The organism is Cytobacillus sp. T106, assembly GCF_040492155.1.
Lineage (GTDB): Bacteria > Bacillota > Bacilli > Bacillales > Cytobacillaceae > Bacillus_AB > Bacillus_AB infantis.
In genome coordinates this window covers 403,700-459,699 of record NZ_JBEUMK010000003.1, presented here as the reverse complement: position 1 = coordinate 459,699, position 56,000 = coordinate 403,700, and the positions used below count along the sequence as shown (strand labels likewise).

The 56,000-nt window shown below is 45.0% G+C and carries 61 protein-coding genes (1 of these 61 cut by a window edge); 37 read left to right on the top strand and 24 right to left on the bottom strand.

Translation table 11 applies throughout. The features are described 5' to 3' along the window. The 4 genes from ABU165_RS09910 to ABU165_RS09895 all read right to left on the bottom strand — a co-directional run. Positions 1 to 714, bottom strand: partial view of an MFS transporter gene (locus ABU165_RS09910; protein ID WP_318060152.1) — the 5' portion only. The gene continues 561 nt to the left of window position 1, outside the view; the window shows 714 of its 1,275 coding nt (coding positions 1-714); it begins with the start codon at positions 712 to 714; its stop codon lies off the left edge, out of view. Next, positions 715 to 1,326, bottom strand: coding sequence for a PadR family transcriptional regulator (locus tag ABU165_RS09905; RefSeq protein ID WP_022543658.1), 612 nt, complete (start codon positions 1,324 to 1,326; stop codon positions 715 to 717). Positions 1,327 to 1,712: 386 nt separating this feature from the next. Beyond that, positions 1,713 to 2,225, bottom strand: coding sequence for a L,D-transpeptidase family protein (locus ABU165_RS09900; protein ID WP_180827372.1), 513 nt, complete (start codon positions 2,223 to 2,225; stop codon positions 1,713 to 1,715). Between the two features lie 66 nt (positions 2,226 to 2,291). After that, positions 2,292 to 3,158, bottom strand: coding sequence for a metallophosphoesterase (locus ABU165_RS09895; RefSeq protein ID WP_094768868.1), 867 nt, complete (start codon positions 3,156 to 3,158; stop codon positions 2,292 to 2,294). Positions 3,159 to 3,395: 237 nt separating this feature from the next. On the opposite strand from ABU165_RS09895, the gene fadH reads away from it, so the two are divergent. Next, positions 3,396 to 4,157, top strand: coding sequence for a 2,4-dienoyl-CoA reductase (fadH, locus tag ABU165_RS09890; RefSeq protein ID WP_101550728.1), 762 nt, complete (start codon positions 3,396 to 3,398; stop codon positions 4,155 to 4,157). Between the two features lie 40 nt (positions 4,158 to 4,197). On the opposite strand, the gene ABU165_RS09885 is transcribed toward fadH, so the two are convergent. Continuing rightward, entirely contained in the window at positions 4,198 to 4,956 is a 759-nt protein-coding gene (locus tag ABU165_RS09885; protein WP_318060150.1) for a C39 family peptidase, read from the bottom strand. A 193-nt stretch (positions 4,957 to 5,149) separates the two neighbouring features. On the opposite strand from ABU165_RS09885, the gene ABU165_RS09880 reads away from it, so the two are divergent. The 3 genes from ABU165_RS09880 (at position 5,150) to ABU165_RS09870 (ending at position 7,792) form a co-directional block, all read left to right on the top strand. After that, the gene (locus tag ABU165_RS09880; RefSeq protein WP_129611828.1) at positions 5,150 to 6,364 is read left to right on the top strand and encodes an EAL domain-containing protein; all 1,215 of its coding nucleotides are present in this window, start codon (positions 5,150 to 5,152) and stop codon (positions 6,362 to 6,364) included. 69 nt (positions 6,365 to 6,433) lie between these two features. Then, positions 6,434 to 6,673 (top strand): hypothetical protein, encoded by a 240-nt coding sequence (locus ABU165_RS09875; RefSeq protein ID WP_009794313.1) that lies wholly within the window; start codon positions 6,434 to 6,436, stop codon positions 6,671 to 6,673. A 462-nt stretch (positions 6,674 to 7,135) separates the two neighbouring features. Continuing rightward, positions 7,136 to 7,792 carry a DUF3993 domain-containing protein gene (locus tag ABU165_RS09870; protein WP_318060149.1) on the top strand — a complete coding sequence of 219 codons (657 nt, stop codon included), beginning with the start codon at positions 7,136 to 7,138 and terminating at the stop codon, positions 7,790 to 7,792. A 32-nt stretch (positions 7,793 to 7,824) separates the two neighbouring features. Here the strand turns inward: ABU165_RS09870 and ABU165_RS09865 are convergent, their stop codons facing one another. Beyond that, positions 7,825 to 8,061 carry a glutaredoxin family protein gene (locus ABU165_RS09865; RefSeq protein WP_009794315.1) on the bottom strand — a complete coding sequence of 79 codons (237 nt, stop codon included), beginning with the start codon at positions 8,059 to 8,061 and terminating at the stop codon, positions 7,825 to 7,827. A 69-nt stretch (positions 8,062 to 8,130) separates the two neighbouring features. Further along, positions 8,131 to 9,099: an MBL fold metallo-hydrolase gene (locus ABU165_RS09860; protein ID WP_035402799.1), complete on the bottom strand. Its 969-nt coding sequence runs from the start codon at positions 9,097 to 9,099 to the stop codon at positions 8,131 to 8,133. Between the two features lie 320 nt (positions 9,100 to 9,419). Between ABU165_RS09860 and ABU165_RS09855 the strand changes: the two genes are divergently transcribed. Both ABU165_RS09855 and cbpB read left to right on the top strand, forming a co-directional pair. Continuing rightward, complete coding sequence (locus ABU165_RS09855) at positions 9,420 to 9,656, top strand: YkuJ family protein (RefSeq protein ID WP_094768870.1); 237 nt, start codon at positions 9,420 to 9,422, stop codon at positions 9,654 to 9,656. A gap of 333 nt (positions 9,657 to 9,989) precedes the next feature. Then, positions 9,990 to 10,436, top strand: coding sequence for a cyclic-di-AMP-binding protein CbpB (cbpB, locus tag ABU165_RS09850; protein WP_009794318.1), 447 nt, complete (start codon positions 9,990 to 9,992; stop codon positions 10,434 to 10,436). 53 nt (positions 10,437 to 10,489) lie between these two features. Here the strand turns inward: cbpB and ABU165_RS09845 are convergent, their stop codons facing one another. Next, positions 10,490 to 11,221 (bottom strand): sulfite exporter TauE/SafE family protein, encoded by a 732-nt coding sequence (locus tag ABU165_RS09845; RefSeq protein ID WP_318060148.1) that lies wholly within the window; start codon positions 11,219 to 11,221, stop codon positions 10,490 to 10,492. Between the two features lie 110 nt (positions 11,222 to 11,331). Between ABU165_RS09845 and ABU165_RS09840 the strand changes: the two genes are divergently transcribed. The 3 genes from ABU165_RS09840 (at position 11,332) to ABU165_RS09830 (ending at position 14,214) form a co-directional block, all read left to right on the top strand. Further along, on the top strand, positions 11,332 to 12,216 hold the full coding sequence (locus tag ABU165_RS09840; protein WP_009794320.1) for a transcriptional regulator CcpC: 885 nt from the start codon (positions 11,332 to 11,334) through the stop codon (positions 12,214 to 12,216). A 70-nt stretch (positions 12,217 to 12,286) separates the two neighbouring features. Then, complete coding sequence (dapD, locus tag ABU165_RS09835; RefSeq protein WP_009794321.1) at positions 12,287 to 12,997, top strand: 2,3,4,5-tetrahydropyridine-2,6-dicarboxylate N-acetyltransferase; 711 nt, start codon at positions 12,287 to 12,289, stop codon at positions 12,995 to 12,997. A gap of 95 nt (positions 12,998 to 13,092) precedes the next feature. Next, positions 13,093 to 14,214 carry an N-acetyldiaminopimelate deacetylase gene (locus tag ABU165_RS09830; protein ID WP_022543663.1) on the top strand — a complete coding sequence of 374 codons (1,122 nt, stop codon included), beginning with the start codon at positions 13,093 to 13,095 and terminating at the stop codon, positions 14,212 to 14,214. A 91-nt stretch (positions 14,215 to 14,305) separates the two neighbouring features. Here the strand turns inward: ABU165_RS09830 and ABU165_RS09825 are convergent, their stop codons facing one another. Beyond that, complete coding sequence (locus ABU165_RS09825) at positions 14,306 to 15,190, bottom strand: mechanosensitive ion channel family protein (RefSeq protein ID WP_318060147.1); 885 nt, start codon at positions 15,188 to 15,190, stop codon at positions 14,306 to 14,308. A gap of 197 nt (positions 15,191 to 15,387) precedes the next feature. Here ABU165_RS09825 and ABU165_RS09820 point away from each other — a divergent pair, with 197 nt between their 5' ends. From ABU165_RS09820 to ABU165_RS09795, 6 genes are all read left to right on the top strand, one after another. Continuing rightward, a complete protein-coding gene (locus ABU165_RS09820; protein ID WP_022543664.1) occupies positions 15,388 to 17,142 on the top strand; it encodes an ABC transporter ATP-binding protein in 1,755 nt (584 codons plus the stop codon). Between the two features lie 12 nt (positions 17,143 to 17,154). Next, positions 17,155 to 18,972 carry an ABC transporter ATP-binding protein gene (locus ABU165_RS09815; RefSeq protein WP_318060146.1) on the top strand — a complete coding sequence of 606 codons (1,818 nt, stop codon included), beginning with the start codon at positions 17,155 to 17,157 and terminating at the stop codon, positions 18,970 to 18,972. A gap of 585 nt (positions 18,973 to 19,557) precedes the next feature. Continuing rightward, positions 19,558 to 20,463, top strand: coding sequence for a DUF4349 domain-containing protein (locus ABU165_RS09810; protein WP_318060145.1), 906 nt, complete (start codon positions 19,558 to 19,560; stop codon positions 20,461 to 20,463). 228 nt (positions 20,464 to 20,691) lie between these two features. Continuing rightward, positions 20,692 to 22,038: a cytochrome ubiquinol oxidase subunit I gene (locus ABU165_RS09805; protein ID WP_101550714.1), complete on the top strand. Its 1,347-nt coding sequence runs from the start codon at positions 20,692 to 20,694 to the stop codon at positions 22,036 to 22,038. A gap of 20 nt (positions 22,039 to 22,058) precedes the next feature. Further along, the gene (locus tag ABU165_RS09800) at positions 22,059 to 23,072 is read left to right on the top strand and encodes a cytochrome d ubiquinol oxidase subunit II (RefSeq protein WP_318060144.1); all 1,014 of its coding nucleotides are present in this window, start codon (positions 22,059 to 22,061) and stop codon (positions 23,070 to 23,072) included. 64 nt (positions 23,073 to 23,136) lie between these two features. Beyond that, positions 23,137 to 23,796, top strand: a complete 660-nt coding sequence (locus tag ABU165_RS09795; RefSeq protein ID WP_022543668.1) for a potassium channel family protein — start codon at positions 23,137 to 23,139, stop codon at positions 23,794 to 23,796. Between the two features lie 105 nt (positions 23,797 to 23,901). On the opposite strand, the gene rnjA is transcribed toward ABU165_RS09795, so the two are convergent. Continuing rightward, positions 23,902 to 25,569, bottom strand: a complete 1,668-nt coding sequence (rnjA, locus tag ABU165_RS09790) for a ribonuclease J1 (RefSeq protein WP_009794332.1) — start codon at positions 25,567 to 25,569, stop codon at positions 23,902 to 23,904. Positions 25,570 to 25,575: 6 nt separating this feature from the next. Next, complete coding sequence (locus tag ABU165_RS09785; protein WP_022543669.1) at positions 25,576 to 25,785, bottom strand: DNA-dependent RNA polymerase subunit epsilon; 210 nt, start codon at positions 25,783 to 25,785, stop codon at positions 25,576 to 25,578. Positions 25,786 to 26,701: 916 nt separating this feature from the next. Here ABU165_RS09785 and ABU165_RS09780 point away from each other — a divergent pair. Beyond that, positions 26,702 to 27,598, top strand: coding sequence for a DMT family transporter (locus ABU165_RS09780; RefSeq protein ID WP_318060143.1), 897 nt, complete (start codon positions 26,702 to 26,704; stop codon positions 27,596 to 27,598). A gap of 35 nt (positions 27,599 to 27,633) precedes the next feature. Beyond that, complete coding sequence (locus ABU165_RS09775) at positions 27,634 to 28,404, top strand: Cof-type HAD-IIB family hydrolase (RefSeq protein WP_318060142.1); 771 nt, start codon at positions 27,634 to 27,636, stop codon at positions 28,402 to 28,404. A 42-nt stretch (positions 28,405 to 28,446) separates the two neighbouring features. Here the strand turns inward: ABU165_RS09775 and def are convergent, their stop codons facing one another. Next, a complete protein-coding gene (gene def, locus ABU165_RS09770; protein ID WP_009791086.1) occupies positions 28,447 to 29,001 on the bottom strand; it encodes a peptide deformylase in 555 nt (184 codons plus the stop codon). A 182-nt stretch (positions 29,002 to 29,183) separates the two neighbouring features. After that, positions 29,184 to 29,318, bottom strand: a complete 135-nt coding sequence (locus tag ABU165_RS09765; protein WP_009791087.1) for a YjcZ family sporulation protein — start codon at positions 29,316 to 29,318, stop codon at positions 29,184 to 29,186. A gap of 274 nt (positions 29,319 to 29,592) precedes the next feature. On the opposite strand from ABU165_RS09765, the gene ABU165_RS09760 reads away from it, so the two are divergent. From ABU165_RS09760 to lpdA, 5 genes are all read left to right on the top strand, one after another. After that, a complete protein-coding gene (locus ABU165_RS09760; RefSeq protein WP_248137314.1) occupies positions 29,593 to 30,258 on the top strand; it encodes a YkyA family protein in 666 nt (221 codons plus the stop codon). A 575-nt stretch (positions 30,259 to 30,833) separates the two neighbouring features. Then, positions 30,834 to 31,949: a pyruvate dehydrogenase (acetyl-transferring) E1 component subunit alpha gene (gene pdhA / locus ABU165_RS09755; RefSeq protein WP_009791090.1), complete on the top strand. Its 1,116-nt coding sequence runs from the start codon at positions 30,834 to 30,836 to the stop codon at positions 31,947 to 31,949. Between the two features lie 3 nt (positions 31,950 to 31,952). After that, positions 31,953 to 32,930, top strand: coding sequence for an alpha-ketoacid dehydrogenase subunit beta (locus ABU165_RS09750; RefSeq protein WP_009791091.1), 978 nt, complete (start codon positions 31,953 to 31,955; stop codon positions 32,928 to 32,930). 83 nt (positions 32,931 to 33,013) lie between these two features. Next, a complete protein-coding gene (locus ABU165_RS09745) occupies positions 33,014 to 34,351 on the top strand; it encodes a dihydrolipoamide acetyltransferase family protein (protein WP_009791092.1) in 1,338 nt (445 codons plus the stop codon). Between the two features lie 4 nt (positions 34,352 to 34,355). Next, the gene (lpdA, locus tag ABU165_RS09740) at positions 34,356 to 35,765 is read left to right on the top strand and encodes a dihydrolipoyl dehydrogenase (RefSeq protein ID WP_009791093.1); all 1,410 of its coding nucleotides are present in this window, start codon (positions 34,356 to 34,358) and stop codon (positions 35,763 to 35,765) included. 65 nt (positions 35,766 to 35,830) lie between these two features. Here lpdA and ABU165_RS09735 read toward each other — a convergent pair whose 3' ends face one another. Further along, positions 35,831 to 36,211: a hypothetical protein gene (locus ABU165_RS09735; RefSeq protein ID WP_022543673.1), complete on the bottom strand. Its 381-nt coding sequence runs from the start codon at positions 36,209 to 36,211 to the stop codon at positions 35,831 to 35,833. A 217-nt stretch (positions 36,212 to 36,428) separates the two neighbouring features. Here ABU165_RS09735 and ABU165_RS09730 point away from each other — a divergent pair, with 217 nt between their 5' ends. Next, positions 36,429 to 36,671, top strand: a complete 243-nt coding sequence (locus ABU165_RS09730) for a hypothetical protein (RefSeq protein WP_094768895.1) — start codon at positions 36,429 to 36,431, stop codon at positions 36,669 to 36,671. Between the two features lie 671 nt (positions 36,672 to 37,342). Here ABU165_RS09730 and ABU165_RS09725 read toward each other — a convergent pair. Then, the gene (locus ABU165_RS09725) at positions 37,343 to 38,875 is read right to left on the bottom strand and encodes a glycine betaine uptake BCCT transporter (protein ID WP_094768877.1); all 1,533 of its coding nucleotides are present in this window, start codon (positions 38,873 to 38,875) and stop codon (positions 37,343 to 37,345) included. Positions 38,876 to 39,116: 241 nt separating this feature from the next. Here ABU165_RS09725 and ABU165_RS09720 point away from each other — a divergent pair, with 241 nt between their 5' ends. After that, positions 39,117 to 39,986 (top strand): polysaccharide deacetylase family protein, encoded by an 870-nt coding sequence (locus ABU165_RS09720; RefSeq protein WP_318060140.1) that lies wholly within the window; start codon positions 39,117 to 39,119, stop codon positions 39,984 to 39,986. A gap of 38 nt (positions 39,987 to 40,024) precedes the next feature. On the opposite strand, the gene ABU165_RS09715 is transcribed toward ABU165_RS09720, so the two are convergent. Then, complete coding sequence (locus ABU165_RS09715; protein ID WP_009791099.1) at positions 40,025 to 40,354, bottom strand: hypothetical protein; 330 nt, start codon at positions 40,352 to 40,354, stop codon at positions 40,025 to 40,027. Positions 40,355 to 40,412: 58 nt separating this feature from the next. Beyond that, positions 40,413 to 40,847: a DUF1885 family protein gene (locus tag ABU165_RS09710; protein WP_101550705.1), complete on the bottom strand. Its 435-nt coding sequence runs from the start codon at positions 40,845 to 40,847 to the stop codon at positions 40,413 to 40,415. 251 nt (positions 40,848 to 41,098) lie between these two features. Between ABU165_RS09710 and ABU165_RS09705 the strand changes: the two genes are divergently transcribed. Further along, the gene (locus ABU165_RS09705) at positions 41,099 to 41,221 is read left to right on the top strand and encodes a GapA-binding peptide SR1P (RefSeq protein WP_083783061.1); all 123 of its coding nucleotides are present in this window, start codon (positions 41,099 to 41,101) and stop codon (positions 41,219 to 41,221) included. Positions 41,222 to 41,523: 302 nt separating this feature from the next. Here the strand turns inward: ABU165_RS09705 and ABU165_RS09700 are convergent, their stop codons facing one another. Next, a complete protein-coding gene (locus ABU165_RS09700; RefSeq protein WP_009791103.1) occupies positions 41,524 to 42,993 on the bottom strand; it encodes an aminotransferase class I/II-fold pyridoxal phosphate-dependent enzyme in 1,470 nt (489 codons plus the stop codon). Positions 42,994 to 43,277: 284 nt separating this feature from the next. Here ABU165_RS09700 and ABU165_RS09695 point away from each other — a divergent pair, with 284 nt between their 5' ends. Both ABU165_RS09695 and ABU165_RS09690 read left to right on the top strand, forming a co-directional pair. Beyond that, complete coding sequence (locus ABU165_RS09695; RefSeq protein WP_318060139.1) at positions 43,278 to 44,237, top strand: NAD(P)H-dependent flavin oxidoreductase; 960 nt, start codon at positions 43,278 to 43,280, stop codon at positions 44,235 to 44,237. 69 nt (positions 44,238 to 44,306) lie between these two features. After that, a complete protein-coding gene (locus tag ABU165_RS09690) occupies positions 44,307 to 44,579 on the top strand; it encodes a UPF0223 family protein (RefSeq protein ID WP_009791105.1) in 273 nt (90 codons plus the stop codon). 61 nt (positions 44,580 to 44,640) lie between these two features. On the opposite strand, the gene ABU165_RS09685 is transcribed toward ABU165_RS09690, so the two are convergent. Further along, a complete protein-coding gene (locus tag ABU165_RS09685; RefSeq protein ID WP_009791106.1) occupies positions 44,641 to 45,261 on the bottom strand; it encodes a YktB family protein in 621 nt (206 codons plus the stop codon). Positions 45,262 to 45,452: 191 nt separating this feature from the next. Between ABU165_RS09685 and ABU165_RS09680 the strand changes: the two genes are divergently transcribed. The 3 genes from ABU165_RS09680 to ABU165_RS09670 all read left to right on the top strand — a co-directional run bounded on the left by ABU165_RS09680 (position 45,453) and on the right by ABU165_RS09670 (position 47,199). After that, positions 45,453 to 45,647, top strand: a complete 195-nt coding sequence (locus ABU165_RS09680; protein WP_318060138.1) for a hypothetical protein — start codon at positions 45,453 to 45,455, stop codon at positions 45,645 to 45,647. Positions 45,648 to 45,941: 294 nt separating this feature from the next. After that, entirely contained in the window at positions 45,942 to 46,742 is an 801-nt protein-coding gene (locus ABU165_RS09675; protein ID WP_318060137.1) for an inositol monophosphatase family protein, read from the top strand. Next, positions 46,729 to 47,199 (top strand): GNAT family N-acetyltransferase, encoded by a 471-nt coding sequence (locus ABU165_RS09670; RefSeq protein ID WP_318060136.1) that lies wholly within the window; start codon positions 46,729 to 46,731, stop codon positions 47,197 to 47,199. The genes ABU165_RS09675 and ABU165_RS09670 overlap by 14 nt, the downstream gene beginning before the upstream one ends. A gap of 64 nt (positions 47,200 to 47,263) precedes the next feature. Here ABU165_RS09670 and ABU165_RS09665 read toward each other — a convergent pair whose 3' ends face one another. Next, positions 47,264 to 47,449, bottom strand: a complete 186-nt coding sequence (locus ABU165_RS09665; protein ID WP_009791110.1) for a YlaF family protein — start codon at positions 47,447 to 47,449, stop codon at positions 47,264 to 47,266. 264 nt (positions 47,450 to 47,713) lie between these two features. Between ABU165_RS09665 and typA the strand changes: the two genes are divergently transcribed. Genes typA through ABU165_RS09650 form a run of 3 tightly spaced genes read left to right on the top strand, consistent with a single transcriptional unit; the run spans position 47,714 to position 50,197 of the window. Continuing rightward, entirely contained in the window at positions 47,714 to 49,552 is a 1,839-nt protein-coding gene (gene typA, locus ABU165_RS09660) for a translational GTPase TypA (protein ID WP_009791111.1), read from the top strand. A 24-nt stretch (positions 49,553 to 49,576) separates the two neighbouring features. Next, positions 49,577 to 49,885 carry a YlaH-like family protein gene (locus ABU165_RS09655; RefSeq protein WP_009791112.1) on the top strand — a complete coding sequence of 103 codons (309 nt, stop codon included), beginning with the start codon at positions 49,577 to 49,579 and terminating at the stop codon, positions 49,883 to 49,885. 24 nt (positions 49,886 to 49,909) lie between these two features. Continuing rightward, on the top strand, positions 49,910 to 50,197 hold the full coding sequence (locus tag ABU165_RS09650; protein WP_318060178.1) for a hypothetical protein: 288 nt from the start codon (positions 49,910 to 49,912) through the stop codon (positions 50,195 to 50,197). Positions 50,198 to 50,216: 19 nt separating this feature from the next. On the opposite strand, the gene ABU165_RS09645 is transcribed toward ABU165_RS09650, so the two are convergent. Both ABU165_RS09645 and ABU165_RS09640 read right to left on the bottom strand, forming a co-directional pair. Continuing rightward, positions 50,217 to 50,660, bottom strand: coding sequence for a hypothetical protein (locus ABU165_RS09645; protein ID WP_009791114.1), 444 nt, complete (start codon positions 50,658 to 50,660; stop codon positions 50,217 to 50,219). After that, positions 50,654 to 50,854, bottom strand: coding sequence for a YlaI family protein (locus tag ABU165_RS09640; protein WP_009791115.1), 201 nt, complete (start codon positions 50,852 to 50,854; stop codon positions 50,654 to 50,656). Before ABU165_RS09640 ends, ABU165_RS09645 begins: the two co-directional genes overlap by 7 nt. A 257-nt stretch (positions 50,855 to 51,111) precedes the next feature. On the opposite strand from ABU165_RS09640, the gene ABU165_RS09635 reads away from it, so the two are divergent. From ABU165_RS09635 to ABU165_RS09630, 3 genes are all read left to right on the top strand, one after another. Beyond that, positions 51,112 to 51,567 carry a pyridoxamine 5'-phosphate oxidase family protein gene (locus tag ABU165_RS09635; protein ID WP_009791117.1) on the top strand — a complete coding sequence of 152 codons (456 nt, stop codon included), beginning with the start codon at positions 51,112 to 51,114 and terminating at the stop codon, positions 51,565 to 51,567. Positions 51,568 to 51,658: 91 nt separating this feature from the next. Next, positions 51,659 to 51,991 (top strand): transposase, encoded by a 333-nt coding sequence (locus ABU165_RS25195; protein ID WP_165352585.1) that lies wholly within the window; start codon positions 51,659 to 51,661, stop codon positions 51,989 to 51,991. Beyond that, entirely contained in the window at positions 51,976 to 52,839 is an 864-nt protein-coding gene (locus ABU165_RS09630) for an IS3 family transposase (RefSeq protein WP_396349975.1), read from the top strand. Before ABU165_RS25195 ends, ABU165_RS09630 begins: the two co-directional genes overlap by 16 nt. A gap of 71 nt (positions 52,840 to 52,910) precedes the next feature. Here the strand turns inward: ABU165_RS09630 and ABU165_RS09625 are convergent, their stop codons facing one another. Continuing rightward, on the bottom strand, positions 52,911 to 53,498 hold the full coding sequence (locus tag ABU165_RS09625; protein WP_022543679.1) for a YhcN/YlaJ family sporulation lipoprotein: 588 nt from the start codon (positions 53,496 to 53,498) through the stop codon (positions 52,911 to 52,913). A 257-nt stretch (positions 53,499 to 53,755) separates the two neighbouring features. Here ABU165_RS09625 and ABU165_RS09620 point away from each other — a divergent pair, with 257 nt between their 5' ends. After that, positions 53,756 to 55,084, top strand: coding sequence for a PhoH family protein (locus tag ABU165_RS09620; RefSeq protein ID WP_009791119.1), 1,329 nt, complete (start codon positions 53,756 to 53,758; stop codon positions 55,082 to 55,084). A 231-nt stretch (positions 55,085 to 55,315) separates the two neighbouring features. On the opposite strand, the gene ABU165_RS09615 is transcribed toward ABU165_RS09620, so the two are convergent. After that, positions 55,316 to 55,813 carry a molybdopterin-binding protein gene (locus ABU165_RS09615; protein WP_009791120.1) on the bottom strand — a complete coding sequence of 166 codons (498 nt, stop codon included), beginning with the start codon at positions 55,811 to 55,813 and terminating at the stop codon, positions 55,316 to 55,318. Positions 55,814 to 56,000: the final 187 nt, after the last annotated feature.

Sequence of the window (56,000 nt, the reverse complement as noted above, 5' to 3'; positions counted from 1 at the left end):
AAATGCGGCAGAAGACAGCAGAATAGAAATCTTCAATAACCGTGTGCCGGCAATATGCCTGATGCCAGCTGCGAAATCTGTCCAAAAGCTTTGCTCTTTCTCACCGGTCCTTTTTGCGGTTTCTGCATCGGCAGGCAATCCTTTGGATGCCGGCAGCGAGGCCATAAAGAGGATGCTGACCAGAAAACCGGCCGCTTCAAACAGAAACGGGCTCTTGGTACCGAATACGGCCATGAGGAGGCCCCCAAGCGCAGGGCCGGCAATTTTCATGGTATTCACTGACAGCTGGCTCAGCGTCACAGCCTCCGGCAGCTTATCTTCGGCCACAATTGCCCGGATCATGCTTTGCCTTGCCGGGTCATAAAGAGCAGCAGCAGTCCCTTTTAAAAAGACAAACAGCAGCAGTACATACAAATTTGGCGACCAGAAAAGTCCTGCGACAAATACAATTTTGCAAAACATGCAAACCATCATCAAAGTTTTCTTTGGCAGTCTGTCAACAAACACACTTGCAAACGGCCCGATCAAGACCCAGGGAATACCAAGAGTGATGATAACGGCAGCAATGGCAGATTCGCCAAGCCCCCAGTAATAGACAACAATGACCTGCAATGCCACAAAATCCAGCCAATTACCTAAATCGGAAAAGACCTGCGCCCCAAAAAGGGAACGGAAGGCTTTATCTTTCAACGGGGAGAAAATGCCGTTTTTCATTTATTCATCCTCCGATTTCAGTCCGAGCGATTCCCTGCGCCTGGACAGCAATTTTTTCTCTGCCCCGGTTGGATCCTGGCCTTCGGGCAATTCCCCGGCTTTTAATATGGATATGCTCTCGTCGATCCATCTCAGCTCCGTCTCCAGCCGCATCTCTGCATAGCGGATCGTCAGCATGCCTATACTGCTGACATAGGAAATCCCGTTCCTTGGCCATTCTTTCACGAAACCAAGGATATCTTCGGATTCGCGTTTTCTTTTCTCGAGATGGCTGATTAAATGGCGGGTATCCATATCCTTGTGCCAGGTGCTCATTTTCATGAATAGTTCATCTTTGACTGCCGGGTATGCTGGCGGGGTGCACAGCCACTCTTCAAATTCCTGCCACCCTTTTTCAGTCAGTTCATACAATTTTTTATTCCGTCCATTTTCCTCTTTTTCCATTGAGTATACATATCCCTCTTCCTCCAGCTTTTTCAGCTTCGGATAAATGCTTCCATAGCTCATGCCCCAATAAAGCCCTGCTGCTTTATGTTCAAATTCTGATTTAATATCATAGCCAGAGCTGGGCCAAAAGCTTAGTACTGCAAGTAAGCTGTGTTCAGTTGACAAGATAATCCCTCCACATATCATATTGATATATCGATTTGATATATCAATATGATACATTAGATGGAAGAAAATCACAATAGGCTTTTTTATATTTTGGCTGTGTTAGTGTACCTTGTTGGTTTTGGGCTCATTTTTAGCCAGATATTCGTCCTGCGGCCAAAAAAGCGAGATTTCTTTCGGCAGGACGAATATCTGGCTGCAGAAATGCGCGCAAACGAGAGTTTCACACGATGAGCCCAAAATCAACAGCAATGTTTAACAAAGCCTATTTTTTGATTTGTTTGAAAATCCGGCAGGAAGAAACTAATAGAAAGATTACGGGCAGCCAATATTTCTAATCAAAATGGAAAACCCCATCCTGCCAATCTTTGCAGGATGGGGTTCTTTCAATTTCTAATCATAACCCGTGTTCCATTTGGTACAATTCCGGAAAGTTCCAGTACATCCTGGTTATTCATCCGCACACAGCCTTTGGAGACTGCCTTGCCGATGGAAGCAGGGTTATTGGTGCCATGGATCCCGTAGCCTGCTTTTGATAAAGAAAGCCACATGATGCCATAAGGACCGCCAGGATTGGGTTCGCGATTAACAATTACATAATCGCCTGGCGGTGTTTGTGTCAGCATCTTGCCGATGCCGACAGGATAGGTTTTTTGCAGGATTCCATTTTTAAGGAGAGACAAGCGGCGGGTGGATAACGTAATGCTTATTGAATACGGGATTGCTGAAGGCTCAGGAAGTCCGGGAATCATCACTCTTTGCCCTTGATAAATCTGATTGGGGTTGCTGATTTGCGGGTTTGCGGCCAATAACTGGGCAATCGGGCGGCGGTAGTCCATTGAGATGCTTGTCAGGGTTTCGCCTTGCCTTACTGTATGGTAGATAAGCAGCCACTCCATTCACAGGTTTATTACAGCATATGCACCAGCGGCTGTATTTTTCCTCCTGAGTGCAGATGTCTGCTCTCAGGAGGAATGGAAGGTGAAAAGTGTCAGCTCAGGCTTGGATAAAAATCTGAATGGAAGCCTTGTAGTGCCGAGCCCTCGATTGACATAAAGAGTCAAAGGGTCTGTGTCGCCGATTGTATAAAAGCCTTCATAGTATTTTTGTCCATAAGGCGGGGTGACCAGTGCCCCAAAAAACGGAATCTTAACCTGTCCTCCGTGGCTGTGGCCGCTCAGCTGAAAGTGGAAGGAATTTTCATATGCCTTGTCTGCCAGGTCCGGAGCGTGTGACAGGAGGATGCTGTAGTGTCCTTCCGGAATGCTTCCTGCCGTTTTTTTCAAATCGGGCCTTCCGAGCATGGCATCATCAACTCCCGCTATATAAATGCTGTTCTCTCCAAGCTTCACTTGATGAGACTCATTGAGGAGGAGTCTGAAGCCGCTTTTTTCAATGATATTTTTATAGATATCGGACCCGTAACCGCCGTGGTCATGGTTGCCGTAAACGGCAAATTTGCCGAAAGGGGCATTAAGCTGCTCAAGGATTGAGACAATCTGCTCTGCCTGCATGAATTTATTAGGCTCATCCATCAGATCCCCAGTAAAGAAGATGATATCCGGCTCCAGGCTGTTTATTTTGCCGGCGAGTTTTTCAAGCTGGCCGAGCGTGTACTGGAAGCCTATATGGGTATCGCTGAATTGCACAGCCCTGAAATTATTGAAGGCCTGCGGGATGGATGGATCTATTATCTTATGGACGGCCGTGTCCAGTAACTTCGGTTCAATCTCCCGCGCGTAATAATAGCTTCCGGAGCCTGCCGCCAATGCTGTCAAAAGAGACCCGGCAGCTGTTTTCAGAAATGATCTTCGTGATATTTTTTTAGTCATATATCTACCAGCCTATCTATATATGAATATACGTATTTATACTATCAGACAAGTGCGGGGAAAAGAAGGCGGCAATTCGCAGCAAATCGAAGAACAAGGTGACATTAAAGGAAAAAATTAGAAAAAAACTCTGTCCAAATCTCTTTCTAATAATTTTATATTAAAAATATTAGAAAATTCTCCATTTATGTTAAAATAGAATAATGAACGACTATTCATTTTTTGAGGGGGATTTTCATGGAAGGCAAAACAGTCATAGTGACCGGCGGATCGAGCGGGATGGGCAAATATATGGCAAAAAGATTCTCGGAAGCTGGAGCAAATGTCATGATTACCGGCCGCAACAAGGAAAAGCTGGAGGAAGCTAAAAAGGAAATCGAAACGAAGGGAGAAGTGCTTCCTTTTCAAATGGATGTCAGGGAGCCTGAGCATGTTAAAGCGATGGCGGAAAAAGCACATGATACTTTTGGCAGCATTGATTTTCTTGTCAATAATGCTGCTGGGAACTTCATTTGCCCGGCAGAGAGCCTGAGCGCCAATGGCTGGAATTCAGTCATTAATATCGTTTTAAATGGAACATTTTACTGCAGCAGCGAAATCGGAAAGTATTGGATTGAAAAGGGCATTAAAGGCAGCATCATCAACATGGTTGCCACTTATGCCTGGGATGCCGGGCCGGGGGTGATTCACTCGGCGGCTGCTAAGGCGGGGGTTCTTTCAATGACAAGGACGCTTGCTGTTGAGTGGGGCAGGAAGTATGGCATCCGTGTTAATGCAATAGCGCCAGGTCCTATTGAAAGGACAGGCGGTGCAGAAAAGCTTTGGGAGTCAGAGGAAGCAGCGAAAAGAACCTTGAACAGTGTCCCTTTAGGCCGGCTTGGAAAGCCGGAGGAAATTGCCGGGCTTGCGTTCTTCCTCTTTTCTGAACAAGCTGCCTATATTAATGGTGAATGTATTTCAATGGATGGGGGCCAGTGGCTCAACCAGCATCCTTTTTAACTGCTATGAGAACAGCGGCCTATCAGGCCGCTGCTCTTTCTTATTTATAGCTAATTGCCCTGGATTTCAATGCAAGCCATGAGGATTTGAATTTTTCTTTTGTGATGCGCACCTGTTTTTTGCCTGACAGCGGGTCATTTATATAAACAAACCGTGAGTCATAGCCTACAAGGGTTACCGCATGCAAATCGAGCGGCGTTTTAATTAACTCTCCTTCATGCGTCCAGGATTCCCATCGGTCAGGAAGCCTGTAATCACCTGTTGTCCATACTACTGCAGGATAGCCCTGGCTTACGTGTGACAGAATGTCTTCAAAGGATTTCCCCGTCAGATTCACTGCTCTGCCAGGAAGGTACTGCAGGGCCAGTTCAAAGATCGGTTTATCAAAGGCTGCATAGCCCGCTTGCTTTCCGGTCATGTCCCCGACAAACCCGTGGGCAGGATTTCCCCATTGAACAATATCCCTGTTTGATTTTATAATTGGATCAGGATCTTTTTTTATTTTGTGATAAAGGTCCATTTTATCAGCCTTGACTCCTGCGTATTGGAGCATCATGGCAAGGCTCGTCACTTCACAGCCATATTTCAGCTCAGGATTCTGCTTTATCAGCGGAACATCCAATATAACCTTCTCCCTGCCGGCAGCATTTTCAGGCTGCCCGGCAGTCTCCTTGCCTGCTGACAGGTTTTCTTGTATCTCACCCGAAGACTGGCCCTTCATTGCAGACCCCTGTTTGTCGAGGTGGCTGCTGCAGCCCAGCAGCGGAAGCATTAAGATGATCGTATACATATTTTTCAAGGCTGGCCCTTCCTTCTATCCGGCGTTCCGAAAACAGGCCATGCCAGATCAAGAAACGGCTCCAGTTTTATTTTTATCATGGCCGGCCAAAGTTATTCCGGCGGTGTTGAACTTGGCCATATGCCTGCTGCGGGGAGTGCTTACATCCTGTTTGGCAGGCTCCAATAATTTAAAAGAAAGGCGGGGAAAAGCGATGGATGCATTGGATATAATAACAGAACTTGACCGCGTTATACCGCATTTCCAGGCCATATTCAGTGCTGACGAACATAAGGTTATCGGTTATGAGGTATTGGGGAGATTTACTGCCGGCGGCTCGGCCGAAAGCCTTGGCCCGTTTTTTCTGGATGACAGCATCCCCGAAGAATACAGGCTTGAAGTGGATAACACGGTCCTGATGAAAGCACTCGATCATTTTGCCGGCAGGAAAGGGGAAGAGCTCATTTTCATCAACCGGGACGCTAGTCTTCTCATGCACGATTCCGGGGAGCATTTCCTGCAGCTCCTTTTGCAATACCAGGATAAAGGCATCAGCCCCGAAAGAATTGTACTCGAGATTACCGAAAGAAATTATAAGGGAGATCTTGAACACCTCGATCACCTCCTTAATTACTACAGGACGTACGGAATCAAGATAGCCGTTGACAATATGGGGAATGACAGCAGCAGGCTTGACAGGATCGGCCAGCTTTCCCCTGATATCATTAAAGCGGACCTAAAGGGTCTCAGGTCGAATGCGTCAGCTGCATCTTACCGTGATATTTTGTATTCTCTTTCCCTCCTGGCAAGAAGAATCGGGGCGACTCTCCTGTTTGAAAATATTGAAATGGTGTACCAGCTGCAGTTCGCCTGGAAAAATGGCGGAAGATACTACCAGGGATTTTATTTGTCCACACCCCAGGCTGCTACTATCGAGAAAGATTACCTGAAGGAAAAGCTGAAAACTGAATTCCATCGTTTTATCCTCCATGAAACAAAGAAGCTGGAAAAGATCCATGCAGCTGCTGAAGGATTTCAGACTAAAATCCAGGAGCTTTTGTCCAAGTACAAGAAAATTCAGGAATATGAAGAGCTTCTGCTGGCATTGTCGGGGGAAATGGATGGAGTTGCTTTCAGGATGTACGTATGCGATGTGGAAGGCTTCCAGCAGTCCCCCAATATCTTCAAAAAGGATGGAGACTGGATCATCCAGCATAAATATTACAGGAAGAACTGGAGCTGGCGCCCATACTTCCTTGAAAACATAGTGAGGATGAGAAATGACCAAAAAGGAATCCTGTCTGATCTGTACAGTGATATTGAAACAGGGGAAACCATCAGGACTTTTTCTTTCCCTTTGCATTCAAAGGATTACCTTTTCATAGATATTGCTTATTCTTTCTTGTATGACCAGGAAGGTCTGTTATAAGATTTTTCCTGTATAGTCCCTGAAGGTAAGTGGCACATTAGGAATACTACTTTCCCGGGGGGAATTCAAATGAGCGCTTTTATGACCATCCTTCTGATCATCGCTGCAGGCATTCTGCTGACCGGCTTATTATATACGATGTCCATCGCGCGAAATCAGAGAGCGGTAAAGGGAGATATGGATTCAAGCATTTCCCGGCAGGTGCAGGATCATCCTTACATCCGGAATCCTGTCATTCTGACATATGCCATCTGCTTCATTCTTTTAGTCATCTTTATTGCCTACTACACAACTACAGTCAGCTGGTAGCTGATATGAAAAGGAGGGACTGCCGTTCAGGCAGTCTCTTTTTATTATTTGGCTGTGTTAGTGTTCCCTGTTGATTTGGGGCTGTATTTCAGCCAGCTGAAATACAGCCCCAAATCAACAATAATGTTTAATAAATCCTATTATTCAAGAAATTATTAAACCTATGTCTGTGAATTATTTGGAATATTTCATCAACGTCCAGCAGCTCCGCCGATGTCACAAGCCAAACCCTCCCAAAAAGGCAAAGAACGCCTTTCTGGGAGGTTCGTCTAATGCTTGTCTGGATGATTAAGAGCTTGCGCTTTGGTTCTTCCAATAAATGTACAGGTGAAATTCCTTGAAAACTGTTAGTCCTTCCTTAAATCGGGTAATTTCTTTAATAAATGTAAGAACTGTTCTAAAAATTTCATGTGTTTTTAATTTCACGGATTATGACAAATAAACAATGAGGAGGAAGGATTTGTGTATATAAAAAGGATGATTATCCTGTCTGCTGCAGCCATTCTGGCGTTTATGCTTCCGAAGGCAGGTGCAGCTGCTGAAGACCATGCTCTGGAAAACAGGGAAGAGGTGCTGCAGTTCCTGGAAAGTGCTTTTGAAGCGCAGACATCTCTGAGTGAGGAGCCAAGATCGCTGGAAGAGATAGAAGCTGTTCTTGACCCTTATTTTACAGACAGCTATGCAAGCCTCTTTCTGCAGGAGAACCTGTCGGAGGAAGTGAACGGGAATATTATTTACGGAACTGACTTTGGTTTGTATTATATACCGTTCTTTGAGTTTACGGAGGAGACGAAAGTGGTCATTGATCCTGAAAAAATTCTTGTATTTGAATATTTTCCAGCTATGAACGAAGGTCCAACTGCTTATGCAGGACATTATGAAGGCATCCGGATCGAAAAAACTGATTCAGGCTGGAAAGTGGCAGAATGGCTTTATGATGAGGCGCCCCTGAATATATTATCAAGTGCGACTTCTGATTTAGTATACAAAGGATCCAATGACAGGACCGGATTCTCAAGGGATGCGGATAATCTTAAACCGATGGCCGGCAGCGTTTTGCCGGTTCCCGGCCTGACCCTGAGCGGCAGTGATAAAAGGCTGCTGCTGATGGAGGCATAAAGAAGAGAGCAGGCTGCAGCCTGCTCTTCTTCCTATTCGATATTCAGCTCTGCTTTTAACTTTTCCAGGTCAAAACCAGTTATGACGGTTTGATCGATCACAAAGGTTGGAGTGGAGTAGGAATTATATCTTTTGGTTAATTCTTCTCTGGCTTTTTTATCGGTGCTGATATCCTTCACTTCATATGAAAAGCCGTATTCCTGGAGGAAGCGCTTGGAAATCTCGCATGGCGGGCAGTCTGGCTGAGAATACAGGGTAATTTGCTTCATTTGAATTTGCTCCTTAATTTTCGTTGCACATCAAATATACCATATTTTAATGAAAGGCTATTATGCTCTTTACCGCAGTTTTTCCGTTTTATTGTCCCTTTTTGCCAAATAATCCGCAAGCCCCATCGCTGACACTTCTAAATCAAGTGACAGCAGGCTGTATATAGGATGGTCGTCCGCAATGCCCTTTTGGCTTAAATGGGCAAAGACCCTCTTTTTGAGGCGAGAGGCTATTTGGCCAGGTGCTTCATTATGTGAAGCGGCGTGAAAGGCTGTTTCTGCTTCTTCAATGAATATTTCAAGCCAGCTCCTGACCTGAAAATATGCTTCTGCAGGATTTCGCGATATGCCATAGTGCCCGAAGAAAAGGCAGTCAAGTTTTCTTGATTCATACAAAGAGATGGAAGCCAGCATTTTTTCAGGACTGAATTGATTTGGCGAAGTGGAAGGCAAGTAAAATTCAGTGCCCTCCCTATAAAGCTGAGGATAGAAGATGCCAGCCGTGTCGCCTGTAAACATTCCGTTTTCAGGGGGATAATAGACACTGAAGTGATGGTTTGCATGACCTGGTGTATCAAAAAAGGCTAGTGTACATGTATCGCTCAGCCTCAGCTCCCTTCCATCCTCCATTGCTTCCAGCCTGTCTGGCGGGATTGGGAGTATCGGATCAAAGAGAGCTTCAAATTGATCGCCGTATACGGCTTTTGCTCCGGCAATCAGGCGGGATGGATCTGCCAGATGTTTTTCGCCCTTTGGATGGACCATCACTTTTGCCTGCGGGCATGATTTGAGCAAAAGTCCAGCTCCCCCGGCATGATCAAGGTGAATGTGGGTGAGGATGATATATTTCACTTCTTTGACAGAGAGGTTTAACGCTTCGAGCCCATCAAGGATTCTTGTGACTGAAGGGCTTGCTGAGGTTTCAATGATGGCAAGGCTGTCTTCAGCCAATATGTAAGTTCCTGTCCGCTCTTCCATATTCAGGTCGTAACCATCGATTAAAAAAAGCTTTTCAGCTAACTTTGCCGGCTTTTGCAAAAAAATCACGTCCTTTTCCGAAGCTTTTGCTTGTACAAAGCATGTCATTATTTTATGCTGTTAATATTGGCATGTAAAGAATTACGGTTCGAATATTCTGATTTTAAATCTTTGGGATAGAAACATGCTGAAAGTGAAACCTAAGAGCAAGATGAAGGTTTGTATGAAGGAAAAGGAACGGAGCTTTCCCGTTTGCAGGTTCGCCGGCTTAAGGATGGAGCAGCTCCGCCGATGCTGCCGATTGGAATTTGGTTTCCAATGTCCTTCATATATAATGGCGGCATATATTTGATTTGGTTTTGTTCGAAAGGAGAGGGAGCATGTCACAGCTTCAAGGTATATTAACACGTCTAAAGAATTTACAGGAACAGTCAAGCAGCGGGGAACCCGCCCAGCGTTTCTTTGAGGTGAATGGCGAAAGAAAATGCCAGGTTACTTATCATCCAAAAACAGAGACATACGAGCTGGAAGTATATAATGACAAAGAAAAGCCAAAAAGATACCAGTTTGACAATATGGATATGATTACAATTGAAATCTTTGATCTCATCCAATAACGCAATTCCCTTTAAAGGAACCCTCGAGGTTCCTTTTTTGCGTTTTTCATGAGTATGCCTGCCTATGCATCAGGATAAACTTCAAAAATCAGTCTATCCTAATAGATAAAAGGGGTGAAGCCATGTTTCCGACAGTTGAATGTCCGAAATGCCATGAGGATGAAAGCATGGAACAGGTATTAACGGCACAATCCAACCAGAATGTTATTTATAGATGCCCAAAATGCCGTTTTACCATAAAAGATATTCCTACCAGCAAAGGGTAAGAAGGCCAGCGCCGAAAAAATATGATAAAATGAAAAAGTAAACACTTTCATTTGAGGAGTTTCGGCTATGATAAGTCTTCACAGTAGTGAGTATCTGGAAATAAGCATCAGGGACCTTATGATCCCTTCTGAAAGGGTAGCCCATGTACAAATTGGCAATACCTTGGAGCATGCCGTGCTTGTGCTGACCAAAAGCGGCTATACAGCGATTCCTGTACTGGATCCAGGCTATAAACTCCACGGCCTCATAGGCACTCCTTCCATCATGGATTCCATCCTCGGGATCGAAAGGATCGAGTTTGAAAAATTGGAGGAAAAACGGGTGGAGGCATGCATGAATCAAAATATTCCCCGCCTAAAAGCAGATTCGGATATGAAGCTGGCAATAGAGCTTTTGGTTGATCATCCCTTTGTCTGCGTCGAAAATGATGACGGCTTCTTTGAGGGAATATTAACAAGGAGAGCACTCCTTGACCGGCTGAACAAGCATGTGCGCAGACTGAACAGGAAATAATTTCAGCAGCTCCTGAGGGGGCTGTTTTTTTCTTTACAAAGAGTTTGGCTGCATCATTGCAGCAGTCTTGCTGACAGCTGGATGATCAGGAGAATGGTGATACCATGAAGAAGCCTTTTCAGGCAGCGGGGATTGATTTTACCAGCTGCCCTGACAGCGAGATGGGCACCGAGGAGAGATCCTGTCAGCAGACAGAGGGAAGGCCTGAGCTGGAAGTTTCCTGCTGCAAGATAGATTGTGAACGATGCAAAGCAGCTGATGAATGTCTGGAATCGGCTGAAAGCCACCGCCCTGATATAATTAAATCCCTTATTCAAAAAGGTATACATAAGCAGGGTTCCCTGGCCAGGTCCAAAGAGCCCGTCATATGCCCCTATAAAATAGATGGACGGAAATAATCGCGGTGTGATGCCTGACTCGCCGGCAGTTTCCGCCGGCTTCTTCAGCATTGTGATGACAAGCGCAAAAACCAGCAGGGAAGCTGCAAGCATCGTCATGGCTTTTTCCGGGAAGCTGTTGGCCAGTAGAGCGCCTGTGGCTCCTCCCGCAAGCCCGAAAGGCAGAGTCTGTAAACAGTCTCTCAAACCAATTTCCCTTTTCCGCAGCAGATAGAAAAAGCTGGAGAAAGAACTGAAGATATTTGAAAATTTAGCCGCCGCAACTGCAGTGTGGACAGGAATGCCGAGCAGGAGCATGGAGGGCATTCCGATAAGTCCGCCGCTCCCGGCAAGTGTTCCGATAAAAGCAGACAAAAAACCTATAAATATTAAAAGAGTATATTCCATTTCATCCCTCCTTCGCTATCATTGTATTCATTTCATGTTCATAATGAAAATCGGAAATTTTTAAGATATAATATAAGAAAAAGTTATAAAGTGAATAAGGGGAAGATTATATGTCAGCACTTTCTGAATTTCATCTATTATCGGTCCTGGCTCAGGAAATGAATATGAGAAAGGCGGCGGAACGGCTCTTTGTCTCACAGCCTGCCCTGTCGCAAAGGCTGCAGTCGATTGAAAAAGAATGGGAAACCAAATTGTTTGTGCGTTCTCAGAAGGGTCTTACCCTGACCCCTGCCGGCGAGCTGGTGATTCAGTTTGCCAATGAGGTCATTGGAAGAGAAGAAAAGGTCAAAGAATCCATCGGGGCCCTTAACTCAGAGGTGCATGGGACTTTAAAGCTGGCCGTTGCTTCCATTGTCGGGCAGAACTGGCTTCCCCAGGTTTTGAAAAAGTATATCAGCCGGTATCCTCAGGCTAAAATATCCCTTATGACAGGCTGGAGCAGCGAAATTTCCAAATCTCTGTATGAAGATCAGGTACATATCGGCATCATTCGCGGAACTCCTGACTGGAAGGGAGTCAAAATCCATCTGTTCAAGGACAGCCTCTACCTTGTTGACAAGGAAATCACCCGGCCTGAGCAGGTGCTTGAAACAGACCGGCCATTCATCCAGTTCAAAAGCGACTCTAATTATTATCAGGAAATCCAGGACTGGTGGATGAGGCAATTCAAGACCCCGCCTAAAAGGACTGTTGTTGTAGATCAGATTGAAACATGCAAACAAATGGCCTTTAATGGCATCGGCTATGCCATCCTTCCGGCAATCACGCTTAACGGAGCAGAAAAGGATATATTTAAGATTCCGTTATTGGATGAGAACAATGAACCAATAGAACGGGATACTTGGCTGCTGGGCTATGAGTCTGCCTTCAGGCTGAAGCAGGTAAGAGCATTTGCGGAATTGATAAGAGAGCATGTAGAAGAGGGGGGAAATTAGGTTTTTTTCTTGTTTTCGGTGCTTTTGTTTGTTAAAGTAATGCTAGTTACATACATAGGAGGCCTGTCACATGAAAATGATGGACGCAAATGAGATTATCTCATTCATACAAAATAGCACAAAATCAACACCGGTTAAATTATACGTAAAGGGCGATTTGGAAGGATTGGATTTCGGTCCGTCTGCTAAAACCTTCTTAACCGGCAATACTGCAGTAGTGTTTGGAGAGTGGGCTGAAATCAGCCAGGCGCTTGAAGCAAATGCTTCACAGATTGAAGACTATGTTGTGGAAAATGACCGCCGCAATTCAGCGATCCCATTGCTTGACATGAAAAACATCAAGGCGAGGATCGAGCCGGGTGCCATTATCAGGGATCAGGTTGAAATCGGGGACAATGCAGTAATCATGATGGGTGCTTCCATCAATATCGGAGCGGTTGTAGGCGAAGGCACGATGATTGATATGAATGTGGTCCTTGGAGGCCGTGCGACTGTCGGGAAGAATTGCCATATCGGGGCGGGATCTGTTCTTGCAGGTGTCATTGAGCCGCCTTCAGCCAAGCCGGTTATCGTTGAAGATGACGTAGTCATCGGAGCAAATGCCGTTGTCCTGGAGGGCGTTACAGTAGGCAAGGGTGCTGTTGTTGCAGCAGGCGCCATTGTTATTGATGATGTTCCTCCATACACAGTAGTGGCTGGCACTCCGGCACGCGTCATCAAGGAAATTGACGAAAAGACAAAATCAAAGACTGAAATCAAGCAGGAGCTTCGCCAGCTGTAAAGGCAGGCTGGAGGACCGTGCCTTCCAAAAGGGAGACCGGTCCTTTTTTGTACCTTTTTTACGCAGGATTTTCACATTTAAAGGAGAGAGAACATATGAATCGGTTCATTCAGATTAGAAGGGATCTGCACCAGATTCCCGAGCTGGGATATAAAGAGTTCAAAACACAGCAGTATCTGCTTGATTATCTGGGGACACTTGACCAGGCCAATATGGAGATCAGAACATGGAAAACAGGCATTTTTGTAAAACTGAACGGGACAATGCCTGGCAAGCTGATCGGCTATAGAGCTGATATCGACGGCCTTCCGATTACCGAGGAAACGGGCTTCGGATTTTCATCCCGGCATGAAGGCAATATGCATGCCTGCGGACATGATTTCCACATGAGCATTGCCCTTGGCCTTATTGCCTATTTTTCGGAAAACCGTGTAAAAGATGATCTTTTGTTTATCTTCCAGCCTGCAGAGGAGGGACCTGGCGGTGCGGAGCCAATGCTGAAATCGGATATTATGAAAGAATGGCGCCCTGATATGATTGCGGCACTCCATATCGCTCCAGAATACCCGGCGGGGGCGGTTGCCGTTAAAGAAGGGCTCCTCTTTGCGAATACTTCAGAGCTTTTTATTGATTTAAAGGGAAAAGGAGGGCATGCCGCCTATCCTCATCAAACAAATGACATGATAGTCGCTGCATGCTCACTTGTCTCACAGCTTCAAACGGTCATAGCAAGAAATGTTGATCCTCTGGACAGTGCGGTCATTACGATTGGAAAAATCACCGGCGGGACGGTCCAGAATATTATCGCCGAGAAAGCAAGGCTCGAGGGGACAATCAGGACCCTTTCTGTGGAATCCATGGCAAGGGTGAAGAAAAGGATAGAGGCTCTGGTCAAAGGCACCGAAGCCGGCTTTGAATGCGAAGCGACGATAGATTATGGTGCCATGTACCATCAGGTCTATAATGACGAAGTGCTCACGAGGGAGTTCATGGACTTTTTGCGCACCGGAACTGAAGCAGAGGTGATTGAATGCAAGGAAGCGATGACAGGCGAAGATTTTGGCTATATGCTGAGCGAAATTCCGGGGTTCATGTTCTGGCTGGGGGCAGATTCGGAATTCGGTTTGCATCATTCCCGGCTGCAGCCAAAGGAAGAGGCAATAGAAAAAGCAATCTCTTATATGACGGCTTATTTGGAATATAAAGGGAACCAATAAAGCTGCAAGAAAGATAAAAGGATGATCCGATGAGGACCATCCTTTTTTAATATAAAATTTTGCAGCCCGATAAACATCTGCCCGGCCTTCTTCAATTACTGCTGTTTTTTTCAATATAAACCTGATGCGGATACGGGATTTCAATGCCGTTGGCGTCGAGCGCTTCTTTCAGCGCTTTGCGCAATTCCCGTTCAACGCCCCACTGCTCCATATTCTGCGTTTTTGCTATAATGCGCAGAACCACGTCCGAGGAGCCAAGAGACTGTATGCCTATCACATTCGGTCCGTCCATGATGCTCTCGTTACCCGCTTTCACCTTGTCGCATGCCTCCTGGAGAACCATGATTGCTTTATCGATGTCATCGTCATAGGAAATGCCAATATCGACAAGTGCTCTCATGTTTCCGCGGGAATGATTGCTCAGGCTCGTAATCTCCCTGTTGGGTACAAAATGGAGCGTTCCATCAAATCCCCTGATCTGCGTTGTTCTGAGGCCAACCTGCTCGACAATGCCGGAAAAGCTGGCAGCTGTGACATAATCCCCTACATCTATCTGTTTCTCAAGAAGCAGGAAGAAGCCTGTAACCACATCGCTCACAAGGCCCTGGGCGCCAAAGCCAATAGCAAGACCCACAACACCGGCACCAGCGAGGATAGCAGTAGCCTGGATCCCAAAAATCTGCAGGACGGTTACGGTAACAATAAAAATCAGTACATAAGAAAAAACATTGCTTGTCAGGCTTTTAAGCGTCTGGGCCCGTGCCGAAGAAATATTCTCCCGCTGTTCAAAAGTGTCGAAGCTCTTTGAAATAAGCCTGCCGCCTGCAGCTCTTACAATCAAAAAAATGATGAGGATGGCTGCAAGTTTTAGAATGGCTGCCCCTGCAGAGAAAGCGAGGGCTCCCCAATCAATATTTCCAAAATACTCTCCAGCTTCTCTTAAATTCAAAAAATCAATCCTTTCATATGTAAGCATTTTTTCATTCTAACAAACATACAGCGGGCTGAACAACAAATCCCCTTCCCGGCAGAAAAGAAAACCAGATTTTAAATAATCAAAAAAACTGGAAAATTCAGATTGAAAACTATAGATAATTATTTCGATAACCGTTATATTTAGTATTACGGTCTTTTATTTTTCAATTCTTAACAACGAGAGAGGGGGAAATGGAATTGGAAATATTTAAGAAACTTAAGGAATATTACTGGCCCTATAAGAAATATTTTATTTGGTCGATGGTATTCCTGCTGGCTGTGACAGGCATTACGGTGGTTTATCCGATGATTCTTCAGCTGACCATTGATGAGGTGGTGCTGGGAGGGAAATATGAATGGATTCCCTATTTAGCTTTCGGCTTCATCGGCATCATGTTCGTTAAAGGAATTGCAACTTATATTCATCAATATACTGGAGATCTATTTGGCATCACATCCGTATATAAACTGAGAAACTCACTGTATGAAAAACTGCAGTTCCTTCCATTCAAGTATTACGATAATGCAAAAACAGGGGATATCATGTCAAGGCTGACAGCAGATGTCGAGGGGTTCAGGTTTTTCCTGTCCTTCGGATTTTCAGAGCTGATCCGTTTCATCCTGCTTATCGGCATCAGTTTCTCTGTTATGTTTTATTACTCAGTGCCGCTTACCTTAGTGACACTTGCAACCCTGCCGTTTCTTGCTGTGGTAACCTTTAAATTTGATAAAGCTGTCCATCCTGCCTTCAGGGGCATCAGGAAGTCGTTCGGAAAGCTGAATACAAAGGTGCAGGAAAATATCAGCGGCATCAATACGGTGAAATCCCTTTCAAGGGAAGACTTTGAAATAGGGAAGTTCAACCGGTCCAATGAGGACTATAAAGACAATTATTTATTCACCTCCGATATCTGGGCAAAATATTTCCCGCTTATGGAGTTCCTGGGAAATCTCAGTGTCGTTCTCCTGCTTTCTTATGGCGGGTATCTCGTAATAGACGGATCCCTGCAGCCAGGGGAGCTTGTAGCATTCTACAGTCTTGTATGGTATATAATGTGGCCGATTATGAACCTCGGATTTGTCATCAATCTATTTTCCCAGGCCAAGGCTTCGGGCGAGAGGCTGCTGGAGATACTGGAAGCAGAAAATGAAATCAAAGAGACTGACCATGCTGCCGAACCCGACAGGATCCATGGGGAGGTAGACTTCAAGTCTGTATCCTTACAGTACACAAAGGAAGATAAAGAGGCGCTCCATGACGTTTCATTCAAGGCGCATCCTGGCAAGACAATCGGGCTCATCGGTGCAACCGGTTCAGGCAAAACAAGCGTAACCCAGCTGATGACGCGCTTTTACGAAGCATCTTCAGGGGAAGTGCTGATTGATGGAAGAAATGTCAGGGACTATTCACTTGAAGCGCTGAGAAGCGGAATAGGCTTTGTCCTTCAGGAATCTTTCCTGTTTTCTTCATCCATTAAAGCAAATATTTCTTATGGAAGACCTGAAGCTTCCATAGAAGAAATCATGGATGCTGCTAAACGGGCACAGGCGCATGAATTCATCATGGAACTGCCTGAAGGGTATGATACCATGCTCGGGGAAAGAGGAATGGGCCTGTCCGGCGGCCAGAAACAGAGGATCGCAATAGCCAGGGCGATCTGCACAGACCCCGGCATCCTTATCCTGGACGATGCTACCTCTGCAGTGGATATGACGACAGAATTTAATATCCAGCAGGCACTAAAGGAAGTCATGAAGGGGCGGACGACCTTCATTATCGCTCACAGGATTTCTTCCTTGAAGCATGCTGATGAAATCCTTGTTTTTAAAGACGGCCGCATTGCTGAAAGGGGCCGGCATGAAGATCTGCTGAAGAATAACGGTCCATATCAGCGGATTTACGATATTCAATACAAGGACCATCAAAAGGTCCTCCAATCTCAAATAAGCTAAGGAGGGGTGAGCTTGAAGGAGACAGCAAAAGAAACAGTATTGAAAAGATTCCATTACTCAACAGATGATGTCATTGAAAAACCGTTTAACTGGAAGCAGATGTTCCGGCTGTTCAGCTATATGAAGCCGTACCGCAAGAAGCTGCTCCCTTTGTCGATCCTTATGGTATTGATCACGACTGCAGTTAGATTGATCATCCCGATTATGATCGGGGTTTATACACTTGATAAGGCGCTGAAGGACAAAGACACAGGGCTGCTCACTACCCTCGTCATTATCATTGCTGCCTTATATACGAGTTCTTATATAGCTAATATTTTCAGGATCAAATGGATGAATGCCCTTGGCCAGAATGTTATCTATGATTTAAGGAAGCATTTATTCGCCCATGTCCAGACCCTGTCACACCGTTTCTTTGATCAGCGGTCTGCAGGATCCATCCTTGTGAGGATCATGAATGATATCAACTCCCTGCAGGAACTGTTTACAAACGGTGTCATTAACCTGCTGATGGACCTTATATTGCTTTGCGGCATTTTTGTCATCCTGTTCACGTTAAGCCCGCAGCTGACATTGGCCATTATGGTCATTCTGCCGATCATGTTTTTTATCTCGACGAGCCTGCGCAGGAATATCAGGAGGTCCTGGCAGACGGTAAGGCTGAAGCAGTCAAAGCTCAACTCCCATTTGAATGAGAGTCTGCAGGGGATCAGGGTTACCCAGGCGTTTACACAGGAAAAAGAAAATATGATGTTTTTTGATGGTGTGAACAACGAGAATTTCGAAAGCTGGAGGCAGGCTTCACAAAAAAATGCCATGTTCAGGCCGCTTGTAGAATTGACCAATGCTTTCGGTACTGCAGCACTGATCTGGTATGGAGCCCACTTGATACAGAACGGCAGCATAACCATCGGTGTGTTCGTATCTTTTGCTTTTTATCTGGGAATGTTCTGGGAGCCGATTTCAAGGCTTGGTATGGTCTATAACCAGCTTCTGATGGGTATGGCCTCATCTGAGCGGATCTTCGAATTCCTTGATGAAAAACCGATCGTGTCAGAATCTGAAAATGCGATTGTCCTGGATGATATGAAGGGCCAGATTCAATTTAAGGATGCAGAGTTCTCCTATGATTCCAAGAGAACGGCATTAAACAGGATCAATCTGGAAATAAAAGCAGGCCAGACTGCTGCCCTGGTCGGCCATACCGGGTCAGGAAAAACAACCATTGCGAATCTGATCAGCCGTTTTTATGATCCTACCGAAGGATCGGTTTTGATTGACGGTCATAATTTAAGGGATGTTTCATTAAAGAGCCTGCGGGCTAAAATCAGCGTAGTGCTGCAGGATACTTTTATTTTTTCCGGTACAATTGCAGAAAATATCCGCTTCGGCAGGCCGGATGCCTCTGAGGAAGAAGTAATCCGTGCGGCCGAGGCAGTCGGAGCAGCTGATTTCATCCGCAATCTCCCTAAAGGCTATGAGACAGAAGTTGAGGAAAGGGGAAATATTCTCTCAGTCGGAGAAAGGCAGCTTCTATCCTTTGCAAGGGCACTGCTCGCCGATCCGCGCATCCTGATTCTTGATGAAGCAACTGCCAGCATTGATACCGAAACCGAAATGAGGATACAGGAAGCCCTTAAAACCCTTTTAAAGGGAAGGACAGCCATCATCATTGCCCACAGATTGTCAACCATACGCGATGCTGACAAAATCTTCGTACTGGACCATGGCAGCATCCTTGAAGAAGGAAGCCACGAAGAACTGATGGACAAAAAAGGCCAATACTTCCAGCTGGTAAAAGCACAATTTACAATGCTGGATGCTATATAGAAAAGCGGAGGCGGCTTGCCCAGAGCCGACAAGCATAAGACGCGGCAGAATAAAAGGCGTTCTTTGCCTTTAATTCTGGCGTGGCTTATGACTCGAGGCTCTAGCCGCCGGAGCTGGACAGATTAGAAATGCGGAAAAGCCTCGATCAGCCCCGACAAGCATAAGACGAGCAGGACGGAAGGTTGTTCTTTAACCTTCTGGCCTGATTGGCTTATGACTCGAGGGGCTAGGCTTTGGAGCTGGACAGAAAGAAAAGCGGAGGCGGCTTGCCCAGAGCCGACAAGCATAAGACGCGGCAGAATAAAAGGCGTTCTTTGCCTTTAATTCTGGCGTGGCTTATGACTCGAGGCTCTAGCCGCCGGAGCTGGACAGGTAGAAATGCGGAAAAGCCTCGATCACTAAGGAACGCAGACTAAGAACGCCACGTCCTGTGGCAACGCCTGCATAATTCGCTTTATATTCATTTGAAAAAAAGTCACCATTTGGTGGCTTTTTGTGTTATTTGTAATAATCTTCATGAAAATGTAACTTTTCTGCAATCTTTGCGTCTGCTAATAAAAGAGCCGATTTTAAGGGGGATATGTTATGAAGTGGAAAGTGGTGCTATTCATATGTTTGAGCTCGATGATTCTCTTCGGCTGCAGCAGCGGAGAAAGCAAAAGTGAACAAGCTTCCGATTCAGCTGGCAAATCTGAGAGTTCATATGAAAAAGCTGAGTCTGCCGCTGAGTCAGCTGAACAGGATGCTGGGTCAGAGATAAGCAGCGGCGGGAACGAAGCAAAGGGGGCGGATCAGAGTACAGCGGCTGATAGGATGGTTATTTACAACGCAGAATTGGATCTTAGGGTAAAGGACTTCATGAAAGCACAAACAGCACTCGAGTCAAAAGCGGCCCAATACGGCGGGTTCATTGTGGAATCCAGCAGTTATCGGGATGATGAGAGGCAGCTTAGCGGTACACTGGTGATCAGAATCCCCCAGAAGAACTTTAATCAATTCTTGAATGATGCTGAAGGTACAGCCTATAAAGTGGATAACAGACATGTAAGCGGCCAGGACGTGACAGAAGAATATGTGGATTTGGAGTCCCGCCTGCGGTCCAAGAGAGTTGTTGAAGAGCGGCTGATCTCTTTTATGGAAAAGGCTGAAAAAACTGAAGATCTGCTAAAGATTTCACAGGACCTTGCCGGAATTCAGGAGGAAATCGAACAGCTGGCCGGAAGAATCAACTATTTGAAGAACCAGACTGATTTTTCGACTGTAACGGTCAGCCTCTATGAGGATCAGACCCCTTCAATCGATAAAACCGATTTGAAAACGTGGGAGAGAACGAAAGAGCAGTTTACAGAAAGTCTTAGCTTCCTGCTTTCTGCATTTTCCGGGCTGTTTGTGTTCGTAGCCGGGAACCTTCCTGTGCTTATGCTCCTTGGAGTTATTGGGGTCATTTGCTATATAACTTACAGGAAATATAGACAGAAAAAGGATTCATGACCGAAAGACGCCGGAATGTGGTACATTCCGGCTTTTTCTTTTGAATTTGCACAAGCGGCTGGGATATTTTCAGGCTTTCTTTACATTTGAATAAGATTGCATCCATATGAATTAGGGTAAAAGACAGTCTGAAGCAGCTCAGGATAATGGACATACATACGGAATGAAAATGCTCTTATGGAGCCAAAGAAGCAAAAAATGAAAATATAGATGTCTGGAGGCTGGAAGATGGAATTGGATAGTGTCACATTGAGCAGGATGCTCACTTCTTTAACTCTTGCTTTTCATATTATTTTTGCCACCATCGGCGTTGGTGTGCCTGTGCTGATATCAGCAGCTGAATTCATTGGGATCAGGAAAAAGGATGATCATTATATCCTCCTGGCACGCAGATGGGCAAGGGGCTTCACCATCACAGTGGCGGTCGGGGTAGTAACCGGGACCTGCATCGGCTTACAGCTTTCTCTTTTATGGCCGAGCTTTATGCAGATTGCAGGCCATGTAATCAGCCTGCCGCTCTTCATGGAAACTTTTGCTTTCTTTTTTGAAGCCATCTTCCTGGGCATCTACCTTTATACATGGGACCGGTTCAAAAAGCCGCTTCATCATTGGCTGCTTTCAATACCCGTCATCATCGGCTCTTCTGCTTCTGCATTTTTCATTACTACGGTTAATGCATTTATGAATACTCCGCAGGGATTCAAGCTTGAAGGCAGGACCATCACGGAGATTGACCCGCTCGCTGCTATGTTCAATCCGGCAACCCCGTCAAAGGTGCTGCATGTCCTTACATCGTCATATATGACAGCTGCTTTCATACTGGCGAGCCTCGCTGCCTTTGCCATTCTGAGGGGCAGGGGGTCTGAATATCACCGGAAAGCACTGAAGCTTACAATGATTTGCGGTCTGCTTTTTTCTCTGGCAACTGCCATTGCAGGTGATATTTCAGCAAAATTCCTTGCAAAAGAGCAGCCGGAAAAGTTGGCTGCAGCTGAATGGCATTTCGAAACAGAAAAAGGCGCTGATCTGATCGTCTTTGGGACGATTGATGAAAACAATGAAATAAGGAATGAAATCCGTATACCAAATGCACTGAGCTTCCTTGCAGGCAGCTCCTTTGATACAGAAGTGATTGGCCTGAATGAATTTCCGGAAGATGAGCGGCCTCCGCTATGGATCCACTATCTGTTTGATTCGATGGTTTCAATCGGCTTCTTTGCTCTCGGCATTTCTGCGCTGTTTGTCTTTCTGTCATATTGGAAAAAGGCTAACCCTTTGAAAAAGTGGCTGCTGTTCCTCATTGTCTGCTCAGGGCCTCTATCCATGCTCGCAATCGAATTCGGCTGGATCTATGCCGAGGTCGGCAGACAGCCCTGGATATTAAGAGGCTATATGAAGGTGGCGGAGGGGGCTACACAGGCAGATAATGTGGGCGTGACCTTCTTGATGTTTTTAGCTTTGTACATTGTATTGGGGATCATCACAGTCACTGTGCTGCTTAAAATGTTCAGAAATAAGCCGGCACAAGCCGAATTTAATGACCGTTTCCCGGACTCTCCGGGCATAGGCCAATAAACTGGGAAGGGGTGGGAGACATGAGCATTGAAATCCTTGGCATAACGGTTCTCTGGGTATTTCTCTATGGATATGTTATTGTGGCATCAATCGATTTTGGAGCCGGTTTTTTTGCTTATTATGGACGGGTCACAGGGAAGGAGCATGTGATCAGCCACATTATCAGCAGATATCTATCTCCTGTATGGGAAGTGACCAATGTCTTTTTTGTTTTCTTCTTTGTCGGGCTGGTCGGCTTTTTTCCGGATGCAGCCTATTATTATGGAACTGCTTTGCTGATACCCGGAAGCATTGCCCTGATCCTCCTTGCCATTAGAGGATCATTCTATGCATTCGGGAATTATGGCTCAAAGGACAATTCGTTTTATCTGTTTCTTTATGGCGCAACGGGCCTGCTGATACCCTCAGCACTGTCGACGGCATTGACGATTTCTGAAGGGGGATTTATTGAAGAACAGGGAAATAAGGTCATTTTCCTTGCTGGAGAGCTTGTAAGCTCCCCTTATTCCTGGTCTGTGGTGATTCTTGCCATTGTATCGGTGCTCTTTATCAGTGCTGTATTTCTTACTTATTATGCAGACAGGGCTGGAGACACTCCAGCAAGGGATCTGCTGAGGACGTTTGCCCTGTTCTGGAGTCCGCCAACCATTCTTGCCAGCTTCCTTGTCTTTGCTTCATTAAGGGAGCATAATGAGCGCCATTTCAATAATGCTTTAGAGATTTGGTGGATGTTTGGCTTATCGCTTCTCTGTTTTCTGGCCGCTATGCTGATGGTTTATAAGAAAAAGAGTTTTGGGACCAGTTTTATTCTGGTTATGCTTCAATTCTTTTTCGCCTTTTTCGGATATGGCGCTTCCCATCTCCCTTACATCCTTGACCCGTTCATAACGATCTATTCAGGTTATACAAATCCTGAAATGGGGATGGCGCTGGTTGCGGCATTTATAGCAGGGCTGCTGCTCCTCATCCCGTCATTGATCCTCTTGATGAGGCTGTTCCTGTTTAATGCCGATTATGTTAAGGGTGAAAAGTGAATGCTACTAAGAGTTAAGCTATGATAAAATAGAGACGAACTTTGAAACTGCTGGAGGAATATCCGTGAAAAAAGAATTTGCCGTAATAGGTTTAGGACGGTTTGGAGGAAGTATTTGCAGGGCGCTCGCAGAAGAGGGCATGGAGGTAATGGCAATCGACAATGATGAAGACAGGGTGAACGAATTTGCACTGATTGCATCTCATGCCGTTGTCGGGGATACCACCGATGAAAATGTTCTTAAAAGTCTGGGCATCAGGAATTTCGATCATGTCATTGTCGCCATTGGTGACAATATTCAGGCCAGCATCCTTACAACGTTGATTCTAAAGGAAATCGGTGTGAACAAGATTACTGTAAAAGCGCAAAATGATTATCATGAGAAAGTCCTGCGCAAAATTGGAGCAGACCATGTTGTCCATCCTGAAAGGGATATGGGCAGAAGAATTGCCCATAATATTGTCTCCAACAATGTACTGGATTATCTTGAACTTTCAGATGAACACAGCATCGTGGAGATTGTGGCCAGCGATAAGCTTGGCGGAAATTCGATTATCGATTTGGATGTCCGTGCCAATTATGGCATCAATATTGTTGCGATTAAAAGAAAAAATGAAATCATCGTATCCCCGCAGGCAAATGAAGTGATACGGGAAGATGATATCCTCATCGTTATTGGAGCAGATGTTGATATCAACCGCTTTGAGAAGAAGCTGATGGCTTAACCCAAGCCCCGGCAGGACCTGCGAAAACGGCAGATGTCCATTGACTGCTTGTAAAATGGAAAAAGCACTCACAAATATTTGTGAGTGCTTTTTTAATATGGTTTATTACACTTCCATAATGATCGGAAGGATCATTGGACGGCGCTTTGTTTTTTCATAAAGGAAAGGTGATAGTGTGTCAGTAATTTCATTTTTAATTTCAGACCACTGTGTCGTTTTTCTTTCCATGACCTTGTTCAGATGCTTAGAGATCAAGGATTGGGCATCGCTGATCAAGTCGCCTGATTCACGCATGTAGACGAAGCCGCGGGAAATGATATCAGGACCTGCGGAAATCTTAAAGTCTTTCATGTTGATGCTGACTACGACAACGACCAGACCTTCCTCAGAAAGGATCCTGCGGTCTCTGAGGACGATATTTCCGATGTCACCCACACCGCTTCCGTCGATATATACAGAACCTGAAGGAATCTTTCCTGCCACCTGAGCGGTATCCTCGCTCAGGGCCAGAACTTCTCCATTGTCCATTATAAAGCAGTTTTCTTCAGGAATGCCGCAATCTATCGCAAGTTTAGAGTGCATTTTCTGCATTCTGTACTCTCCGTGGATCGGCATGAAGAATTTCGGCTTGATCAGACGAAGCATCAGTTTTTGTTCCTGCTGGCCGCCATGCCCGGAAGTATGGATGTCGTTCAGCGGACCGTGGATGACTTCTGCACCTGCACGGGACAGCATGTTGATTGTTCTGCTGACACTGATCGTATTTCCCGGAATAGGTGAAGATGAGAACACTACTGTATCACCTGGGTTGATCTGGATCTGGCGGTGTGTTCCATTGGCAATCCGTGATAGGGCTGCCATAGGCTCTCCCTGGCTTCCTGTGCAAAGGATGGTAACCTGGTTGGCTGGGAGCCTGTTGATCTGCTGTGCGTCTATGAATACATCCTTAGGAGCGCTTATATAGCCAAGCTCCCGCCCGATGTTGATCGCAGCTTCCATGCTCCGGCCAAAAACAGCCACTTTTCTGCCATTGGTCACAGCAGCCTCGATAACCTGCTGAAGGCGGTGGATATTAGAAGCGAATGTCGCAAAAATAATCCGTCCATCCACTTTGCGGAAAATGTCATGAATGCTTTCTCCTACACGGCGTTCAGACATAGTGAAATTAGGAATTTCACTGTTGGTGCTGTCAGAAAGGAGGCATAGGACACCATCCTTGCCGATCTCTGCCATTTTTGTAAGGTTCGCAGGCTCCCCGACAGGAGTGAAGTCAAACTTGAAATCACCGGTATGGACTACCTGCCCCGGCGGAGTTTTCACTACGACCCCATATGAATCAGGGATGCTGTGTGTAGTCCGGAAGAAAGTGACAGAAGTTTTTCGGAATTTGATAATATCATCTTCCTTGATTTCAATCATTCTTGTCTTTCTCAAGAGGCCATGCTCTTCCAGCTTATTGCGAAGAAGGCCAAGGGCGAGCTTACCGCCGTACACAGGAATATTCACCTGTCTTAATAGATAAGGAATGCCGCCGATATGGTCTTCATGTCCGTGCGTAATGAAGAGGCCTTTGATTTTGTCTTCGTTTTTAACTAAATACGTATAATCAGGGATTACATAATCAATTCCCAGAAGCTCATCCTCAGGGAATTTAATGCCAGCATCGATCAGGATGATTTCATCCTGGAACTGGACTGCATAAGTGTTTTTGCCGATTTCCCCAAGTCCTCCAAGGGCAAATACAGCTGTTTGATCGTTCTTGACAAATTTCATAAATTATCAGATCTCCAATACTTTAAAGTCTTCGTTTCTTTTTTCATATTCCAGGTAATCGCCTTCAACAGGGACTACGAGTTCAATGTTATAGTGTTTGTCCGCCAGCTTCGTACGTACATCTTTCGGGGAATCTCCATCAACATAAACGGTTTTCGTTTTTTCCCTCACTGGGACTTCTTTAATGGATTCCTGGTAATAAACTTTAAAAATCATCATAAATCGCTCCTTAATCCGATATAACTTTTTCTATTATATAAAAAAATAACATGTTTTTCATGTTTTTTCTTTTAAAAGAACATAAAGCACAGTTTTTCCTTATATTTCCGGGGGATAACGAACGCCCCAAAAAGGAATTTTCAGTTTGTTGATTTACACTGTCCACCGCCCTGGCGTGTTATCTTTAGAGGTCCGTGGAGAGGTTTTTCAGCATTTTCATTGTCCGGCTCCGGCGGCTAGAGCCTCGAGTCATAAGCCACGCCAGAATTAAAGGCAAAGAAAGCCTTTTATTCTGCGGCGTCTTATGCTGGGCCCACAGGATGTGGGTCATGCAGACGTTACCACAGGACGTGGCGTTCTTAGTCTGCATTCCTTTGCGACCAAGGCTTTTCCGCATTTCCCATTGTCCAGCTCCAGTGGCTAGAGCCTCGAGTCATAAGCCACCCAAGAATTAAAGGCAAAGAACGCCTTTTATTCTTGCGCGTCTTATGCTTGTCGGCTCTGGGCAAGCCACTTCCGCATTTCTATGTAACCTTTATACAATTTACCTTAAAGAAGGAGCCCTTCGCAAGTTTGAAGGGCTCTGGGGTTATGCGATCGATTTTTTGCGAAGCATGTCTTTCCACTGTTTCAGGAGCTTTTTGCGCAGCTTCTTTAACATAGTGGATCATCTCCTTACTTCCTATTTTAACCCAACCTTGTCCAATGTAAAGGATTACAATTACTGCTGCCGAACACAACCGTTTTTTTGGGGGGCATTAAGAAAGCCGCCTTTTCTTCTATTATATGATGAAAAGGCCAAAAATCTCATGGATAATGATGGAATAATGTTAAATATGCTGGATTGACATTTAGCATTTCAAGGGTTAGCTTTTAACAGAGTGAAAGTTATCTTGGAAAGAAGAGTGGAAAAATGGGTAAGCTTTATAGTGCGCTGATCGCTCTAAGTCTGATTTGGGGCACATCATTCCTTTTTATTAAAATTCTGCTCCATGATCTGGGCCCTGAGGCGGTTGTCTTCGGCAGATGCCTATTTGGTGCAGCAGCATTGTGGGGGATCAGCTTTATTAAAAGAGAAAAGATTCAGTGGAAACGCCTGCCTTTCAGTTTGCTGATCCTGGTCGGGCTCATCAATAATGCACTTCCCTGGTATTTTATTTCTAAAAGCGAGACGGCCATTTCATCGAGTATGGCCTCTGTCATTAATGCCACTACACCGATCTGGACGATCATCATTGGGTGGCTTTTCTTCGGTTCAAAGCTCCGGAAAAGCCAGTGGGCCGGTATTATGATCGGATTCTTCGGTATTTTTATTCTCAGCGGTTTCCGGACCGGGGATTTGGCAGAGGGGAATACCGCAGGAATCGTATTCATGTCTATGGCAGCATTCTGCTATGGATTAGGGACCCATCTGTCCAAAAAGTATCTCGAGGGCGTTTCCGTCCTTCAGATTTCCCTTTTTACGCTTACATCAGCCGCCTTGGCAAGCGGCCTGTATACCGGGATTGCATCTCCTTCCAGCATCCCGCTTCTTTTTGCGCCGGAAAGACTCGGTTCTCTAGTTATACTCGGCGCCCTGGGCTCGGGCGCAGCCTATCTGCTATACTATTTCCTTGTACAGAAGGGAAGCCCGGAGTTTGCCTCCCTCGTCACCTATATCGTCCCCGTATCGGCAATCGCATGGGGGTACTTTCTCCTTGGCGAGCATATTAAGCCAGGGATGGCTGTTGGCCTGGCTGTCATCTTTCTGGGAATATATATTTCCTCCTATAAAGTCAAGAGGGAAAAGAAACAAGATCTGGCTGCTTAAGAATGCAGTCCGTGCAAATGGAAAGGAAGTAAAAAATGAAGAAAATTGTTTTTTTTGATATTGATGGAACACTGCTGGACCACGGCAAAAACCTTCCGGTAAAAACGAAGGAAGCAATCAGGCTCCTTCAGGAAAAGGGGGTATTTACGGCAATCGCGACCGGCCGTGCTCCTTTCATGTATGAAAGTCTCCGGGAAGAGCTGGGCATTGATTCTTATGTCAGCTTTAATGGCCAGTACGTGGTGTTCGAGAATGAACCGATCTATGCCAATCCTTTGGACACAAAAGAGCTGGAAAGGCTTTTAGAACATGGAAAAAGGAATGGGCATCCGCTCGTTTTTATGAACGAATCAACCATGAAATCAAGTGTGCCGCACCATCCCCATATTGAGGAAAGCCTTGGCACACTTAAGTTCCCGCATCCTGAGAAAGATGAAAGCTTTTATAATGGGCGGGAAATCTACCAGTCCCTTATTTTTATGGATGACAGTCTCGAACAGGAGTATCGTGAAGGATACGGGAAATTCCATTTCATCAGATGGCATCCCCATTCCGTCGATGTCCTTCCTTCCGGGGGCTCAAAAGCGGAGGGCATAAAGAAAATGATCAGCCGTCTCGGCTTTGCAATTGAGGATGTGTATGCATTCGGAGATGGCTTGAATGACATTGAAATGCTCCAGGCCGTCGGCACGGGGGTTGCCATGGGCAATGCTGAAGAAGAAGTGAAGCGCCATGCGGACCATATCACCTCAGATGTCGGGGAGGACGGAATCTGGAACGGTTTGAAAAAGCTTGGTTTGATATAAGAAAAAAGAAGCAGGCAAAAGGGCCTGCTTCTCCTTTTAGGATTACCTTTCAATCGGGAGGGCATCCTTCATTATTTCAAACGGGTTTTCCTTATTGATATGGTCATAGAACATGACTCCGTTCAGATGATCGATTTCATGCTGAAAAACGATTGCCGGTAGGCCTCTCAGCCTTAGTTTCACTTCTCTGCCGTCTATATCAAAGGCTTTGAGGGTAATCCTTGCATAGCGCGGAACAAACCCGGGAAAAGGCTCATCGACTGAGAGACATCCTTCTCCGGACGTTAAAAAGGCTTTCTCGACCGAATGGCTGACGATTTTCGGGTTGAAAAGTGCAAAGCTGTACAGTTTCCCATCTGTATCAGTCACATGGACTGCAATCATTCTCTTCAGGCAGTCAATCTGCGGGGCGGCAAGCCCAATTCCAGGCCTCAGCCCATACTTTTCAGCCAGGGCAGGATTTTGGCTGTTTCTTACATATTCCATCATTTCGGCAAGAGTCTGTTTATCTTCGGCAGAAGGGGGCATAGGCACCTCTTCAGCCGTTTTCCTGAGGGATGGGTGGCCATCCCGGATTATATCCGCCACTGTTATCATTAAAAATCCACTCCTGTGCATGCCTTTTTCGGCAGAAATTTATTATAATATGTTTTAACCGCTGTGCTGGCGGGTAAGTGATTAAAGTTCAGGGAGCTATATGTACGTCAATAGTCTAACAGACATAAAGAAAAAAGTTAATAAAGAAAAGGTGCTCTGTCGAAGCACCTTTTCGGCTTGTATTAGAATTTCCAGCAGGAACAGCCTACAATAATAAGAAGAATGAAGAGAACGACAATTAAAGCAAATCCTCTTCCGTAGCCAGCTCCGCCTACAGGGTAGCCGCAGCCGTAACCGTATCCACCATAACCATACATAAGGATAACCTCCCTGAAATAAAGTATCGTCCCCTACATATTTATAAGTTTTATGGACGATTTACTATAGCCTATGAAAGAAGGAAAAAATGGTGTAGGCCGCTGCCCAGTCATAAATGAAAAGAATGAAGAATATGTATCTTTATGGCATTATCCTGCTGAATTCTAATTAAATGGTTGGACAAGCTTTTTCATAAAAATTAATGAAGAATCTTGGACCACACCTATATGCAGCTTATATGCAGCAGCTATTTTCCACTTAGGGGGTTTAATGATGTCCGTTATCAGAAAGAAAAAAGTACTGGCTGTATTATTTTTAAGTTTGTTTGTGCTCGGGGGATGCATGAACAAGGAGACACCAGGTGAAAAAGCCTACAGCCTTCTGGAGAAAACTGCAGAAGCAGAAGACGGGTTTGAAAAGCAGCAGGACCCGCTTGTTAAACTGGAAAAGCAGGAAAAAGAACTTTATGATCAGATCATTGCGCTGGGCATGAAGGAATTTGACCAAATTAAAAAGCTGTCAGATGAAGCCCTTGAAGCCGTGGGGAAGAGGGAAGAGCTCATGAATAAAGAGCAGGAGAGCATTGAATCCTCCAAAGAAGAATTTGCACCTCTTGAGGATATCATCCCTGACATTGAAGATAAGGAAGCAAAAGAAAGTGCTGAGGAACTGTACAAAGTGATGATGGACCGTTACAGCGTCCATGATGAACTATACAGTGAATATAAGAAGGGCCTTGAACTGGACAAAGAGCTGTATTCGCTGTTCAAGAAGGAAGACCTGACAATGGAGCAGCTGGAAGCCCAGATTGAAAAAATCAATCAATCCTATGAGCAGCTGACGGTCCATAATAAAGAATTTAATGAGCTGACAAAAAAATATAATGAAATAAAACTATCCTTCTATAAGCAGGCTGGTGTAGAGGTTGCTGCTGAGTAAACATAAGCATAGGGGCAACGCCTGTTAAAAGGGGAATATTCGAGAAGTCTTTCGGTCAGATGATGCCGAAAGACTTTTTGTGCTGGACACAAAGTATTTTTTTGAAATAATTCTTCCTAAATAATTTTTCTCTTGTTATAACACATCCTGTTAAAAAGCTACTTTTTTATAGTACAGTTAATAAGGACTTATTAATACAGTTTTTTAAAATACTCGAAATAATTTTTGAAAAATAGGTTTAAATAATTGACTGTAACGGATTTCTTATAATAAAATGAGTAAGGTGATTTCATTGCTTGTATCAGTGAGACATATATAATTCAATGATACAGAAAATGATTGTAAAGAAATATCAGAATAGACGTTTTTTCCGGAGGCATCTGTGGAAAACTAAGTAAAACTATGTTTTGCAGCTGTCAAAGGATGAGCCGGACAGTTTTTTTGCATGTACGGCTAAATTTAATAGGGAAAAAACAAAAGCAGATTTCTAAGATGAATTCATTTTGGGTATTCTAAGCTTTGTGTATTTATCTCTTAAAATAATGTCTTTTTAATGAAAGGAAAGGGTGACAAAGATGGCTTCTAAAACGAAGAAAGCACAATTGGATGCTACTAAAGCGCTTGAGGCGGTAGAAGAGCAGTTTGAAATGTTTCAAATATTGAATGAAGAAGGCGAAGTCGTAAATGAAGCGGCAATGCCTGAATTAAGCGATGAGCAGCTTCAGGAATTGATGCGCCGCATGGTATACACTCGTATTCTTGATCAGCGTTCCATCTCTCTAAACAGACAGGGGCGCCTTGGATTCTATGCGCCGACAGCAGGACAGGAAGCTTCACAGCTTGCTTCACAGTTTGCTCTTGAGAAGGAAGACTTCATCCTTCCGGGATACCGCGATGTTCCTCAAATGATCTGGCACGGCCTGCCGCTGTATCAGGCATTCTTGTTCTCACGCGGACATTTCCACGGCAACCAGATGCCTGAAGGTGTGAATACAATTTCACCTCAAATCATCATCGGCGCTCAGATCATCCAGGCTGCAGGTGTGGCTCTTGGGATGAAGAAGCGCGGTGCCGGTTCAGTAGCTATTACATACACTGGCGACGGCGGAGCTTCACAAGGTGATTTCTACGAAGGTCTTAACTTTGCAGGGGCATTTAAGGCTCCAGCGATCTTTGTTGTTCAAAACAACCGCTTTGCGATTTCCACTCCGGTAGAAAAGCAATCAGCGGCTAAGACTGTAGCTCAAAAAGCAGTCGCAGCAGGTATCCCTGGAGTTCAGGTAGACGGAATGGATCCCCTTGCTGTATATGCAGCAGTCAGCGATGCCCGCAAACGTGCAGTAAACGGCGAAGGCCCGACTCTGATTGAAACGATGACATACCGCTATGGCCCGCATACTATGGCTGGCGATGATCCGACTCGCTACCGTACAACGGACCTTGACAACGAATGGGAAAAGAAGGATCCTTTAGTCCGTTTCCGCAAATTCCTTGAAAACAAGGGCATCTGGAACGAAGAAAAGGAAAATGAAGTAATCGACCAGGCTAAAGAAGATATCAAAGAAGCAATCAAGAAAGCTGACGGTTATCCGAAGCAGAAAGTAACAGACTTCATGGAGAACATGTATGAAGAAATGCCTCGTAACCTTAAAGAACAATATGAAATTTACCAAGCAAAGGAGTCGAAGTAAGCGATGGCGCAAATGACAATGATCCAGGCAATCACCGATGCGTTGCGCACAGAAATGCGCAATGATCCGAACGTACTTGTGTTCGGTGAAGACGTAGGCGTTAACGGCGGTGTATTCCGTGCTACGGAAGGTCTTCAGAAAGAGTTCGGCGAAGACCGCGTATTCGATACTCCACTTGCTGAATCTGGAATTGGCGGTTTAGCAATTGGTCTTGGCCTTCAGGGCTTCCGTCCAGTGCCGGAAATCCAATTCTTCGGATTTGTGTTCGAAGTAATGGACTCAATCGCCGGCCAAATGGCGCGTATGCGCTACCGTTCAGGCGGCAGATACCATTCTCCTGTCACTGTGCGTTCTCCTTTCGGGGGCGGAGTGCATACTCCGGAACTTCACTCTGACAGCCTTGAAGGGCTGATGACTCAATCACCAGGTCTAAAGGTGGTTGTGCCTTCAACTCCTTACGATGCAAAAGGACTTCTGATTTCATCTATCCGTGACAACGATCCGGTTATTTTCCTTGAGCATCTTAAGCTATACCGTGCATTCCGTGAAGAGGTGCCTGAAGAAGAATACACAATTCCTCTTGGCAAGGCTGATGTGAAGCGTGAAGGTTCAGACCTTTCCATCATCACATACGGAGCAATGGTTCATGAATCATTAAAAGCAGCAGAAGAACTTGAAAAAGAAGGCTATTCAGTAGAAGTAGTAGACCTTCGTACAATCGCACCGCTGGACCTTGAAACAATCATTGCCTCTGTAGAGAAAACAGGCCGTGCCATTGTGGTCCAGGAAGCACAGAAGCAGGCAGGCGTAGCTGCTCAGGTTGTTGCTGAAATCAATGAAAGAGCGATTCTCAGCCTGGAAGCTCCAGTTCTCCGCGTAGCAGCACCTGATACTGTCTATGCTTTCTCTCAAGCAGAAACAATCTGGCTGCCAAACTACAAAGATGTACTGGAAACAGCTAAAAAAGTACTTACTTTCTAATAATCAATTTTTTAATGGGAGAGGGAAGTTTTTTCTCCCTTTCCTGCATCATCACTCAATTTACTAACAGGAAGGTGAACCCATTGTCATTCCAATTCAGATTACCTGATATCGGTGAAGGTATCCACGAAGGTGAAATCGTAAAATGGTTTATTAAACCAGGCGATAAAGTTCAAGAAGATGACGTATTGTGCGAAGTGCAAAACGATAAATCAGTAGTAGAAATTCCATCCCCAGTTGAAGGGACTGTTGAAGAGGTCCACATCAGCGAAGGAACAGTTGCTACTGTTGGACAAGTGCTCGTATCTTTTGACGCACCGGGGTATGAGGATTTACAATTTAAAGGTGAACACGGTGATGAAGCGCCGGCAGAAAAAACGGAAGCACAGGTTCAGTCAACAATGGAAGCTGGCCAGGATGTGAAGAAGGAAGAAGCTCCTGGACAGGAAGACGCCGGTAAAGGCACAGTTATTTCCCAGCCCGATGTTGATCCTGACCGCAGAATTATCGCTATGCCATCAGTGCGCAAGTTCGCACGCGACAAAGGCGTTGATATCCGCCAGGTAGCAGGCAGCGGTAAAAACGGACGTGTGCTGAAGGAAGATATTGAATCATTCTTGAACGGAGGCTCTCAAGCTCCTGCTCAGGAAGCACCACAGGCAGAGGCAGCTAAGGAAGAAGCAGCAGCACCAGCGGCAGCAGCAGCTCCTCAAGGCCAATATCCGGAAACCCGCGAGAAAATGAGCGGAATCCGCAAAGCGATTGCAAAAGCTATGGTTAACTCCAAGCAGACTGCACCGCATGTTACATTAATGGATGAAATCGATGTAACAAAACTGGTAGCACACCGAAAGAAATTCAAGGAAGTTGCAGCAAACAAAGGCATCAAGCTTACATTCCTGCCTTATGTGGTAAAGGCATTGACTAGTGCATTGCGTGAATTCCCGGCGCTCAACACGTCAATTGACGATGCTGCTGGCGAAATCATCCACAAGCATTACTACAACATTGGAATTGCTGCTGATACAGAGAAAGGCCTGCTTGTTCCTGTCGTGAAGGATGCTGACCGCAAATCTACATTTGCTATCTCTGATGAAATCAACAGCCTGGCAACCAAGGCCCGTGACGGCAAGCTTGCTGCGGATGAAATGAAAGGCGCTTCTTGCACAATTACCAATATCGGCTCTGCGGGCGGACAATGGTTTACACCTGTCATCAATCATCCTGAAGTAGCGATCCTGGGAATTGGCCGCATCGCTGAAAAGCCTGTAGTGAAAGATGGAGAAATCGTTGCAGCACCAGTTCTTGCACTTTCTTTAAGCTTTGACCACAGAATCATCGATGGCGCAACAGCACAAAATGCATTAAACCACATCAAGCGTTTACTCAACGATCCAGAACTATTGTTAATGGAGGCGTAATTAAATGGTAGTTGGAGATTTCCCTATTGAAACAGATACTATAGTAATCGGTGCAGGTCCTGGAGGCTATGTTGCCGCTATCCGCGCAGCACAGCTTGGACAAAAAGTAACAATCGTTGAAAGAGGAACTCTTGGAGGCGTCTGCCTGAATGTCGGCTGTATCCCTTCAAAGGCTTTGATTTCAGCTGGACACCGCTATGAACATGCTAAGCATTCAGAAGAAATGGGCATTTCAGCGGAAAATGTGAAAGTAGATTTCACAAAGGTACAGGAATGGAAAGCCGGAGTTGTCAAGAAGCTTACTGGCGGTGTTGAAGGCCTTCTTAAAGGAAACAAGGTAGAGATCGCACGCGGAGAAGCTTTCTTTGTTGATGCAAATACTCTGAAAGTAATGGATGAGAAGTCTTCCCAGACTTACACTTTCAAGAATGCAATCGTTGCGACAGGTTCACGCCCAATCGAACTGCCTGCATTCAAATATTCAAAGCGCGTGCTTGATTCAACAGGCGCACTGGCTCTTGAAGAAGTTCCTGAGAAGATTGTTGTCATCGGCGGCGGCTACATCGGAACCGAGCTTGGCGGAGCTTACGCTAACTTCGGTACTGAAGTGACCATCCTTGAAGGAACTGATGAGATCCTGAACGGATTTGAAAAGCAAATGTCTTCATTGGTTAAAAAGAACCTGAAGAAAAAAGGCGCTAACATCATCACTAATGCACTTGCAAAAGGTGTTGAAGAAACTGACAGCGGTGTAACAGTCAAGTATGAAGTAAAAGGCGAAGAAAAATCTGTTGAAGCTGATTATGTCTTCGTTATGGTGGGACGCCGTCCAAATACTGACGAGCTTGGCCTTGAGCAGGCCGGCGTTGAAATGTCAGACCGCGGCATCATCAAGATCGACAAGCAGTGCCGTACAAGCGTAAGCAACATCTACGCTATCGGTGACATTGTTGAAGGACCTCCTTTGGCTCACAAAGCTTCTTATGAAGGTAAAATCGCAGCTGAAGCAATCGCTGGCCACAATTCTGAGATCGACTATCTTGGAATCCCTGCAGTTGTATTCTCTGATCCTGAACTGGCTTCAGTGGGTTACACTGAGCAGCAGGCTAAAGAAGAAGGAATTGCAGTCAATGCTGCCAAATTCCCATTTGCAGCAAATGGCCGTGCCCTTGCTTTAAACAGCACTGACGGTTTCGTGAAGCTGATCACACGCAAAGAAGATGACCTTGTCATAGGTGCGCAAATTGCTGGTGCAAATGCATCTGACATGATTGCTGAACTTGGTCTTGCCATTGAAGCAGGCATGACTGCTGAAGACTTAGCTATGACTATCCATGCTCACCCAACACTTGGCGAGATCACTATGGAAGCAGCTGAAGTTGCACTTGGAAGCCCAATTCACATCATTAAATAATTTGTGACTGCATGCAGGACTTATAAAGAGAAAGACCTTTCCTCACAAAAGAGGGAAGGTCTTTTTTATGTGCCGGTCCTAAGTGCTTTAGACAGCGGTTCAATGATTTTGTCTTTTGATGCATCGCCATTCACTTTTGCTGTAATCCTGTTCTGGTGCAAAACTAAAATGGCCGGGCATCCTTTAAGTTCGAATGTACTATAATATTTTTTCGCCTTGGCAGCCGTTATGACTTTCATTTTCTTCATTTCATCCGGAAATTCCTTTTTCAATTCTATGATTGCATCATAATATGGTGCTTCATTTTGATAGTCAGATTCATCTGTAAAGAAAATCACCTGCTTTTGCGAGCTATCAAGCATTAAATCATCAGCAGCTTTCGTCTTGCTGCAGGAAACGGTCAATATCATAAAAGAAGCTAACAGCAAAAAACGGAAACTCTTCATTTATGCTCACCTTTTCTTCTCTTAATGTGTTAAAAGCTGTAAATAATTTCGTCATAATAGCCCATATTTTAACATAATAAATAGTAATATCTCCGCTTGTCACCCAATTGTTACAAAATTGAAAAATACCCGGCCGGAGTGCTACATATAATACATATAAGCCTGGATTACAAGCAAACATATGAAGGGAATATATATTGCAATTGGCGGTGTTTATATGAAGACTTATTCGGTGATCATGATCCAGCTGATTATATGGAGCGGCTATACTTTTCTGGAGTGGCTTTCTAAGCATGACCATCCAGTTTATAATGTTCTCATGTTTTTTGTATTTTTCTATCTTGCTGTTATTTTGGGTAATTTCATCATAAAATCACCGAAGAGAACTTTTATGGTCACTATGCTGTCTTTGGGGCTGTATGGTTCCTTTCAGGCGGCTCTGGCATTTATTCATTATTGAGAGTACCTGGTGGTAGTTGAACGGAATTTATAAGGCAGCCTGCAGACTTTCCTTTCTAGGCCATTTGAAGATATAAGGTGATGGCAGCATGGGCAGCTAGGACCACTATTCTTGGGAAAAGAAAAAATAGCGGTCCCAGCCGGGTGAGCTAGGACCACTATTCTTGGAAAAAGAAAAAATAGCGGTCCCAGCCAGTTGAGCTAGGACCACTATTCTTGGAAAAAGAAAAAATAGCGGTCCCAGCCAGTTGAGCTAGGACCACTATTCTTGGAAAAAGAAAAAATAGCGGTCCCAGCCAGGTGAGCTAGAACCACTATTCTTGGGAAAAGAAGGGATAGCGGTCCCAGCCAGGTGAGCTAGAACCACTATTCTTAGGAAATAGAAAAAATAGCGGTCCCAGCCAGGTGAGCTAGAACCACTATTCTTGGGAAAAGAAGGGATAGCGGTCCCAGCCAGTTGAGCTAGAACCACTATTCTTAGGAAATAGAAAAAATAGTGTTCCAGTCGGGTGAGCTAGAATCACTATTCTTAGGAAATAGGAAAATAGCGGTCCCAGCAGATCACCTGTAGCCTCACTTTTGAAAAAATCACAAACGCAGCAGGATAACAATGCTATATAAAAATACACCAACCAAAAAAGCTTCGGGATAAATCATCCCGAAGCTTTTCTATTATGCAGATTTTTGCTGTTTTTCCTTTGTATCGCTCACATTTTCTTCTTTTAAGGCTTTCATCAGTGAAACTACAATCAGGAGCATAATAACTGTAAATGGCAGGGCGGCAATAATAGACGCACGCTGCAGTGCTTCAAGGCCGCCTGTCCACAGAAGTATGGCTGCAGAAGCAGATTGGATAATGCCCCATACAAATTTAACTTTATTTGGCGGGTTCAGGCTTCCGTTCGTCGTTTGCATGCCAAGCACGAAGGTTGCCGAGTCCGCTGAAGTGATGAAGAAGGTGCTGATAAGGAAGATGGCAAGCAAGGACAGCACCATTGATAACGGGAAGTGCTCAAAGACAGCAAATAAAGCGATCTCCATGCCATTCTCGGTCATCGTATCCATGATTGGCGTATTTTCAAAGAATTCGAGGAAAATACCGGTTCCTCCAAATACTGAAAACCAAAGCGCACCGAATAATGTTGGTACAGCAAGGACACCGATGACAAACTCCCTGATGGTCCTGCCTTTTGAAATCCGTGCAATGAAGGTTCCCACAAATGGAGCCCATGCAATCCACCAGGCCCAATAGAAAATGGTCCAATCCTGGAACCATGTCAGTTCCTGATCAAACGGGCTGAGCCTGAAGCTCATGGATGGCAGGTTCTGCAAGTAAGAACCGATAGTAGTGGTGAATAGATCCATAATAAAATTGGTAGGCCCTACAAACAGCATGAATAGCAGCAGAAGAATGGCCAGGATGATATTAAGATTGCTCAAGTATTTAATGCCTTTATTAAGCCCTGTCTGGGCCGAAAGCATAAATAAAACCGTGACAGCCGCTATAATGATCATCTGTGTCCCGATGCCGTTGCTGACGCCGCTGAACACATGTGACAGGCCGCCGCTTATTTGAATGGCACCCAGTCCCAGTGAAGTGGCTACACCGAAGACAGTTGCAAATACTGCGATGAAATTGATTAGTACACCAAGCATTCCGTCAACTTTATCCCCTAAGATGGGACGGAGAATGGAGCTGATGACCCCTGGAGCCCCTTTCCTGAACTGAAAGTAAGCCAAAGCAAGGGCTATCACTGCATAGATGGCCCAAGGGTGGAGTCCCCAGTGGAAAAAGGAATATCTCATGGCTGTTCTGGCAGAATCCGGCGTTTCTCCGTCGCCGAATGGCGGATCGAAATAATGATACATAGGCTCTGCAGCTCCCCAGAATACAAGGCCTATCCCCATTCCTGCACTGAACAGCATCGCAAACCAGGTTAAATAACCGAATTCGGGCTGCTCATTATCTTTCCCTAAACGAATGTTTCCATACTTTGTGAAAATAAGTACAATAGCAAAAATTAAAAAGATCGAGGCTGACAGCATATAAAACCAGCCAAATTTCTCAAGGATGAATCCTTGAACATTTTGTGTAACAACGTCTAAATTTGCATTGGGCAATATCCTTTTTGGAATAAGCCCCCAGATAATAAATAATACAGTTACGATAACTGATACCCAAAAAACTGGTGTCAGTTTCTTCATCCAATCCCTCCAAATCAAATCATACATATGTGCAGGCTCAGCCATTGCTGATGAATGGGCTGCAGTTTTATGTTTAGAAAATAGTATGGTGTGGAAACAGTGGTTTAGGGAAAACAGCAGATAGAAATACTTTACGGATAAAAAGGGGGAGTTATTTCGATTGTCTCTACCAGTTACAAACCATTTTCTATACTAACATTTTATAAGTATAATAAAAAGCATAACGCTTATTGGAGGGGTAATGATGAATAAAAAAACTGCCGCCTTGGTGCTGTCTGCCATGCTGCTTTCTGCGTGCGGTGCAGGCGGAGAAGCAGGCAAAGATAAGGGAGAAGAGACGAAAAATGCCGTGGAAACGGCTAAAGAGCAGGGAAGCAGCGATGCGGAAGAAGCCGTTGAAAGCGGAGAGGCAAGCGGTTCTGATATAGAGGAGACCGGATCCAAGGAGGAACAGCCGGCTGAAACGGAGGATAAAGAGCCTTTATACCGCATTAATGAAAATAATTGGACTATTGAGCCGCTGGCAGATGCGAATAAAAAAGTGGTCCTCCTTACCATTGATGATGCGCCTGATAAACATGCCGTAGAGATGGCTAAAACATTGCATCAGCTGGGTGTCAGCGCCATATTTTTCGTTAACGGGCATTTTCTGGATACCCCGGAGGAAGAAGAAAAATTGAAAGAGATACATAATCTGGGTTTTCCAATCGGGAACCATACATACAGCCACAGTAATCTAAAGGAAATTACCCCGGCACAGCAAAAGGAAGAGGTATTGAAATTAAATAAACGTGTAGAAGAAATCATCGGGGAAAAGCCTCGATTTTTCAGGGCTCCTTTTGGGATCAATACCGATGCAAGCAGGGAGGCTGCTGCAGCGGAAGGAATGGAGCTCATGAACTGGACATATGGATACGATTGGGAAAAGGACTATCAAAACAAAGAGGCCTTGACGGACATTATGGTCAATTCCCCATATCTGACCGACGGAGCCAATCTGCTTATGCATGACAGAGATTGGACGAATGCAGCGCTGGAGGGGATTGTAAAGGGCCTTCAGGCAAAAGGGTATGAAATTGTGGATCCTGACAGGATCCAAACAGCTTTATAAACCAGAAAAAGAGCGGCATCGAGTGCCGCTCTTTCTTCTTACCTTCTAACATTCCCTTTAAATAATCTAGCTATTATAGTTGTGACTGCGAAAAAGAAAAGAAAATAGCTCAGCTCTGTCAACACGAGGGGCGTAAGCTTGTAATTCGTTTCTTTTTCCAGGGGAGATTCAAATTGTATAACCACCGGATATGCATCCTCCTGCTCTGGCAGATAGCTGGTCTGCTCGGCAAAAGGGAAAGGGCCCCCGAATAGAAGATTCTGTGTTAATGAATCCGGCTTGTCTTCCAGCCTTGCGTCAAAAATGAAAGGGGACACCAGTGTAAAAGCCAGACTGACTATTATGATGATTAGGACTCTTTTCTTCAAGCTGACAACTCCTTAATACCTGAAACTTATTTCAACGAATCTATATTATCATACCTTATTATTTTCGCCCGTTAAAGTACATAATTCTTCCGTTGAACAGCTGCAGTTCAGCCTGGAGTTTCTTAGCTAAAAATTTACAGAATTCATTCGCTTTGCTTTTGTCGCCCATTGCTGCATTTTCCGGCAGGGTAAGCTGTATATAGGATTGGATCCGCTCTGTGCTGTCAGCATCTTGTATCATTTCTGTTCCTACTCCTATCAGTATCGTATTATAACGGTCATCCAAAGATTGCAGCCAAAGCCGTTTTCCGTCTCCTTGTGTATATTCCTTTATTTCATAAGGAAAGGCTGCTTTGCTGTAACCCCAATCAACCTGATCGCCGGTTTTTGCGGTTATAGCTTTATAATATTCCAGTAAATCTTTTACCTCCTGAATTGTAATCGTTTCCTGGCTTGATGTTTTGACCAGTTTTATGTAAGCGCTGCTCGACATGAAGAAACCTCCTTTAAAAACAGAATATTTAGATTTAATTTTACCATTCTTGCGGGATGCTGTAACCTTATAGAAGTTTTTAATAGGGAATGATCCTTCCTCCCTGGAAAAAAAGAATGAAAAATAAGCGATAACCCGCAAAATGTGTCATACAATTTAGGCTTGATATTTTAATAATGTTATAATATTATAGGTTTAGAGTAAAATAAAACGCTTTCAAAACCAAATTCAGCGAAAAGGGGATTGAACAGATGGGCACAATTGTATGTCAGGATTGCAATTCAACAATCGATCACTTTGAAGATGAAAAGGTAACGGTTCTGTATGCGAAATGCAATTGCAGAAAAGGCGGACAAAAAGAGAAAAGCAATTAGAATCAGCATTAAAAATGATTTTATAGAAGAAAGCATGCAAAAATTGCATGCTTTCTTTTTTACTGTTTAGGAATTTATAATTAGTAATCCTTGTGGATTATTATCAATTCTTGATCCACGTCCAGCAGCTGCGCCGAGGTCACAAGCCAAACCTCCCAAAAAGGCAAAGAACGCCTTTCCGGGAGGTTCGTCTTGAAGCCCCCCAGGATGGGGGTCATGCAGACGTTGCAGCAGGACGTGGCGTTTTTAGTCTGCGTTCCTTAAGGGGTGGATCAAGGCGCTTGCGCTTTTGTTCCATATTCTTACCTGATCGCTTTATGCTCTTTAATCACACGCAGAAATTTGAAATCGTAGTCCTCAGGTCCCTGGACAGGCAGTCCTGCCTCCATATTTGTTTTAATATAGACAAGATTATCCTTCGTGATGATTTCCCCTGGAATGAAGATTGGGATTCCTGGAGGGTAGACCATGATGAATTCTGCAATGATGCGCCCTTCAGATTCGTCAAAAGGGACAAGCTCAGTTTCTGCATAAAAAGCATCCCGTGGCGTTAACGAAAGCACCGGTATATTAGGCAGCATCACTTTTGCATCCTTGCGTTCAGTTTCTTGAAGGCCGCCCGCAGATAATTCCCTGAGTGCCGCAAGCAGGGCATCTGCCTCTTGTTTGGTATCTCCTGGAGTAATGATGCAGAGGATATTATATAAATCTGATAGCTCGACCTCGATATTAAACTTCTCGCGGAGCCATTTTTCTACATCATATCCTGTTACATTTAACTCTTTCACAGAGATAATCAATTTGGTCGGATCATAATCATAAGCCGCCTTGGTTTCAAGAATCTCGTCACCGACACAGTAGAGGCGGTCAACCTCATTGATTTCTTTCCTCATATACTGTGCCAGGTCTATTGTCCGCTCAATCAGCTCTTTCCCCTCTGTAGCAAGTCTTCTTCTTGCAACATCAAGAGACGCAAGCAGCAGATAGGAGGTAGAGGTCGTTGTCAGCATGCTTAGGATCGACTGAACGCGCTTAGGGGAAACAAGATTTCCTTTAACATTCAGGATTGAACTTTGCGTCATTGATCCGCCCAGTTTATGGACACTGGTAGCGGCCATATCGGCGCCAGCCTGCATCGCAGACATCGGCAGGTCTTCATGGAAATGAATATGAACACCATGTGCTTCATCCACAAGGACAGGCACCTCATAGGAATGAGCGATCTCAACAATCTCCTTCAGGTTTGCTGATATTCCAAAATAGGTAGGATTGATAACCAGCACACCTTTAGCGTCGGGATGCTGGCTAAGTGCCTTCTCCACTGAATCCGTAGTGATTCCATGTGAAATTCCGAGCTTTTCATCAACCTCCGGGTGAATGAAAATAGGGGTCGCACCTGAGAAGACAATGGCTGACATCACAGATTTATGAACATTTCTTGGTACGATAATTTTGTCCCCAGGCCCGCAGACTGCCATGACCATCGTCATGATCGCTCCGCTGGTTCCCTGAACTGAAAAGAATGTATGATCTGCACCAAATGCTTCTGCAGCCAGGTCCTGCGCCTGTTTGATGATTCCTTTCGGCTGATGGAGATCATCAAGGGGGCCGATGTTAATCAAATCGATTGACAGGGCATTATCTCCGATAAATTCACGGAACTCCGGGTCAATTCCCGCCCCTTTTTTATGTCCGGGTATATGAAATTGAATAGGGTTCTTTTTTGCATGTGCCAGTAAACCGCTGAATAACGGTGTTTCAGATTGTAGCAACTATTCCCACACCTCTTTAATCATTGTCGTTAATATACTTATAAAACAAATGAATTATAGCATTAAAGCATATGGATGCAAAGCGATTCTAGCCGGCATTGGCAGGCAAATTTGCAGAGCGGCTGAATATATCCCTTTTCTGTAGCATTCGATGAAATACTCTTGACTATTCGCCCCTGCGCCCATACAGTGGATTTCCGGTTTCCCGCCTGTTAAAAAAGGAATTTTCAGCTGCTGTCCCGAAGTATTTGAAGGAGAATTGAGAAGGAAAAGGGGAGACAAAGATGAAATGGCAGACTAGAGTAACGGATTTATTGGATATACAGTACCCGATCATTCAAGGAGGCCTCGCGCATCTTGCGTACTCTGAGCTTGCAGGAGCGGTTTCCAATGCAGGCGGACTGGGACAAATAACAGCCATGTCGCTGCCTTCGCCGGAGGAGCTCAAAACGGAAATCAGAAAGGTCAAAACGATAACGGAAAAGCCTTTTGGCGTTAATTTTGCCATCGGGCAGCATGGCAGGCCGTTCGAGGGGTTCCTGGAAGCAGCGCTTCAGGAGGGTGTCCCGGTCATTTCCATGACGGGCGGGAATCCGGCTCCGATTTTTGAGATGCTGAAGGGAACTGATGTCAGGAAGCTTGTGCTTGTGGCGGCAAGAAGGCAGGCTGTTAAAGCAGAAGAACTCGGCGCGGATGCTGTGATGGTTGTCGGCCAGGAGGGGGGAGGGCATCTTGGAAGGACAGATACCGGGACAATGGTGCTTGTTCCCCAGGTTTCAGATGCTGTGTCGATTCCAGTGATCGCCTCTGGCGGGATCGGCGACGGCAGGGGCTTGATGGCTGCCTTGAGCCTTGGTGCGGAAGGAATTGAAATGGGCACAAGATTTGTGGCTACAGAAGAGTGTGTGCATGCTTCAAAGCTGTATAAAGAAAGACTGGTCGGGGGATCGGAAAATGACACCATTGTCATTAAACGTTCGCTCGGGGCTCCTGCGAGGGTCATTGCCAACTCATGGGCAGACAGAATATTGGAAATTGAAAAGAATAATGGCAGTTATGAAGAACTGAAGGATTATATAAGCGGGCAGGCAAACAAGCGCTATATCCATGACGGCTCTGAAACTGAAGGATTTGCCTGGGCAGGGCAGGTAATGGGCATGATTAAGGATATTCCTTCAGCTGGCGATCTGGTCAGCAGGATTATTAAAGAAGCAGAAGATATCCGTCGCTCATGGGCAGACTAGGACAAGAATTGCAAAATTTTCTTGGACTGGTTAAAATCAGCTAAGATGCTTGAAGAGGAGTGAACATCTTTGGAATATCAATATCCAATCGACCCGGATTGGTCGACAGAAGAAATTGTAGACGTGATAAAGTTCTTTGAGAGCGTTGAAGCCGCTTATGAAAAAGGGGTCGACAGGGAAATCCTTATGGATTCGTACCGCCGTTTTAAAGAAATTGTACCAGGCAAGGCCCAGGAAAAGACAGTCTGCAGCGAATTTGAAGAAACGAGCGGGTATTCGCCATACCGTTCCGTAAAAGCAGCCAAAGAGGCAAAAGCCGGGGACAAAGTAAAAATGAAGTAAACAAAAGAACCTGCATCGATCTGATGCAGGTTCTTTTGGCAGTTTGGGCGTCTGGACCCGTTTATGCCATTTTGTATAGGGGTAATAGATTTTTAAATACAGAATCAGCTTTCTGCAGGAATTCCTCAGCGCTGAGCTTGATGGCTTCTTCACGCGGTATGTTGACACCGCAGAGGATTTCCGCCTTTTTAACGTTTTCGAGGCGGTCGAACATGGCCTCAAGTTCTGACTTATCAAGGGAACTGTGAGAAACGGCGCCAGGCTTTGTGTGATCTCCTGACCATACATAGCTGCCGGGGATGCTGCTGTAGATTTCGCTTAAGTTTTTCTTTAATGCAGCCCCGAATTCCTTTTTATTGGGTGCTTCGTAAATGGTGGCAAACCAAATGAACACATGGCTTTCCCATAATCCGATCTGAAAATGGGGGAGCATTTTATATCCTCTTGGATTAGCCGCAAAGGCAACCCAGGTATCATTTGGCGGATTGATTGTCCTTCTGGCATGCTTGGCAACATGGGGATGCATTTCATCTCCTGTAAGAGCTGATAAGCCCGGCGCAAAATAGCTGCCCAGCTCCTCAAGCTTTGGACGGATATTTTCTTTCAAGCTATCCATTCTTTCTTCTAGTCCATCTATTTTAAAAACATCAAAGTCTGCATTGGAAAAGCCGCTGAATGGCATATGTATAACCTCCTGCTGATTTTGGCAACATTGTAGCACAGCGCAGGAAAAAGGGGAAATGAACAGCTTCTGACCTCTTATTTACAGGCAATGGGTATCAGCACAATTTTGTTGCAACTGCTTTGAGGACTTCATATTATAATAAAAAAGATATCTGAAAATTCAACCAAAACCGGAAGGGGTGCAAGATCATGAAACAATTAATTAATTCTGTAAAGAAGAAAGCCGGTGAAAAGGAAAGAACCGCCGTACTGAGGCTTGAAATGGATTATGAACTGGCGACACTTTTCGAAGCAATGGGCGACAATAATGAGAATGTCAAAAAAAGAACAAAACAAAAGCTCGAAAAGATACGTGAAGAGCTGGTTAGGCTGAAAGCGCTGTGAGAGAAAGGCTCTAGCATTTATTTAAATATATATAAAGGTTCATTAAAAGGAGAAAAAATGTCAGAATGGTCAGCTGAAAACTTCAATAGAAAATAAAAACGGGCTCCCGGTAACATGGCTGGAGTCCGTTTATTATTTTTTCTGAAGGGAAAAAAGAAGGATATTGCTTAATAGAGTGAGGCGGGGGGACGCTAGGCTTGAGAAGTTCCTGCATTTCCGATAATCTTATCATTAATATATGGCCGGGCGCAGGGCGCTGGCAGCTGGAGCCCGGCCTTTACGGAGGAAAGAGAAATGACGAACTGGGATCATATTGATGAAAAAGCAAAAGAATGGGTAAAAGAAGCCGGAAGACGGATCAAGGATTCTTTCCAAAAAACGCTGACTATTGAAACGAAATCCAACCGGAATGATCTTGTGACTGACATCGACCAGGCGACCGAGCAGTTTTTTATCAGCAAAATCAATGAAACATATCCTGAACACCGCATTTTTGGCGAAGAAGGATTTGGGGACAAAATAGAGGATCTGGATGGAGTTGTCTGGATTATCGACCCAATTGATGGAACAATGAATTTTGTTCATCAGCAAAGGAATTTCGCCATATCGATCGGGATATATGAAGATGGGGTTGGAAAGATCGGCCTTATTTACGATGTGGTCCATGATGAGCTTTATCATGCTTTCCAGGGTAAAGGCGCCTATCTGGACGATATGCAAATACCGAGCCTGAAAGAAGCAAGTGTCCAGGATGCTATCATAGGGCTGAATGCTACCTGGGTCACTGAAAACAATAGGATCGACCCAAGTCTGCTGGCCCCGCTTGTCAGGGATGTTAGAGGCACCCGTTCATACGGATCTGCTGCTATTGAAATGGCTTATGTTGCAACAGGCCGCATCGATGCATATATATCACTGAGACTGGCCCCGTGGGACTTTGCTGGAGGGAATATCCTTATAACCGAATTGGGAGGCAAAGCGACTACCCTGAAAGGGGAAGATCTGAACCTGTTAGAGCAAAGCTCAGTTTTCATCTGCAAGCCTGGCCTGCATGAAAAGATCCTCAGGGACTATTTGCAAAATGGCAGCTGGTAAGATCACCTCAAGGAGCCTTTCAGCAGGAGACTATGCTTTTTTTCAATATTTGGCTGACCATTCAGGAGAATGGCTTGTGCATGAGACACAGGGGAGGGGCATTGAGGAATACATAGAGGCGTATTCAGAACTTGATGGAGAATGGAGAGTGTGGGAGAAGGATGGTGAAAGGGCGGGTGTTACCTTCCATGTAAGAAGGGCACCTTCTAACCGGAAGCCTTGGCTCGGGACTATCCTTGTTCACCCGGACAGAAGAGGGACAGGCCTTGGCTGCGGGATCCTCTTGACACTTGGGGAAGAATTGGCTGCAGAGAATAAGGCGGTATTTGCCGCTGTTCCAGCAAGTGAATCCGGCTGGCTGGAGTTTCTTTCGAAAAGCGGCTTTGAGCAGTATAAATCCGAAAAAGATGAAGGAGGCAAAGAGCACCTCCTTTTGCTGAAGCCTCTTCAGCCATGAACAGCAACAGACTATAAAAAGAAGCCGGACCCCCAATGGGCCGGCTTCTTCGCTGGTTCTATAGTTATAATAATCCGTTTTCGCGCATTTTCTTCTTGGTTTTAAATCCGAAGCCCATTACAAGCACAAGGGCTGCAATACAGGCAATTACCCCGAATATACTTTTCTCGGCAATCGATATGCCGACACCCATGATGCAGGCTGCTGCTGCCACGGCAAAGAATAATAAAGGCCACTTAATGTTTTTCAAAAAAATCCCCCTCCCTAAAGTTTAACCGGGACCAGGCACCTGAAGATTCACTTAAAATCATAAGCAAGTCCAGAATTGAAGCATGGAAAATGTATATCAAGCCCAGTCTTTAGGTATAGTGTAGATATGTGTTCTTTTCTTTAAAATTTATTTTACACAAAAAACTTTTAGTTTACCACTGTCATTATGGTATAATGTTTTGGTTGTGATTGTTTATAAAGCTTTAAAATAAATTAGCTTAGAATATAGCTAGGAGTGAATTTTTTGAAAATCAGAGAAGATCTTCGCAATATCGCGATTATTGCCCACGTTGACCACGGAAAAACGACACTTGTTGACCAGCTGCTGAAACAGTCAGGAACTTTCCGGACTAATGAGCATGTGGAAGAACGTGCGATGGATTCCAATGACCTTGAAAGAGAGCGCGGAATTACCATCCTGGCTAAAAATACAGCCATCCAGTACAAAGATACAAGAATCAATATCCTTGATACTCCGGGCCACGCTGACTTTGGCGGCGAGGTTGAGCGTATCATGAAAATGGTTGATGGTGTTCTGCTTGTTGTTGACGCATACGAAGGCTGTATGCCGCAGACGCGCTTTGTATTGAAAAAAGCGCTTGAACAGAATCTGACGCCAATTGTTGTTGTCAACAAAATTGACCGTGACTTTGCGCGTCCTGCCGAAGTCATTGACGAAGTCCTTGACCTGTTCATCGAGCTTGATGCCAATGAAGAACAGCTTGAGTTCCCTGTTATTTATGCATCTGCCATCAATGGAACAGCAAGTACAGATCCTGAAAAGCAGGATGAGAACATGCAGTCCCTTTATGATGCGATTGTCGATCATATTCCTGCACCAGTTGACAATAGTGAAGAGCATCTTCAATTCCAGGTTGCCCTTCTTGACTATAACGACTATGTCGGAAGAATCGGGATTGGCCGTGTTTTCCGCGGAACCATGCAGGTCGGCCAGCAGGTTGCACTCATGAAGCTTGACGGAAGTGTAAAACAATTCCGTGTAAGCAAAATTTTTGGCTTCTTCGGGCTGAAGCGCCAGGAAATTCAGGAAGCGAAGGCAGGCGACCTGATTGCCGTTTCCGGAATGGAAGATATCAATGTAGGGGAAACCGTTACACCTGTTGAGCATCAGGAAGCTCTTCCTGTCCTCCGTATCGACGAGCCTACACTGCAGATGACATTCCTGGTCAATAACAGTCCATTTGCAGGAAGAGAAGGCAAGTTTGTTACATCACGTAAAATTGAAGAAAGGCTTCGTGCCCAGCTTCAGACAGATGTAAGTCTTCGCGTAGAGAACACTGAGTCACCGGATGCGTGGGTCGTGTCAGGACGCGGTGAGCTTCACCTTTCCATCCTGATTGAAAATATGAGACGTGAAGGCTATGAGCTTCAAGTGTCAAAGCCGGAGGTCATCGTAAAAGTAATCGACGGTGTAAGATGCGAGCCTGTTGAGCGCGTGCAGATCGATGTTCCTGAGGAGCATACTGGTTCAATCATGGAATCAATCGGTGCCCGAAAAGGCGAAATGCTTGATATGATTAATAACGGCAGCGGCCAGGTCCGCCTGATCTTTAACGTTCCTGCTCGCGGCCTGATCGGATATACAACTGAATTCCTGACGCTTACCCGCGGATATGGAATCATCAACCATTCCTTTGACAGCTATCAGCCAATGGCACAGGGCCAGGTTGGCGGAAGGCGCCAGGGTGTTCTTGTGTCCATGGAAAGCGGAAAAGCTTCTACTTATGGAATCATGCAGGTTGAAGACAGAGGAATCATCTTCCTTGAAGCCGGAACAGAAATCTATGAAGGCATGATTGTTGGAGAACATACTCGTGAGAATGACATCACCGTCAATATCACAAAAGTAAAACAGGCTACCAATATCCGTTCTGCCAATAAAGACCAGACGGCTACTATGAAAAAGCCGCGCATCATGACGCTTGAAGAAGCGCTTGAGTACCTGAATGATGATGAGTATTGCGAAGTGACTCCGGAATCCATCCGCCTGCGCAAGAAAATCCTGGATAAGAACGAACGTGAACGGATCGCTAAAAAGAAGAAATACGCAGAAACGAACTAAAGACTTAAAAAGGAGGAGAGCAATATGATTGCTGAACGCCTGTCTTTTTTCGCCGCGTTATATAAAGTGGACGAGAATCCTGAATTAGGAATGTGGATGCTCTATATAACCATCATTCTTTTATGTGTAGTCGTATTCAAGCTCGGATTTGCCAAAAAGCTCCCGCTGGCAAAGTCGGCTGTCATTTATTTGTTTTTAATCCTGGGCTGCACGGTCCTGACCTTTTTGGGAGTCTTTCTCCCAATTGGGGAGGGCCTGGTGGTTGCCGCCCTTATCCTGATCATCTATAAAATCAGGCTGCACCAGCAGAAAAAACAGGAAGCAGGCATGTAGCAGCCGGGGAGGCAGGTCGTTATGATGAAATCTCTGCAGGATTCAATCTATAATTGGCTTACAATCAAGGTTGTTTGCGATGCACGGCCGGAGGATACTGCAGCTGCAGAAACGGAAGAAATGTTCAAAGCGATTCTGACTGAGGACTTAAAGCTTTCAGAGATTGAGGCTGTTAAAGAAGCGGATTTTTACACTGTCTTTTTTACAGATAAAAATGAAAGAAGAAGCTTCCGTTTTCCGGCTGAGCTGATCAATGTCATGCTGGACCAAATCAATGAAGAGCCGGAGAAATATCCGAACTTCCCATTATAAGAAAAACCCGCTTCCCCCATCAGGGCAAGCGGGTTTTTCTGATTCCCAGCCAAAAGAAGCTGGCGAGGACTATGCTGTAGAGAATATGGCCTGCTGTCCACAAACCGAATGCCATCATATCACCCGGGAGCGGTACCTGCCGCTCTGCCAGAAGGGAGAGTGGAAAATAGAGCAGGAGGGCAGGAAAAGTGATGGCAAACGACCATAAAAAGCATCCCCGCAGTGTCGGCCATTTTCCGGCCTGCAGAATAAGCAGCAGGCAAAAGCTTAACAGCAGCGAAAATAGGAGATGGAAAAAGAATTCAGATGCCTCGCTCCAGCGAATATCCCCCAGCACGGGAATAAAATCGATATTCAGAAGCAGCACATACACTTTCTTGCCGGTCAATGTTTCAGCGGCCTTCAGGAATAATCCCAAAAAAAAGCCTGCTCCAGCCCCGGAGGCAAGGGCGGTTTTTACCATTCCTCTTCTTCCGTGCGGCTCCGGTAAAGCTTAAAGTTGCCTGTGGCGGCCCTTTGGTTGGTTTTTTCCGTTATTCTTTCTTCGCACGGCTTGCACATATACGTATGGATCGGCCGGTTACGCAGGCGTTTTGCCTGAAATGATTCATTTTCAATCGATTCTATCTTATCGCAAAGCACACATTTTACTCTCATAATGACACCCCGATTTATTAATGTAGTTGAATGATCAGAAGTCTGAAGCACTGGTCCTCGCGGCCGGCCCTCTGCCTATTTTTCAGCCGGAGGGACAGCCCGTCAGAAAAGCTGCTTATCTATATTGCTTATTTATATTATAGTACAGTTTGGCAAGAGTTTCGAATTAGATTGCACCGGGGGCAGAGCATCTGGGAACGGGTTCTTGAAAGTTGGGGAAAGTCATACTATTATAGGACTAAGAGGAGGGGAAAGTAATGGCAAATCAAGTTGAGCCGAGGCTGATCAAGCCCTTATTCGATGAGCTTCAGCAGGAGCGGTTTGTTACTCTCGCAACAGTGGACCATGAAACAGGCGGGCCGAACGTGAATGCTATATCATGGGTCCTGGCAAAGGATGAAGAAACAATCTGCTTTGCTATTGACAGCAGATCGAGGATTATTGAAAATATTAAACATAACAGGCATGTAGTCATCAATATCATTGCCAACGAATCTACATACTCCATCCAGGGAGAAGCGGCAGTGAAGCTGGAAAAAATGGAATCTGTCCCCCTCAAGCTGGCACTTGCAGAACTGAAGATCAGTGAGGTAAGGGATGTTATGTTTTATGGATCTAAAATGACAGCTGATCCCCAATATGACAAAACATATGATAAAAAAGCAGCAGAAAGGCTCGATCAGCAGGTGATGGAGGCCATGAAAAAAGCTTAGTCGCGGGTGATATTGTCCCCTTTAAGTAGACATTCAAAAAAACCTTCATGTTACCATGGAGGAAAGAATGCTACTTGGAGGGGATTTTTTCATGGCAAAGAAAGGACAAACTTTTAATAGCTATTCGGAGGAGTTTAAACATAATGCCGTCATGAGATACGTGAATGGGTCTAAAAGTTATAAAGTGTTGGCAGAAGAATTGGGAATCCGTCACTGTAGCCAGCTAAAAGTGTGGGTTAAGAAATGGAAAGAAGGAGTCCCGTTTGATGAGCGTAATGGAGTCTCTAACCCTTTAAAAGGCAGGCCTAGGACTAAATTCAAATCGGTTGAAGAGGAAAGGGATTATCTAAAAGCACAGGTTGACTTTCTAAAAAAGCAGTATCCAAATCTGGTAAAGGAGGAGGAAACATACCCAGAGGAATAAAGTATGAGCTGATCGATGAGCTAAGGGATACCTATCCGGTATCCTGGCTGCTGGAAATAGCCTATATCAAACCGGCTAGTTATTACAAATGGAGAAAAACGAAAGCTATACGGGAAGAAAAGGCTAGGGATGACCATGACATTCGAGAACACATATTAGGGATTCATTTCATACATCCTGAATATGGTCGGCCACGTATTACAGACGAATTACATGAAAACGGGTATGTAGTTAACCACAAGAAGATTAACAGGCTGATGAAGGAAATGGATATACAATCAGTCATCCGGAAGAAAAGAAAACGGCACGGCCATAGTCCTTCTATCATCTTCCCTAATCGCCTTAAAAGGAATTTTAAGGCTGCAGGACCTAATCAAAAAATGGTAACGGATATCACATATATGTCTGTTGGAGAAGAATTTTATTATTTATCGGTCATACAGGATCTCTTTAATAACGAAATAGTCAGTTGGGAACTATCTAAGAGAAATGACCTGGAACTTGTGTTAGATACGGTAGAAAAATGGACAAAGAAAAAAGACGTAGCTAAAGCCGTTCTCCATTCAGATCAAGGCTTTCAGTACACGTCAAAGTTATACAGCAGCCGATTAGAGAAGAATGGCATCAAGGGCAGCCACTCTCGAAAAGGAAACTGCCTGGACAACGCGTGTGTAGAATCATTCTTCTCACACCTCAAAACCGAGAAGCTGTATATGAATAAATGTAAGTCAGAAAAAGAACTAGAGCAAGCTCTTGAGGATTACATCTACCATTACAACTACAAAAGAAGACAAAAGAAACTAAAGAAACGCGCACCGATTGAATATCGACACGCGCTCACTGCATAGCTTTTTATTTTGTCTACTTGACAGGGACAAGACCACGGGACTAAGCTTTTTTTGTGCTGATTCATATAACTTTAATCTTTATGGTAATTCGATTGCTTTTGCTGCTTATCCTCCAGCTCAGAACGTTCTGATGAATTGAGCTTGTTTTTTGGCTCCTCGGTCGCATCCTTCGGCTGGGGCTCAGTGATGTCCCCGGGAACTTCAGGCATAATCCTTCCCGTGATATCTGCGAGTTCATTCAGTATGCCCTGGATGGGACGCCCGTTTTGTATATCCTGGCCGACTTCCCGGATCCTCGCATTCAAGTCCGGGTCTGCTACTACAAGCGCCCTTGCCCCATGAGGGTCGTTGCGCAGGCTTTCTGTAACAGAATATTTAATGGAGCCCACTTCAGATCTGTCTATATCTTTATCCACATCAATCCCTACAATGGCATATCCTGCGAAAACCACAGCCGCCGCATCTTTGACATTTGGCACCCTTTCTGCCAGATCTACAAGATGCCTTGAGATCTCCTGTTCTGATTCCCTGCTGTTATTCGTAATGGTGCTGTTCTTAACATTCACCAGATTCCGGCTGCCGTCATCTGCTGATTGGCTGTTCGCAGCACAGCCTGCCAGCATTGAAACAGCGGCTATATAACCAAGCCATCTCTTCAATTTAAGCACCTCCAATTATTCTTATTCCAGATGTTTTCCAGATGCTGAAAAGCTACATGCCCGGGAAAGTTCTTCGTAAGGATTATTCTGCAAAAATTCGTCTATCTTTATGCAGGAAAACATATAGTTTACCAAGGCTTGTTTCTTAAAGCTTATGATTGCTTCTTCAAGCCAGGCAAAATGCAGGCTCCGGACAGCGAAATATAAGCCTTAGAAGAAACATTCATTTTGACCTACAAGGAGCAGGAGGCATCATATTGACGAAAATATATGTATTGGATACCAATGTCCTGCTGCAGGACCCGCATTCTATCTTTTCTTTTGAAGACAATGAAGTAGTCATTCCGGCAGTTGTCCTGGAAGAGGTTGACTCTAAGAAACGATATATGGACGAGGTTGGGAGAAATGCAAGGCAGGTTTCGAGGCTGATTGATAATCTGAGGGAAACCGGCAAGCTGCATGAAAGGATTCAGCTTGAAAATGGCGGGGGACTCAGAATTGAGCTGAATCACCGGTCTTTTCATGAATTGCAGGAGATATTCATTGAAAAAACAAATGACAACCGGATCCTTGCAGTCGCAAAGAATCTTTCACTGGAAGAAGAGACTAAGGAAAACGGCCGCCCGGTCATACTTGTCAGCAAAGATGCATTAGTGAGGGTGAAGGCGGATGCAATCGGGCTTCAGACAGAAGATTTTCTGAGTGACAGGGTGGTTGAAAATGACCATATTTATACGGGATTTCTTGAGGTGTATGTAAGCGTCGATCTTTTGGGGAGATTTTATGAAAAAGGGGAGGTGCCGCTTGCTGATATAGCCAATCACCCTTTTTATCCCAACCAATTCATCATTATGAAAGATGCACTGGGCTCTTCTTCTTCTGCGATAGGCATAGTAGACCAGGCGGGAAAGAAAGCCAGAAAGCTTGTGTTTGACGGGGACCATATCTGGGGGATCCGCCCTCGCAATGTACAGCAGACAATGGCCGCAGAGCTCCTTCTCCGTAAAGATGTGCCGCTTGTGACGCTGGTTGGGAAAGCGGGGACAGGGAAGACACTGCTCGCACTGGCAGCCGGCCTGATGCAGACTGAGGATTTCGGAGAATACAAAAAGCTGCTGGTGGCCAGGCCGATCGTTCCTGTAGGCAAGGATATCGGCTATCTCCCGGGGGAGAAAGAAGAAAAATTAAGGCCATGGATGCAGCCGATTTACGATAATCTGGAATATCTTTTTAATGCCAAGAAACCGGGCGAGCTTGATGCCATCCTTGCAGGGATGGGGTCGATCGAGGTCGAGGCGCTCACATATATAAGGGGAAGAAGCGTGCCGGATCAGTATATCATCATTGATGAAGCCCAAAACCTTACCAAGCACGAAGTAAAGACCATCCTTACCCGGGTGGGAGAAGGAAGCAAGATTGTCCTGATGGGAGATCCGGAACAGATCGACCATCCGTATCTTGATGCCTTCAATAATGGACTTACCTATGTAGTGGAAAGATTTAAGGACCAAAAGATTTCAGGCCATACTAAGCTTATTAAAGGGGAAAGGTCAGGTCTGGCACAGCTGGCAGCTGATCTTTTATAAGAGGTATATATATGGCGGGCTGGAGCGGGATATAGCAGTTTCAATTTCATGTCATCCGTATGGCGCACGAAAAAGGGGAACTTGAGCCGCTGTATCAGTAAGAGAGGGAACAGCGGCCTTTATGGAACTTACTCCTGTAATACAAAAGCTGATTACGCCCTGTAGAATATTAATCTTATGCCCATAATTAAAGAGGGCGGAGCATCCCGGCTCCCCCCTCCTGCATGATAATCAGCGAACGATGAACTGCTTTATATGCTTGATCGGATTATCCTTATTGCTTCCGTCTCCGTAATAGACGTGCACAGGGCCGTCCTCTTTCAGCGGCTTGCCGTTCAGAGAGTAGCCGAGGATCAGATCTTCAGCGGTTTCCAGCGGCATTTCCACCTCGCCGTCACCGGCAGAGATGACAAAGGAAGAGGCATCTTCAGCAGGTTCGGCATTTTTAAGGAAAGGCTTTAAGGGAATGCCAAAAGTCCCGTTAAGCACTTTTTCTTTCTCGAATTTTTTTTCGGTCTTTAATGTCGGAGGATGGACAGCACCCTCCATGATTTCTCTGTCCCAGTGCTTTGAAACTGATTTGGTATACTCTTCGAGCTCATCCTTTTTGATGATATCAGCGTGAAAGAATTCGTTCAGGTCTACCCTTCGGTCATCAAAAATCCATACACCGGGATCAAGTGTGATCTCAAATTTCACTTTCCCTTTTATCATTATGATATTGTCCATAACTAGCTACCTCCTGTATGTACCTTCTTAAATTATACCTATTTTTGTCTGTGAAAGATACTATGGGACCCTCACACTGGAAGCCCCTCCTGGCGGGGTGCTGGTATTTCTCCCCGCATGTGCAGCTTTCCCCTTATATGTCTTGCATTTTTGCCTTCTTAAGTATAAAATTTATAGATAGATAATC

What these genes read in the sequence shown, in the direction of transcription:
- ABU165_RS09805 (WP_101550714.1), top strand. Translation starts at nt 20,692, where the DNA reads ATGGAATTGGATAGTGTCACATTGAGCAGGATGCTCACTTCTTTAACT.
- ABU165_RS09720 (WP_318060140.1), top strand. Translation starts at nt 39,117, where the DNA reads ATGATGAATAAAAAAACTGCCGCCTTGGTGCTGTCTGCCATGCTGCTT.
- ABU165_RS09750 (WP_009791091.1), top strand. Translation starts at nt 31,953, where the DNA reads ATGGCGCAAATGACAATGATCCAGGCAATCACCGATGCGTTGCGCACA.
- ABU165_RS09855 (WP_094768870.1), top strand. Translation starts at nt 9,420, where the DNA reads ATGTCACAGCTTCAAGGTATATTAACACGTCTAAAGAATTTACAGGAA.
- ABU165_RS09900 (WP_180827372.1), bottom strand. Translation starts at nt 2,225, where the DNA reads ATGGAGTGGCTGCTTATCTACCATACAGTAAGGCAAGGCGAAACCCTG.
- ABU165_RS09705 (WP_083783061.1), top strand. Translation starts at nt 41,099, where the DNA reads ATGGGCACAATTGTATGTCAGGATTGCAATTCAACAATCGATCACTTT.
- lpdA (WP_009791093.1), top strand. Translation starts at nt 34,356, where the DNA reads ATGGTAGTTGGAGATTTCCCTATTGAAACAGATACTATAGTAATCGGT.
- rnjA (WP_009794332.1), bottom strand. Translation starts at nt 25,569, where the DNA reads ATGAAATTTGTCAAGAACGATCAAACAGCTGTATTTGCCCTTGGAGGA.
- ABU165_RS09775 (WP_318060142.1), top strand. Translation starts at nt 27,634, where the DNA reads ATGAAGAAAATTGTTTTTTTTGATATTGATGGAACACTGCTGGACCAC.
- ABU165_RS09895 (WP_094768868.1), bottom strand. Translation starts at nt 3,158, where the DNA reads ATGACTAAAAAAATATCACGAAGATCATTTCTGAAAACAGCTGCCGGG.
- ABU165_RS09760 (WP_248137314.1), top strand. Translation starts at nt 29,593, where the DNA reads ATGTCCGTTATCAGAAAGAAAAAAGTACTGGCTGTATTATTTTTAAGT.
- ABU165_RS09685 (WP_009791106.1), bottom strand. Translation starts at nt 45,261, where the DNA reads ATGCCATTCAGCGGCTTTTCCAATGCAGACTTTGATGTTTTTAAAATA.
- ABU165_RS09615 (WP_009791120.1), bottom strand. Translation starts at nt 55,813, where the DNA reads ATGGACAATATCATAATGATAAAAGGGAAAGTGAAATTTGAGATCACA.
- ABU165_RS09635 (WP_009791117.1), top strand. Translation starts at nt 51,112, where the DNA reads ATGGCAAATCAAGTTGAGCCGAGGCTGATCAAGCCCTTATTCGATGAG.
- ABU165_RS09785 (WP_022543669.1), bottom strand. Translation starts at nt 25,785, where the DNA reads ATGATTTTTAAAGTTTATTACCAGGAATCCATTAAAGAAGTCCCAGTG.
- ABU165_RS09800 (WP_318060144.1), top strand. Translation starts at nt 22,059, where the DNA reads ATGAGCATTGAAATCCTTGGCATAACGGTTCTCTGGGTATTTCTCTAT.
- ABU165_RS09780 (WP_318060143.1), top strand. Translation starts at nt 26,702, where the DNA reads ATGGGTAAGCTTTATAGTGCGCTGATCGCTCTAAGTCTGATTTGGGGC.
- ABU165_RS09880 (WP_129611828.1), top strand. Translation starts at nt 5,150, where the DNA reads ATGGATGCATTGGATATAATAACAGAACTTGACCGCGTTATACCGCAT.
- ABU165_RS09765 (WP_009791087.1), bottom strand. Translation starts at nt 29,318, where the DNA reads ATGTATGGTTATGGTGGATACGGTTACGGCTGCGGCTACCCTGTAGGC.
- ABU165_RS09645 (WP_009791114.1), bottom strand. Translation starts at nt 50,660, where the DNA reads ATGGTAAAAACCGCCCTTGCCTCCGGGGCTGGAGCAGGCTTTTTTTTG.
- ABU165_RS09675 (WP_318060137.1), top strand. Translation starts at nt 45,942, where the DNA reads ATGACGAACTGGGATCATATTGATGAAAAAGCAAAAGAATGGGTAAAA.
- ABU165_RS09710 (WP_101550705.1), bottom strand. Translation starts at nt 40,847, where the DNA reads ATGTCGAGCAGCGCTTACATAAAACTGGTCAAAACATCAAGCCAGGAA.
- ABU165_RS09735 (WP_022543673.1), bottom strand. Translation starts at nt 36,211, where the DNA reads ATGAAGAGTTTCCGTTTTTTGCTGTTAGCTTCTTTTATGATATTGACC.
- ABU165_RS09725 (WP_094768877.1), bottom strand. Translation starts at nt 38,875, where the DNA reads ATGAAGAAACTGACACCAGTTTTTTGGGTATCAGTTATCGTAACTGTA.
- fadH (WP_101550728.1), top strand. Translation starts at nt 3,396, where the DNA reads ATGGAAGGCAAAACAGTCATAGTGACCGGCGGATCGAGCGGGATGGGC.
- ABU165_RS09730 (WP_094768895.1), top strand. Translation starts at nt 36,429, where the DNA reads ATGAAGACTTATTCGGTGATCATGATCCAGCTGATTATATGGAGCGGC.
- ABU165_RS09825 (WP_318060147.1), bottom strand. Translation starts at nt 15,190, where the DNA reads ATGCTTACATATGAAAGGATTGATTTTTTGAATTTAAGAGAAGCTGGA.
- cbpB (WP_009794318.1), top strand. Translation starts at nt 9,990, where the DNA reads ATGATAAGTCTTCACAGTAGTGAGTATCTGGAAATAAGCATCAGGGAC.
- ABU165_RS25195 (WP_165352585.1), top strand. Translation starts at nt 51,659, where the DNA reads ATGGCAAAGAAAGGACAAACTTTTAATAGCTATTCGGAGGAGTTTAAA.
- ABU165_RS09670 (WP_318060136.1), top strand. Translation starts at nt 46,729, where the DNA reads ATGGCAGCTGGTAAGATCACCTCAAGGAGCCTTTCAGCAGGAGACTAT.
- ABU165_RS09875 (WP_009794313.1), top strand. Translation starts at nt 6,434, where the DNA reads ATGAGCGCTTTTATGACCATCCTTCTGATCATCGCTGCAGGCATTCTG.
- ABU165_RS09655 (WP_009791112.1), top strand. Translation starts at nt 49,577, where the DNA reads ATGATTGCTGAACGCCTGTCTTTTTTCGCCGCGTTATATAAAGTGGAC.
- pdhA (WP_009791090.1), top strand. Translation starts at nt 30,834, where the DNA reads ATGGCTTCTAAAACGAAGAAAGCACAATTGGATGCTACTAAAGCGCTT.
- ABU165_RS09695 (WP_318060139.1), top strand. Translation starts at nt 43,278, where the DNA reads ATGAAATGGCAGACTAGAGTAACGGATTTATTGGATATACAGTACCCG.
- ABU165_RS09650 (WP_318060178.1), top strand. Translation starts at nt 49,910, where the DNA reads ATGAAATCTCTGCAGGATTCAATCTATAATTGGCTTACAATCAAGGTT.
- ABU165_RS09845 (WP_318060148.1), bottom strand. Translation starts at nt 11,221, where the DNA reads ATGGAATATACTCTTTTAATATTTATAGGTTTTTTGTCTGCTTTTATC.
- ABU165_RS09640 (WP_009791115.1), bottom strand. Translation starts at nt 50,854, where the DNA reads ATGAGAGTAAAATGTGTGCTTTGCGATAAGATAGAATCGATTGAAAAT.
- ABU165_RS09865 (WP_009794315.1), bottom strand. Translation starts at nt 8,061, where the DNA reads ATGAAGCAAATTACCCTGTATTCTCAGCCAGACTGCCCGCCATGCGAG.
- ABU165_RS09830 (WP_022543663.1), top strand. Translation starts at nt 13,093, where the DNA reads ATGAATCGGTTCATTCAGATTAGAAGGGATCTGCACCAGATTCCCGAG.
- ABU165_RS09810 (WP_318060145.1), top strand. Translation starts at nt 19,558, where the DNA reads ATGAAGTGGAAAGTGGTGCTATTCATATGTTTGAGCTCGATGATTCTC.
- ABU165_RS09680 (WP_318060138.1), top strand. Translation starts at nt 45,453, where the DNA reads ATGAAACAATTAATTAATTCTGTAAAGAAGAAAGCCGGTGAAAAGGAA.
- dapD (WP_009794321.1), top strand. Translation starts at nt 12,287, where the DNA reads ATGAAAATGATGGACGCAAATGAGATTATCTCATTCATACAAAATAGC.
- ABU165_RS09840 (WP_009794320.1), top strand. Translation starts at nt 11,332, where the DNA reads ATGTCAGCACTTTCTGAATTTCATCTATTATCGGTCCTGGCTCAGGAA.
- def (WP_009791086.1), bottom strand. Translation starts at nt 29,001, where the DNA reads ATGATAACAGTGGCGGATATAATCCGGGATGGCCACCCATCCCTCAGG.